Here is a 57,671-nt window from a genome sequence, read left to right on the forward strand (position 1 = left end):
AGTTCCCCTACCGCGAGCACATGATCAACCTGCTCGACACCCCCGGCCACGAGGACTTCTCCGAAGACACCTACCGCACCCTGACCGCGGTGGACTCGGCGCTGATGGTGCTCGACGGTGGCAAGGGCGTGGAACCCCGCACCATCGCCCTGATGGATGTCTGCCGGCTGCGCGACACTCCCATCGTCAGCTTCATCAACAAGCTCGACCGTGACATCCGCGACCCCATCGAGCTGCTCGACGAGATCGAGGCGGTGCTCAAGATCAAGGCCGCGCCCATTACCTGGCCGATCGGCAGCTACCGTGACTTCAAGGGCGTCTATCACCTCTCGGACGACCGCATCTACGTCTACACCCCCGGCCATGGTCACGAGCGCATCGCCACCAAGACCATCGACAAGCTGGACTCCGACGAGGCGCGCGCCCACCTGGGCGATCTCTATGAGCGTTTCGTCGAGGAACTGGAGCTGGTGCAGGGCGCCTGCCACGAATTCGACAACGACGCCTTCCTGCGCGGCGAGATGACCCCGGTATTCTTCGGTACCGCCCTGGGCAACTTCGGCGTCGACCAGGTGCTCGACGCCGTGGTCGATTGGGCGCCGCGCCCGCTGTCGCGCGCCGCTCACGAGCGCACCGTGGAACCGGTGGAGGAGAAGTTCTCCGGCTTCGTGTTCAAGATCCAGGCGAACATGGACCCCAAGCACCGTGACCGCATCGCCTTCATGCGCATCTGCTCGGGCAAGTACGAGAAGGGCATGAAGCTGCGCCACGTGCGGATCAAGAAGGACCTGAAGATCGCCGACGCCCTGACCTTCTTCTCCAGCGAGCGCGAGCACCTGGACGAGGCCTTCGCCGGCGACATCATAGGCCTGCACAACCATGGCACCATCCAGATCGGCGACACCTTCACCGAAGGCGAGGCGCTAGGCTTCACCGGTATCCCCCACTTCGCCCCGGAACTGTTCCGCCGGGTGCGGCTGAAAGACCCGCTGAAATCCAAGCAGCTGCGCCAGGGCCTGCAGGAGCTGGCCGAGGAAGGCGCCACCCAGGTGTTCTTCCCCGAGCGCAACAACGACATCGTGCTCGGCGCGGTGGGCGTGCTGCAGTTCGACGTGGTCGCCAGCCGCCTGAAGGAGGAATACAAGGTGGAGTGCGCCTACGAGGCCATCAACGTCTGGTCGGCGCGCTGGATCGAGTGCGACGACAAGAAGAAGCTCGAGGACTTCAAGACCAAGGCTTTCGAGAACCTGGCGGTGGATGGCGGCGGTCACCTCACCTACCTGGCGCCGACCCGCGTCAACCTGGCGCTGATGGAAGAGCGCTGGCCGGAGATTACTTTCCGCGCTACCCGCGAGCACCACTAAGAGCAACTAGCAAAACTACTGCGCGTCCGCCAGACGGGCGCGTGCAGTGCTCGGAATCCTCATGTACCGCTCGTACACTCGTGCGCGAGCCCGGTACGGTTCCTGCGCGCCGCGCGCACCCGCCTGACAGCCGCTCGCTACGTTTTATTAGCCGCTCTGCACCTCATATCCCCGGCCGGCGGACCTTCCGCCGGCCAGCGGCCTCTTTTTTGCTGCCGAGCCGCTAGTCAGCTGCGGTCTGCCAGCTCCACCACGTTGAGTTCCAACTCCGCTCGCTCGGTCCACTGGCCATCCAGCTCGGTGCGTACCGCCACGCCCAGTTCCTTGAAGTCGGCCACCTGCTTGACCAGGTTGCCCGGGCCGCCTACCAGTTGGCCGCAGGCCTTGCGATAGGCCTCACCCGCCTTTTCCAGGCTCTTGCCGATGCCATCCATGCTGCCGAGGAAGGTGCGCAACTTGTCGTAGACCTTGCCGGCGCGGTCGGCCAGTTCGGCGGTGTGGCGATTCTGGTCCTCGAAGCGCCAGAGTTGGCGGACGATGTTGAGGCTGGTCAGCAGGGTGGTCGGGGTGGCCACCAGCACGTTCTGCTCGATGGCGCGCTGGAACAGACTCTCGTCGGCCTTGAGGGCCTCGACGAAGGCCGATTCGATGGGGATGAACAGGAAGACCATCTCCGGCGAATTCAGCCCCGGCAGGCTGAAGTACTCACGGTCGGCCAGTTCGCGGATACGCTCGCCCACGGCGCGCACGTGCTCGCCCAGGGCCAGGCGGCGCTCGCCTTCGTCTTCGCTGTTGACGTAGCGGGTATAGGCGTTGAGCGACACCTTGGCGTCCACCACCAGGTGCTTCTTCTGCGGCAGATGCACCAGCACGTCCGGCCGCCGCCGGCCGGTCTCGGTGGTGAAGCTGCGCTCACGGACGAAGTCGCGCCCTTCGCGCAGGCCGGAGCGTTCCAGCACGTTTTCCAGGATGAGTTCGCCCCAGTTACCCTGGGCCTTCTTCTGGCCGCGCAGGGCGGTGGCCAGGTCGTGGGCTTCCTGGGTGATCTGGCGGTTGAGCTCCTTGAGATCGAGCAGTTGCTGGCCGAGGGCAGCCTGCTGCTGGACATCCTTGTGGTGGATGTCTTCGACCTTGGCGCGAAAGCCTTCGATCTGCTCGCGGAAGGGCCGCAGCAGGGCATCCAGCGACTGCTGGCTGTGCTGGGCGAAGGCCTGGCCCTTGGCTTCGAAGATGCGCCCGGCCAGCTGTTCGAACTCCAGCTTGAGCTGCTCACGGCTCTCGCGCAGCAACTGGTGCTGTTCCTGAAAGTGCTGTTCCTTCTGCTCCAGGGTGGTCTTGAGAGTGGCGTGCTCTTCGGCCAGGCGCGCATGGCGTTCCTGCACCTCGGCGTGCAGTTGCTGCTCGCGGTGCTGGCGCTCACGCAGCTCGGCGAGTTGCTCCTGTATGCCCTGCAACTGGGCGCGGGTGGCCTCGGCCAGGGCGTGCTGCTCGGCGGCCTGCAGCTGGGCCTGGCGGGTCTGCTGGCGCAACTCGGCCTCCAGCTCCCGATTGGCCTCCAGCTGGCGCTGCAGGGTGGCGGTGCGTTCGCGCTCGGCGCCCAGCTCCACCACCTGGCGGCCATTGGCCAATTCGGCTCTTTGCAGGTCGTCGCGCAGCATGTCGTAGCGCTCGGCGGCGCTGTCGAGCTGCTGCTGGAGATAGCGCTGGCGGCCGGTCAGCCACACGGCCGAACCGGCCCAGCCGGCCAGCAGCAACAGGGGAAGCACAAGGGAGGCGAAAGGCAGGGAAGTCATGGCGCTCTCATCACGGACGGCTCCCCCTCACCTTAGGCAGGCCAGGCGGGAGCGTCCAGCAGTTATCTGTATATTTACACAGTATTTCGCAAATCGAGGTCCAGCCCACTGACGCGCCGAACCCGCCGCGCCACCGCCTCGGCGAAGATGCCACCGCGGGCCTCGATGAGGGTGAAGTCATCACGCGCCCGGGTGATGCCGGTGTAGACCAGCTCCTTGGTCAGCACCGGGCTGAGTTGCTCGGGCAAGAGCAGCGCGGTATGGGCGAATTCCGAGCCCTGGGACTTGTGCACGGTCATGGCGAACACCGTCTCCACCGCCGCCAGCCGGCTGGGCAGGACGAATCTCAGGCCGCCGCTGCCATCGCCGCGGGGAAAGGCGACCCGTAGCACCTTGCGCCCCGGCTGGGTGGCGTCGGGCAGGCAGAGGGTGATGCCGATGTCGCCGTTCATCAGCCCGAGGCTGTAGTCGTTGCGCGTCACCAGCACCGGGCGGCCTTCGTACCAGCCATGCTCGCCACTGAGCAGGCCGGCGGCCAACAGGGCACTGGCGATGCGCAGGTTGAGGCCTTCCACCCCCCAGGGGCCCTTGCGTACGGCGCAGAGCAGCTGGAAATCATCGAAGGCGGCGAGCACCTGACCGGCCCAGTGCGTCCAGGCCGGATCGTCCAGTGAGGTATCCGCCTGGGGCCGTGCCTGGCGTAGGACCTCCAGATAATGCCGATACCCGCGAGCGCGCCCACGGCCCTCCAGCACCAGACGCTCCAGGGCCCGATCCTCCGGCCCCTTGAGCAACACGCGATGGAGATCGACGTAGCCGCCGTCGACCAGCACCTGCTGCGCGCCCAGCCCATCCTGGGCATTGACGCGGCGCGCCAGCTGGCCGATACCGCTGCCGGCGCCGAAGCGGCGCGAGCGGCGCAGCATCACCACCTGTTGGGCCAGGGCATCGGCCTGGTCATCGCCGACGGCCAGGTCGGCTGCCGCCAACGACTGGCCGCTCACCGCCTCCAGCCAGGCGCGGGTGGCAGGACTGTAGCGCCCGGCTTCGGCATCGCGGCAGAGATCACCCAGCACCGCGCCCGCCTCCACCGAGGCCAACTGGTCCTTGTCACCGAGCAGGATGAGGCGCGCCCGCGGCGGCAAGGCCGCCAACAGGCTGGCCATCATCTCCAGGTCGATCATCGAGGCCTCGTCCACCACCAGCACGTCCAGCGGCAACGGCTGCCCGCGGTGATGGCGGAAGTGGCGGGTGTTGGGGCGACTGCCCAGCAGCCGATGCACCGTGGTCACCCCGGTGGGGATGTGCCGGCGCAGCTCTTCGTCCACCGGCAGGCGGCTGACCTGGCCGCCGATGGATTCGGTAAGACGGGCAGCGGCCTTGCCGGTGGGCGCGGCCAGGCGGATGCGCAAGGGACGACCGGCTGCCACCGCCGGTGCCTGGAGCAAGGCGAGCAGACGGACCACGGTAGTCGTCTTGCCGGTGCCAGGACCGCCGGTGACGATGCTGAAGGCGCCCCGCACCGCCAAGGCGCAGGCCAGTTTCTGCCAGTCGGGTTCGCCGTCGGCCGCGGTGTCCGGCGGAAACAACCGGTCGAGGCGCTCGGTGAGATCCGCCGGCAGGGGCTCCGGGGTAGCCAGCCGCTGGCGCAGGCTGGCAGCCACCTCGCGCTCGTAGTTCCAGTAGCGGCGCAGATAGAGGCGCTCGCCACCCAGGACCAGGGGTCGCTCCGGCGCGCTGCCGTCGCCATCGACCAGGGCGCTGGCCAGCAGCGCCTGGCGCCAGGCCTCCAGGCTGTAACCCAGCAGCAGTTGCGACGGTAGCAGCGAGTTGCGCGCCTCGTCGCCCTCAGGCGGCAGCGACAGGGCCGCATCGGGATTGCGCAGGGTGGCGGCAAGATCCAGGCAGACATGGCCGTGGCCAAGCTGATGACTGGCCAGGGCTGCGGCCAGCAGCACCGCCGACTCGCCATTCGGCTCGAGCTCACCGAGAAAGCTGGTGAAGGCGCGGTCGACCTGGCGCAGCCAGCCGCGCTGGACCCAGAGTTCCAGCAGGCGAAAGAGGTCGTCACGGCGGCTCAGGGGCGACAACGGGCTTTCCGGAACCAAGGAGGCCAGGCGCAACAGGCGTTCGGTAGCGGCGCTGAAATCAGACATGGGCAAGCTCCGCACCGCTGAACAGCAGATCCAGGGTCTCGATCAGGGCCTGGGCGGGCCGCTCGACGAAGACGCCGTGGCCGGCCGGATCGCAACCCCGCAGGAAGAGGTAGACGGCGCCGCCGAAGTGGCGCTCGTAGCTGTAGTCGGGCAGGCGCGCCTTGAGCAGGCGGTGCACGGCCAGGCTGTAGAGCACGCACTGCAGGTCATAGCGTTTGGCGAGGACGGCGCTTTCCATGGCCGTGCGGGTATAGGCCGCGGCCTCGGCGCCCAGCCAATTGGATTTGTAATCCACCACGAAATAGCGCCCCTCGTGCTCGAAGACCAGGTCGATGAAGCCTTTGAACAGGCCGTTGAGCTGCCCTGGTTCCAGTACCGGCCGCGCCTGGCCGCCATGGGTACCGCGGCGGACCAGCTCATCCAGGCGTTCCAGATCGACGCCGTGGGTGGCGAACCAGAATTCCATCTCCACCTGGTAGCGCGCCAGCTCACCCAGGCGCTGGTCGCCGCCCGGCAGGGGCAGCGGCAAGACCAGCAGCTGGCGCAGCCAGCTCTGCAGGATCGGAATCCAGTGATTCCAGCCGCGCCGCTGGCAGCGCCGGGCGATCAGATCGTCGAGCCGCTCGGGCGCCGCCTGGATGGCGGCGAAGCCCTCCTCGCCGACCCACTCCAGCAGGCTGTGCAGGAAGGTGCCCGGACCGGGACCGCGGGGAAAACGATGCAGGTCTTCACCAACGGCAGGCTGGCGGGCCTCGTCCGGGGCGAGACGGTCGTCGTCGAACAGCTTCTGGGCCGCGGGCGTATCCAGGTCCAGCTCCAGATTCAGTTGGCCCTCCTCCCGTGCCTCGCCCAGGCGCGTACCGATGCGCAAGGCACTGTAGGACGCGATCCACCAGTCCTCGCGGGCCGCACGCCGGGCGGTCAGGGCCTTGAGGGTCACCGGGGCCTCACGCGCTTCCGGTAGCCGCTCAGCACTGGCCTCCGGCAGCGGCAGGATGAGGCTGTCGGGTTGAGTGCCGATCAGGGTGCTCAGCGCGGTGGGCAAGGCCGCCGAACTCGCCAACGGCTCGCCACCGGTGGCCAGATAGCCCAGGGCACTACGGGCGAAGCCGGAGTCCTTGCTGCGTCCGCGCTTGAGATCGGCCACCCCGACCCAGCAGGCATGCCGGGCGCGGGTCAGGGCGACATAGAGCAGCCGCAGATCCTCGGCCAGGCGCTCGTCGTCGGCGCGGGCCAGGTCTTCGGCGGAGGGGCGGAAGGTCCGCTGCACCCGGCCCTGGTCGTCGTGATAGCGCAGCGGCAGGCTGGCGCCCTCTTCGGCGCGATAGGCGCAGGCGAAGGGCAGGAACACCAGCGGATATTCCAGGCCCTTGGACTTGTGCACCGTCACTACCTTGACCAGTTCGGCGTCGCTTTCCAGCCGCAGGATCTGCTCGTCGGCGGCGCCCTGGGCGGCCAGTTGTTCGGCCAGGTGGCGGATCAGCGCCTGCTCGCCATCCAGCTCGCCAGCGGCGCGCTGCAGCAGTTCGGCGAGGTGCAGCAGATTGGTCAGCACCCGCTCGCCATCGGCGCGGGCCATCAGCCGCTGCGGCAGGCGGAAGTCCTGCAGCAGGCGGCGCAGCATGGGCAGCACGCCCTGGCCGCGCCAGAGCTGGCGATAGCCGCGGAATTGCAGCACCCGCGCCTCCCAGGCCTGCTCGTCATGATTGAGGGCGTCCAGTTCGGCCAGCGGCAGGTCGAGGGTCAGGCTGCCCAGGGCCGCGCGCAGGCGGCGATCCACGTCGGGTTCGGCGCAGGCCTTGAGCCAGTCCAGCAGGCAGCGGGCCTCCTGGGCGGTGAACACCGAGTCCTTGTCCGACAGATAGACGCTGCGTACCCCGCGGCGCACCAGGGCCTGGCGCACCGCCTGGGCCTCGCTGCCGGCGCGTACCAGGATGGCGATATCGGCCGGTCGCAGCGGCTTGAACTCGCCCTCCTCGTGGCGAAAGCCCGCGCGCCCGTCGGCGGCGAAGGTCAGCAACCGGACGATCTCGCTGGCGGTGCTCTCGGCCAGGCTGGCGCGATAGGCGGTGCCGGCCAGGGGCTCGTCGCCGGCCAGATGCCAGAAGGTCAGGGCCGCACCGGGTGCGCCGTCGATCTCCAGCTGCTCACGTCGCCCCTGGGCGCGGACCGGCTCGAAGGGCACCGGATTGTCCTCACCCTGGCGGAACAAGAAGGCCGCGCGCGGCGCCGTCGCCTCGCCATGCAGGAACACCTGGTTGACCGCGGCAACCATGGCCGCAGTGGAGCGGAAATTGGTGTCCAGCGAATGCAGGTGGCCGGCATTGGCGCGGCGGGCCTGCAGATAGGTGTGGATATCGGCGCCGCGGAAGGCATAGATGGCTTGCTTGGGATCACCGATCAGGAACAACCCGGTGCCCTCCCCCGCACCGTAGACGGTGCTGAAGATGCGGTACTGCACCGGATCGGTGTCCTGGAATTCGTCGATCAGCGCTACCGGGAATTGCTCGCGGATCAGCGCTGCCAGTCGTGCGCCGGCGCCATCGGCCTGCAGCGCTCTATCCAGGCGGGTGAGGATGTCGTCGAAACCCAGCTCGGCGCGGCGTAGTTTCTCGCGCTCGAACTTCTGCTGCACCCAGGCCGCCGCGTGCTCCAGTAGCGGCACCTCGGGGCTGGGCAGTTCGGCCAGTTGCCCGGGCAATCGCGCCATGGCCGCCAGGGCGGGGTGATCCGGCGGAATGGCCTTGGTCCAGACCTCGGCAAAACCCTCCTCGGTCAACCGGGTGAAACCGGTGCCTATATCGAGGGCTTCACTGGCGGGGTTGTCCGCCCAGGCGCCCAGCTTGTCGCACCAGGGCCCGAAGAATCTCTTCTGCAACTTGCGCCCATCGACCACCTTGGCGTCGCAGCCGGCCTGGCAGAGATCACGCAATTCTTCCGCCCACGCCGCCCAGGGCGCCTTGAGTGTTGCCAGGCGCGCCTGGCGCTCGGCCAGCGCCGTGGCCAGCAGCCTGGCGGGATCGCCCTGGGGCGCGCCCAGGGGTTCGCCCAGCAAGGGTCGTAGGCGCGCAGCCAGGGCCCGGGGTTCGCCCCAGTGCTCGATGACCCAATCCAGCGCCGCGCCTTCGAGGGGATAGCAGAAGCGCCGCCAGTAGTCGCGCACCACCTGGGCGAGCAATTCGCTCTGGTCCTGCTCCAGGTTCTGCACGAAGAGGCTGCCGCTGTCGAAGGCATGCTCGCGCAGCATGCGCTGGCACCAACTGTGGATGGTGGAGACCGCCGCCTCGTCCATCCACTGGGCGGCGATGTCCAGGCGCCGGGCGCAATCGGCCCAGCGCTCGACGGGGAAGTCCTCGCGCAAGGCGTCGAGCAGCGGATCGGGCGCTGCGATCTCGTCACGGAAGAAACGCGCCGCCTCGGCCAGCCGATGGCGAATGCGATCACGCAATTCCTGGGTAGCCGCCTCGGTAAAGGTCACCACCAGGATCTGTGGCGGCAACAACTCGCGACCGAAAGCCGTCTCGGCCGTGCCATGGCCCAGCACCAGGCGCACATAGAGCGCGGAGATGGTGAAGGTCTTGCCGGTCCCGGCACTGGCCTCGATGAGCTGATTGCCCTGCAGCGGAAAGCGCAGGGCGAGCGGACGTTGACTCATGCCTGCCCCTCCCCACCCACGACCTGCCAGCCGGCGGTGAAGACCGGCGCATAGAGCGTCTGGCACCAGCCATCGAATTCCTCGTCGGCCAGCAGGGCAGCGAAGTCCGGATACTGGCGGCGCAGTGCCGGATGGGTCGCCGCCTCGCTCTGGTAGGCCTGCTCGGCGAAGGCCAGGGCCTTGTCCGGTTCGCTCGCCAGCCAGGCGAAGGCGGTGCGCGGCGCCACCGGCAGCGGGCGCCGCTGACCCAGCGCCCAGGCATCCAGCAATTCATGCAACTGCCGCTGGGCCAGCTCGGTGTCCAGCGGTGGTAGCAGCAGGGTCAGGTCGGTCGCCACCACGGCGGTGGTGAGCTGCAGACCACCGGCCGCCGCGACCAGGTGCTGCACCCAGGGTCGCAACAGCCGATGCCACTTGCGGGTACGGGCATTGCCCAGGCCATTGGCCTGGGCGGTCAGGGCCAGCAGCCCTTCGGGGCCCCGGCGCAAACGTTCGAGATTGGCCACCAACTGCACTTCGCGATGTTCGAGATCGAGGGTCACGGCCTCTTCCAAGGGTTCGGGCCAGTGCAGGGTCAAGGCCTCGACCTGGGCCACTACGGCAGGCAGCGGCTCGCGCAACGCCTGTCCAGCCCGCTCGCCAAAACCCGCCAACGGCAGGCGACCACTGCCGCGTAGGCGTGCGGCCGCTGCGGTGAGCGCTCGGTCGACGGCTTCCGGCTCGGCCAGCGCCGCTTCTAGCAGGCCTTCGCCCAGTTGGTAACGGGTCAGGGCATCCAGACCGAAGGGTTCTTCGTCTTCCGCCGGGGCATCGGGCGCCTCGAAATGCACCTTGAGGCGATTGGCGAAAAAAAGATCCACCGGCCCGCGCAGAAAACGGGCGAGATCATCGAGGCCCAGGGGTTCGTCGGGCACCAGAGGCGGCAACAGCTCATCCTCGTCGCGCGTGGTGCGGTCATGCACGCCCAGCCACTCGGCCGCGAAGCTGAAATAGCCGCGCTCGCCGCGGAAGTAACGGGCACTGAAGGGTTGTAGGGGATGCTCCTGGGTCAGGGCCGCGAGCAGGCGCTCCGGCTCCTCTGCATGGCCGGCCAGTCGCCAACCGGCCTGGAGATGATCGCGCAACTGGGCGATCAGCACCGACGGTGGTCGCTCGCTGTTGTCGCGGATGCTGCGCCCCACCCAGCTGACATAGAGCTGGTCGCGCGCCGAGAGCAGGGCCTCCAGCAGCAGATAACGGTCGTCTTCGCGCCGCGAGCGGTCACCGGGGCGATAGTCCTGGGCCATGAGGTCGAAATCCAGCGGCGGATGGATGCGCGGATAGGCGCCATCGTGCATGCCCAGCAGGCAGACCACGCGGAAGGGAATGGCGCGCATGGGCATCAGGGTGCAGAAGTTGACGGCCCCAGCGAGAAAGCGCTGGGCCAGGCCGCCGGCATCCAGCCCGGCCAGCCAGGCTTCGCGGACCACGGTGAGCGGCAGCTCTTCGTCCAGCGCCACATCCTCGCACAGCTCCAGCCAGCGCTCGCGCAGATTTTCCAGCTGCTCCAGCAGGTATTCGTCGTGCTCGTCCTGGGCACTGAAGAACAGCGCCAGCAGCGCCTGCAGGCGCGCGCCCCACTCTGCCGGCCGGGCCGGTTGCGCCAGCGCCGCCTGAGCCGCGTCCAGGGCATCGAGCAGATCGACTAGCGGCCCAACCAGCGCGGCGTCCAGGCCACCCACCTCATCGAAGGGCTCGATATCACCCAGGGCCGCACCGCCGCCTACCGCATAGCCCAGCAGCATGCGCCTCAGACCGAAGCGCCAGGTGTTCTGCGTCAGGCCCTCGGGCAGGTCGAGACGACTGCGCTGCGCGGCATCCAGCCCCCAGCGCACGCCGGCGCCTTCCAGCCAGAGATGCAGGGTCGGCAGATCGCCTTCGCGCAAGCCGAAGCGCGCACGGAGCGCCGGCACGTCCAGCAGATCGAGGATCTCGCTCAGCGCGAAGCGGCTGTCGGGCAGTTGCAGCAGGTGCTCCAGGGCGATCAGCAGCGGCTGGAAGCCGCGCTGGTGCTGGTCGGCCAGACTGAAGGGAATGAAGCGGGGATCGCTACGGTCGAGCTGGCCGAACACCGCGCGGATGTGCGGCGCATAGGCATCGATGTCCGGCACCATGATGATGACATCGCGCGGCCTGAGGCTGCCGGCGCTGCTGAAGCGCGCCAGCAACTGGTCATGAAGGATCTCCACCTCGCGCTGCGGACTATGGGCCACGTGGAAGCGCACGGACCTGTCCCGCGCCGGGTTTACCGCCGGCCAACGCTCACGGGTCTCGGCCAGGGGGCGCAATTCGAGGATATCGTCCTGCAACTGGCCCAGCAGATGCTGGGGTTCGGTCTCGGCGAAGAGATCGATGCGCCCGCCGTTGAGGTCTTCGAACAGCCGGCGATAGCCATCGGGCTCGTCGAATTCATCCAGCAGATGGATATAGTCGCGGCCCTGCTTGCCCCAGCTCGCCAGCAGCGGCTGGCCGTGCTGGTGCAGCGCCTCGGCGTCCAGGGTCTGGGGCATGCCCGGCTTGCGCTGCTGACGGCGATAGTTCTGCCGCAACAGATCTTGGTCGGCGACGATGTCGGACCAATGATGGCGACAGGGATTATGCACGCAGAGCAGCACCTGGCTGAAACGCGCCAGGGCGGCCAGGGCTTCGAGGGTCTGTGCCGGGATCGCCGACAGGCCGAAGATCACCACCCGCCGCGGCAGACCGGCCGGGGCTTCGGTCGCCGCCTGCATGACTTCCAGAAAACGCCGATGCACCCCGGCCCGACTCCGGGCCAGACCGCCATCGCCGACATCTGCCAGCAGGGCGCGCCACAGCTGCGCCTGCCAGCGACAACTCTCCGGCAAGGGACGCCGACTGTCACGCAGGCTGGCCAGCAGATCCCGCCCCGCCGCCCAGTCGTTGAGCCAGTCGGCGCGATAGACCTGGTAGCCGTCGTAGAGATCGGCCAGGCGCTCGGCCAGTTGATATCTCTTGCGCAGATCACCATCGTCGTCGAGAAAGCGCCGCAGCGCGGCGAAGTCCGGCTGCAGGAGCAGGGTCGGCAAGAGCCGCATCAGTCGCCAGGTCAGGGGCGCGCGGTCCAGCGGCGAGGATGGCGGTACGTTTTCCCGGCCCAGCACCTGGCGATAGGTGCGCCAGAGAAAGGCCGCCGGCAGCTGCACCTCGAGGGCCGCGGCCACCCCGCAACCGCCCTCGTCGTCCCCGCGCGGATCCTCGGCCAGCGCCAACTTCAGCCACTGGGCGATGCCGTTGCTCTGCACCAGCACCTGCTCGTTTTCCAGCGGCGCCAGGGGATAGCGCCGCATCCAGCCAACCGCCAGGCCGCGCAGCTCTTCGAGCCGATTGCCGTGTACCACCATGAATCCGGGAGTGAGCGCCTCGGACATCCTACGCCTCGCTGTTCGCTATCTGCGGCAAGGGTAAGGATCACCCGTCCTGGACACCAGCCCGCAATGTGGTTGCCTGCGCATGACGCAGTGCACAGCCGCCTCTTCCACCCGCCTGCAAAGGGCCGCCAGCCGGTAGACTCACCGCCTATCGGCCGCCGGCCCTCGACAGGATGTTTTCATGCGTTTCCTCGTTGCCCTTCCCCTGCTCCTGGGCGCCGCCCTCGCCCAAGCCGACAATGGCGAGCCCGTCGACTGCGCCAGTCTGCAGGCGCAGTTGCCCCTGCCGCTACTCCAGCAGACGTCCGGCCTGCCCCTGGCCTACGCTCGCCAGATCGCCGGTGGTTGTGCCTTCACCGATCGCGACACCGGCCAACCGGCCAACTATCTGCTGGGCCTGTCGGCAGGCTACGAGAATGGCGGTCGAGCGCTGCCCAAGTTGCGGCGGCAGGTGCAGTCGCTCAGCGAACAGCTGGATTGCAAGGCCATCGACGGCCTCGGCGAAGGCGCCACTGCCTGCAGCAAACCCTTACTGGGCACCCAGGTGTTCTTCATCAAGGGCGACCGCATCCACACGGTTACGGCGTCCAGCCCACTGGAATACGACAAGCCCGAGCTGGCTGCCAAGCTGCGCCAGGCCGCTCAGGCCACCGCCCAGGCCTGGGCGCAGCGGCTTTAAGAGCAGCGCGGTCCCTAGTGGCCGCGCCGATTGAGGTCTTCCGAATACAGATCGTCTTCGAGTTCATTGCCGGGAATGGCGTGTTCTTCCGCCGCCCAGGCACCCAGGTCGATCAGTTTGCAACGGTCGGAACAGAAGGGCCGGTTGGGGCTCTTCTCGCTCCATTCCACGGGTGCGCCGCAGGTGGGGCAGTCCACGGTGAGAGTGCTCATGCTTGGCCTCCGTCAAGGGTCAAATAAAAGGAATGCAGGCGCTCCACCTCGGCATGGAGCGCGGCGAGATCGCCGTCATTGCGGATGACATCATCGGCCTTGGCCAGCCGCTCGTCCCGCGGCAGTTGTGCCGCCAGGATGGCCCTTACCTGGGCCTCGTCCACTCCATCGCGGCGCATGGCCCGTTCGAGTTGGAGCTCTTCCGGTACGTCGATCACCAGGCCGCGCTGCACCAGGGCACGCTGCCCCGATTCGAACAACAGCGGCGACACCAGGATGGCATAGGGTGACTGCGCCCGCGCCAGGACCGCCAGGATCTCCTGGCGAATGATGGGATGCAGCAGGGCCTCGAGCCAGCGCCGCTCGGCCGGGTCGGCGAAGATCGCCGCCCGCAATGCCGCCCGGTTCAGGCTGCCGTCCGGTTGCAAGACGGCCGGCGAAAAATGCCTGGCGATCTCGGCCAATGCCGGTCGCCCCGGCTCGACCACCCAGCGGGCAGCCTGGTCGGCATCGACACAGGTGATGCCCAGACGGGCGAAGTGCTCGGCAGCGGCGCTCTTGCCGCTACCGATGCCCCCGGTCAGGCCGAGGGTCCAGGCAGAAGTCATCGGAATCCGGCGAAGTTCAGGTACAGGCCGGTTATTTGATCACCCCAGAGCAGGGCAATCCACCCCGCCACGGCCAGATAGGGACCGAAGGGCAAGGGCGTACTGGTTTCCGCCCGGCGCAAACGCAGGGTGATGATGCCGAGGATAGCCCCCACCAGCGACGACAGCAGGATGGTCAATGGCAGGATCTGCCAGCCACCCCAGGCCCCGAGCAGGGCCAGCAACTTGAAGTCGCCATAACCCATGCCTTCCTTGCCGGTCACCAGGCGGAACAGCTGGAACACCAGCCAGAGACTTAGGTAACCCGCCACGGCGCCCCAGACCGCATCGCCAAGGTTGCTGAACAATCCGAACTGGTTGACGATCAAGCCCAGCCAGAGCAGCGGCAGCACGATCACATCCGGCAGCAACTGGTGATCGGCATCGATCAAGCTGGCCGCCAAGAGTCCCCAGGTCAGCAGCAAGAAGGCCCCGCCCTGCCAGGTCACGCCCAGGTGCCAAACGACCCAGGCGGACAACAGTCCACAGGCCAGCTCGACCAATGGATAACGCAGGCTGATTCTCGCCTGGCAGCCCTTGCAACGACCACGCAAGAGCACGTAGCTGACAACCGGCACGTTCTCCCATGGCCGCACGGCACGCTGGCAATGAGGGCAACGCGAAGCGGGACGCGCCAGGTTGAAAGGAGCCGCCGCCGGCTCGACCGGCAGCTCCAGCACCTCACGCGCCTCCGCCTGCCAGTCACGCCTGAGCATCACTGGCAGCCGGTAGACCACCACATTGAGAAAGCTGCCCACCAGCAGCCCCAGAACCAGCGCACACAACGTCGCGGCCAGCGGCGCGCCGGCCAGGAATTCCAGCAGCGCCATCAGACCACCGAGCCGAGCTGGAAGATCGGCAGGTACATGGCGATGATCAGACCGCCCACCAGTACCCCGAGCACGGCCATGATCATCGGCTCCATCAGGGTGGTGAGGTTGTCGACCATGTTGTCGACCTCATCCTCATAGAAGGTCGCGACCTTGGACAGCATCTCGTCCAGCGACCCCGACTCCTCACCAATGGCGGTCATCTGAATGGCCATCGAGGAAAACACGCCAGTGGTGCGCATGGAGAAGTTGAGCTGCATGCCGGTAGACACATCACCCTTGATCTTCTCCACGGCGTTGCGGAATACCACGTTCCCTGTCGCACCCGCGACCGAATCCAGGGCATCCACCAAAGGCACGCCTGCGGCGAAGGTGGTGGAGAGGGTACGGGCATAACGGGCAATGGCGGACTTGTAGAGAATAGAGCCGACCAAGGGGATCTTCAGCAGGGCGCGGTCCATGGCATCGCGGAATTTCTCGGACTTCTTATGGAAATGCCGCAGGGCGAAGCCCAAGACGAACAAGCCACCGAGTACCAGCAACCACCACTCCTGCAAGACTTCGGAAATGGCGATGACCATTAAGGTGAATGCCGGCAACTGGGCCCCGAAGCCTTCGAATACCGACTGGAATTGCGGTACCACCTTGATCAACAGGATGGCCGATACGATCACCGCCACGACGATGACCGCCGCCGGATAGGTCATGGCCTTCTTGATCTTCTTCTTCAGCGCCTCGGTCTTTTCCTTGTAGGTCGCCACCCGATCCAACAAGGTCTCCAGCGCACCCGATTGCTCACCGGCATCCACCAGGTTGCAATAGAGATCATCGAAGTACTGCGGCTGCTTGCGCAGGGAATTGGCCAGGCTGTTACCTGCCGCGACATCCTGCTTGATGTCGTCCACCAGCTTGCGCATGTTGGGATTGTCAAAGCCTTCGCTAATGATGTCGAAGGCCTGCAACAGCGGCACACCGGCACCCATCATGGTCGCCAGCTGCCGGGTGAACAGGGCGATGTCCAGGGGCTTGATCTTCTTACCCTTGCCGAACAGCGACACCGATTTCTTGCGTACCCGGGTCGGATTGATGCCCTGCTTGCGCAACTGCGCCTTGATCAGCGCGGGATTCAATCCGGTCATCTCGCCCTTCACCTTGGTCCCCTTGCGATCGGTTCCCTCCCAAGTGAAGTTGCCCATCTTGATAGCTTTATCGGCCATGGCCTCGACTCGTCAAAGACTCGGCCCGGCGTGGCGGACCCGTCAAAAGAATGTTCTTTGCAAAGCGGTTGCTTCTGCTCAGGCAAGCATCGCGCCAAATATCGACGATCCCAAGGCTCTGAGACGCCTTAAAGTCGTGAGGATGATTACCTGATACGCCGCCCTAGCCCTCTCCCCACGGGAGAGGGCTAGGGAGAGGGCGCACGTCAGTCCTTGGTCACCCTATTGATCTCTTCCAGACTGGTAATCCCTTGCATGGCCTTCACCAGCCCGGACCGTCGCAGATCATTGAAGCCCTCGGTGCGCATCCGCGCTGCGATCTCGATGGAGTTGCCCTCCTCCATGATCATCTGCTGCAACGCCGGTGTGATCTTCACCACCTCGTAGATCCCCACCCGCCCGCGATAACCGGCGTTGCACTCCTCGCAGCCGATGGGCTGGTACAGGGTGAAGCTGCCCAGCTCGTCCTCGCGGAAGCCTTCGGCCAGTAGCGCCTCACGCGGCACCTCATGGACTCTCTTGCACTTGTTGCACAGCTTGCGTGCCAGGCGCTGGGCGATGATCAGGTTGACCGAGGTAGCCAGGTTGAAGGCGGGCACGCCCATGTTGCGCAGGCGGGTCAGGGTTTCCGCCGCGCTGTTGGTGTGCAGGGTCGACATCACCATGTGGCCGGTCTGGGCCGCCTTGATGGCGATCTCCGCCGTTTCCAGGTCACGGATCTCACCCACCATGATCACGTCTGGATCCTGACGCAGGAAGGCGCGCAGCGCCTGGGAGAAGTCGAGCCCCTGGCGCGGATTGACGTTGACCTGGTTGATGCCCTCCAGGTTGATCTCCACCGGGTCTTCCGCAGTAGAAATATTGATGTCCTCGGTATTGAGGATATTGAGGCCGGTATAGAGGGATACCGTCTTGCCCGAACCGGTCGGCCCGGTCACCAGGATCATGCCCTGCGGCTGCTTCAGCGCCTGCAGGTACAGCTCCTTCTGCACATCCTCGTAGCCCAGGGCGTCGATACCCATCTGGGCACTCGAGGAGTCCAGGATCCGCATCACGATCTTCTCGCCCCAGAGCGTGGGCAAGGTATTGACCCGGAAGTCGATGGACTTGGTCTTGGACACCTTAAGCTTGACCCGGCCGTCCTGGGGTTTGCGTCTTTCAGAGATATCCATATTGGACATCACCTTGAGTCGCGCGGAGATACGCGACACCAGTTGCACCGGCGGCCGCGCCGCCTCGTGCAGGATGCCATCGGTACGAAAGCGCACTCGGTACATCTTTTCATAGGGCTCAAAGTGCAGGTCGGACGAGCCCTTCTTGATGGCGTCGAGCAGCATCTTATTGACGAACTTCACCACCGGCGCGTCGTCGGCATCGCTTCCGGCTACGGCTTCCTGGGGCCGCTCACCACCATCGGTTTCCAGATCAAGATCGATATCACCCAGATCCAGACCACCCGTACCGGTATCTAGATAGCGCTCTATGGCCTGGTGCAGCTTGTCGTCCTCGACCAGCACCACCTCGACCGCCAGCTTGCTGCCAAAGGACACATCATTGATGGCCTGCTGATTGGTTGGGTCGGAGAGCGCGATGAAGAGCTTGTTGCCCCTTTTACTCAGCGGCAGAAAATGATGCTGCTGCATCAGCTTTTCGTTGACGATGTCCTTGGGGAGTTGCTCCTTGTCGATGGCCGCCAGATCGAGGAAGGGCACGCCGAACTCTTGGGCAGCGAGCTCCGCCAAGGGCCGGCTCTGCACCAGTCGCTGCTGAACGAGATAGGTCACCAGCGGCACCTTGGCCTGCTTGGCCTTGACCACCGCCTGCTGGGCAGCCGACTCCGCCAACAACTGCGCATCCACCAGTTGCCGCGCCAGTCCTGACAGCATCACCGTCTCATTCATCGTCGATCACCCAAGCCTGCGTTAGCTGGCCTTATAGCACCCCCCTGCCCCGCCCGCAAAATGACGCCTGACCACTGACATTTTTTGTCATGACCTGCCCCTTTGTTGACGGCATCGACAGAGAAAACGTGCTGCAGTAGGCACTTTTCTTTGGCACGGCCTATGCTTTACCCCTGACAGGCACGTTGGCCTGACCCAACCTCGGAGAGTTGAAATGAAAGCTCAGAAAGGCTTTACCTTGATTGAGCTGATGATCGTGGTTGCGATCATCGGTATCTTGGCCGCAGTGGCCATCCCCGCATACCAAGACTACACAATTCGTAGCCGCGTCGCGGAAGGTATGGGATTCGCGTCGGAGGCTAAGACTGTAGTAGCAGATAATGCGGCAAATGCCACACCTGCAGCCAATGGAGGCTTGGGAGCTGGCTATCGCACCGGCACGGGCACTACTTGCACAGCCGCTGGAACTTGCACCAACCCAATTAACTCGAACAACGTGACTAGCTCCGCAATCACAACAGCAAGTGGTGTAATAACTGTAGCTTACACCACGAGAATTGCTGCTGCTGGCGCAAACCAAATCGTATTCGTACCCACGTCTAATGGCGCTGCACTCGTAGCAGGCACCCCCCCAACAGATCCGATTATTTGGACTTGCTTTGCCGCAGGAAAGACTGGAGCACCCGGTGGTGCTACTTTGCTTGGCAAATATGCGCCTGCCGAGTGCAGAAGCTAATAAAGCGTTTTTCGAAAGGGCTGCTTTTGCAGCCCTTTTGGAGTTAAAATGGCTAAACAGATCAGATCAAAGCCAATATCGCTGCTTTCTCTGGCAATCGCAGTGACAGGGTCAGTACTAATTTGTAACTGGACACTTTTCCAGATAGCGATAGCCGAAACCCTCCTCAAAGAGATTGCGATATTTTATGGAGGTTTGGCCCTAGCCGGACCTGCCTTAGAACATATTCTCAAGCCCAAAAAAAATGCAATTGAAAATACATTTGAAAAGTCAATACTGGCCATTCTGGTTATAATATTTTCTTTATACTCTCTTTTCGGCATTCGCCAAAAGTGTCCAGCTATAGCTATATATGAATTCGATATTATAAAGATTTACAGCAATGAAGATGTAAGAATATTTAGCTTAGGAAAGCTAGATCCACCTGCCACTCTTTCCCCTATTGGATTAGAAACCTTAGCAGTGAGGCGCTCCTTTAACAGTGACGAACTTACTGAAGGCGTAATTCTTGAATCACAAGGATTAGATTATGCACTACAAAAAAGTCGATGGACCGCGGTCTCAAGCCAAAGCGATAACATAGATAAAAAAGCGCGTGAATGCAACTTAGGGCAAAAGCCCCAAATAAAACCGCATTGTTTTAAAGCTGTTTTCCGAGGGAAAGACTTGATTGCCGAGATAAATGAATCACATCTCATACTGAAAATTAAAACCCCCTCAAGCTAGAATCTTACCCTATTCACGGCATCCCCTTCCCCCCAAAAGCCCCCACTACAGTCCCCGTACTAAAACTCGCATCCTCTTCCGCCAGCGCCACATAGAGCCCCGCCAACTCCGCCGGCTGTCCTGCCCGGCCAAGCGGCGTATCCTGCCCGAACTCCTTCATCTGCCCCTCAAGCTGCCCACCTGCCACCTGTAGCGGCGTCCACACCGGACCCGGTGCCACGGCATTGACACGAATGCCCTTCTTGGCCAGCTGCTTGGCCATGCCCTTGGTGAGATTGAGGATGGCGGCCTTGGTCGAGGCGTAGTCGATCAGTTCTTCGCCGGGATCGTAGGAATTCACCGAGACGGTGTTGATGATGCTGGCGCCCGGCGGCAGGTGCGGGATGGCGGCCTTGCTGAAGCGGAAGACGTGATAGACGTTGGTCTTGAAGGTGCGGTCGAATTGTTCGTCGGTGATCTCGAGGATGTCGACCTTGCTCTGCTGGTAGGCGGCGTTGTTCACCAGCAGGTCCAGACCACCGAGTTGCTGGATGGCCTTGCTCACCACCTCTTCGCAGGCCTCCTGGGTACGGATGTCGGCTGGCAGGGTGATGGCCTTGCGACCGGCGTCCCTGATCAGCTTGACCACCTCCTGGGCATCGGACTCTTCGGAGGGGTGGTAGTTGATGGCGACATCGGCGCCCTCGCGGGCGAAGGCGATGGCCACCGCGCGGCCGATGCCACTGTCGCCGCCGGTGATGAGCGCCTTGCGCCCGGCCAGGCGGCCCGAGCCGTGGTAGCTGGTCTCGCCGTGATCGGGGCGCGGCTCCATCTTGCTGGTCAGCGCCGGCCACTCCTGGCGCTGCTCCTTGAACGGCTCGCGGGTGTACTTGGTGCGGGGATCCTGCAGCGGCTTGGCTGGACGGGCAGTAGCGGTGCCCTCCTGGGCGACGGCAGCGCCGGAGGCCGCCGCGGCCAGGCCAACCGCGGAGCCGACCAGTACGTTACGACGGGTAAGGGAGTAATCGGTCATCGGGGTTCTCCGCTATGGGTGGCCAGCCAGCAGCCCAGGATCTTCGAGGTGCGGCCCGACTGTGACCGCGAAGATTTAGGTAGGACGATTGCCGCAAAGGTTTCCCGGACGTCCCCTGGCCTGACCAACAGCCTCTTCAGCGGCAGCCTTGTCGAACCGGGATCGTTGTTTGAAACCCGACACCAGGCCGCTGTGACAGTGCGACACATCGCCACAGCCCCTGCTGCCGGTCCGTTCGGCAGGCTTGCATAGTGACGAGGCTCGGACTTATTATTGAAAGCTTCGTGCCGGTGTAGCTCAGTTGGTAGAGCGGCGCATTCGTAATGCGAAGGTCGTAGGTTCGACTCCTATCTCCGGCACCATCCCTCCGTTTCCTCCCTCCCCGCTCTTTTCAAAGCCTTCAAGGCCTTAGCCGCCTTGGGCCGCGCCTTCCTGACCGCCGTTCCGCCTCGAGCCCCTCGCCCAGCGATGCCGACGAGCACCGCTCGAACTGGCGACTCCGACGTCCTCGACTACTCTTACCCAGCGCATGACAGTGCCTTACCCCGCCCGATTTCGGCTTTCTTGACGGGCGGCAACACCTGAACGGCGGCTGACCAAAGGGTCGAATATCCAGGCCCTCTGTGGCACCATACCGCGCTGCGAAATCCCGCAATTTCTGCAATCCATCAGCCTGCCGCACGGATGCCTGTCCGCTGCGGAGCATGAGGCTGGCGACAGGCACGTTGAGAGAATAACCACGATGAGCCGCTCTACTGAGGTCGTGAGATGAAACTAACGAAGTATCTAAAACCAACCGGTTGGCTTCTGGCCGGTGCCGCCGCGCTGCTGCTCAGCGGGTGCGACGCCGTGCTGCTGGATCCGAAAGGCTCCATCGGCGTGCAAGAACGCAACCTCATCTACACAGCGTTCGGCCTCATGCTGATCGTGGTGATCCCGGTCATCGTGATGACCTTCCTGTTCGCTTGGAAGTACCGCGCTACCAACAAGGAAGCCAAGTACACCCCGAACTGGGCTCACTCCTACAAGATCGAAGCCGTGGTCTGGCTGGTCCCCCTGGCCATCGTGGTGTTCCTGAGCATCCTGTCCTGGAAGACCTCCCATGAGCTGGATCCCTTCAAGCCGCTCGACCATCCCGAGCAGCCGCTGGTGATCGAAGCCGTGTCGATGGACTGGAAGTGGCTGTTCATCTATCCCGAGCAGGGCATCGCCTCGGTGAACGAGATCGCCATCCCGGTCAACCGTCCGGTGCAGTTCAAGATCACCTCCGAGTCGGTCATGAATACCCTGTCCATCCCGGCCCTGGGCGGCATGATCTACGCCATGTCCGGCATGCAGAGCCAGCTGCACCTGATCGCCGATCATCCCGGCGAGTTCGAGGGTCGCTCGGCCAACTACAGCGGCGCCGGCTTCTCCGACATGATCTTCGCCGTGCACGCGGTATCCACCGCCGGTGACTTCGACGCCTGGGTAGCCAAGGTCAAGCAGTCGGGTGGCAAGACCCTGGACCAGGCGAGCTACGCCGAGCTGGCCAAGCCCAGCGAGAAGCAGCCGATCGCCTACTACTCGACGGTCGAGCCGGACCTGTTCAGAACGGTCATCAAGAAGTTCATGAAGTCCGACTTCAGCAAGCAGACCGATCACGTGATGGATATGACCCAGCACGCCGGTCAACACGGTACCGAGGAATAAGTTATGTTCGGTAAATTAACTCTCGCGGATATTCCGTATCACGAGCCGATCATTCTCGTGACGTTCGTCGTGGTCGCCCTCGGCGGCCTGGGGCTGGTGGGCGCCATTAGCTACTTCGGCAAGTGGGGCTATCTCTGGAAAGAGTGGCTGACCACCGTCGACCACAAGAAGATCGGCGTGATGTATTTCATCGTCGCCCTGATCATGCTGCTGCGCGGCTTCTCCGACGCCATCCTGATGCGTAGCCAGCAGGCCATCGCCTCCGGCGGCGCCGAGGGCTACCTGCCACCGCACCACTACGACCAGATCTTCACCGCCCACGGCGTGATCATGATCTTCTTCGTGGCGATGCCCTTTGTGGCCGGCCTGATGAACGTGGTGACGCCGCTGCAGATCGGCGCCCGCGACGTGGCCTTCCCCTTCCTGAACTCGCTGAGCTTCTGGCTGTTCGTGGCCGGCGCCGTGCTGATCATGATGTCGCTGTTCGTGGGTGAATTCGCCGCGACCGGCTGGGTGGCCTATCCGCCGCTCTCGGGCATCCAGTACAGTCCAGGCGTAGGGATGGACTACTACATCTGGGCACTGCAGCTGTCCGGTATCGGCACGACCCTGACCGGTGTCAACTTCTTCGTGACCGTGCTGAAGATGCGTACCAAGGGCATGACCCTGATGCGTATGCCGATCTTCACCTGGACCTCGTTCTGCACCGCCATCCTGATCATGGCCGCGTTCCCGATCCTGACCGTGACCCTGGCGCTGCTGACCCTGGACCGTTACCTGGGCTTCCACTTCTTCACTGCAGAAGCGGGCGGCAACCAGATGATGTACACCAACCTGATCTGGGCCTGGGGCCACCCCGAGGTATACATCCTGATCCTGCCGGCCTTCGGCGTGTTCTCGGAAGTCACCTCCACCTTCAGCAAGAAGCGTCTGTTCGGCTACGTGTCGATGGTCTGGGCTACGGTCGCCATTACCGTGCTGTCCTTCATCGTCTGGCTGCACCACTTCTTCACCATGGGCTCGGGCGGTAACGTCAACGCCTTCTTCGGCATCGCCACCATGATCATCGCGATCCCGACGGGCGTGAAGATCTTCACCTGGCTGTTCACCATGTACCAGGGGCGCATCCAGTTCACCTCGCCGATGCTCTGGACTCTGGGCTTCATCGTCACCTTCAGCATCGGCGGCATGACCGGCGTCCTGCTGGCGGTACCGGGTGCCGACTTCGTGCTGCACAACAGCCTGTTCCTGATCGCGCACTTCCACAACGTGATCATCGGCGGCGCCGTGTTCGGCTACTTCGCCGGCATGATCTACTGGTTCCCGAAGGTGTTCGGCTTCAAGCTGAACGAGCGTCTGAACAAGCAGGCCTTCTGGTGCTGGCTGATCGGCTTCTACGTGGCCTTCATGCCGCTGTACATGCTGGGCTTCATGGGCATGACCCGTCGTCTGAACCACTACGACAACCCCGACTGGCACCCCTTCCTGGTGACCGCCGCCATCGGCGCCGGCATCATCGCCATCGGTATCCTCAGCCAGCTGTGGATGTTCTACGTCAGTATCCGCGACCGCAATCTGCCGGAGAACCTGGACGTGACCGGCGACCCGTGGGATGGCCGTACCCTGGAATGGTCGACCGCTTCGCCGCCGCCCTTCTACAACTTCGCTGAAGTGCCGGAAGTGCACGACATCGACGCCTACTGGGGCATGAAGGAAAAAGGCATCACCGAGAAGAAGGATGCGGATTACAAGCAGATCCACATGCCGCGCAACACTGCCGCCGGTATCGTGATCAGCCTGTTCGCCCTGGTCCTCGGCTTCGCGCTGATCTGGCACATCTGGTGGCTGGCCATCGCCAGCTTCGTGGGTTGCATCGTCAGTGCGGTCGTCCGCAGCTACGACGACGACGTCGACTACTACGTACCAGCGGAAGAAGTGGCGCGCATCGAAACCGCACGCATTCAGTCCCTGGCGAAATTGAAGCAGGCCTAACCCAATGGCGAATCAAGTTATGCATAACGAAGTCGCCCATGCCGAGGAGCATGGGCACCACGACGCCGGATCGATGAAGACATTCGGCTTCTGGTCCTACCTGATGACGGACTGCATTCTGTTCGGGACGCTGTTTGCGACCTATGCAGTCCTGAGCGGGGCCCATGCCGACGGCCCCAGCCAGAAGGACATTTTCGAACTGCCCTTCGTGCTGGTCGAAACCTTCCTGCTGCTGTTCTCCAGTATCACCTACGGCTTCGCCATGATCGCCCAGCACAAGGGCAGCAAGGGCGGCGTTCTGGGTTGGCTGGCGGTCACCTGGCTGTTCGGCGCCGGCTTCATCGGCATGGAAGTCTATGAATTCCATCACCTGATCGAAGAGGGCTTCGGCCCGGATCGCAGTGCCTTCCTGTCGTCGTTCTTCGCGCTGGTCGGTACCCACGGTCTCCACGTGAGCTCGGGTCTGATCTGGATGATCGTGTTGATGCTGCAGGTCGCTTCCAAGGGCCTGACCACCACCAACGTGACCCGCCTGTCGTGCCTGAGCCTGTTCTGGCACTTCCTGGACATCATCTGGATCTTCGTCTTCACCATCGTCTATCTGATGGGGGTGCTGTAATGGCGCACGACCATAACGCCCACGGGCACACCGCCGAGAGCCATGGCACTTTCAAGAGCTACATGGTCGGCTTCATCCTGTCGGTCATCCTGACGGTCATTCCCTTCGGCCTGGTGATGTTCCCCACCTTCTCCAAGGGCGCGACCCTGGCGATCGTGGTGATCATGGCGGTGGTACAGCTGCTGGTGCATCTGTACTTCTTCCTGCACCTGAACACCTCCGAAGAGCAGCGTTGGAACGTGATCTCCTTCGGTTTCACCGTGGTCATCGTCGGTATCGTGGTCGTCGGATCCCTGTGGATCATGTACCACATGCACCACAACATGATGATCCACTGAACCGGGCCGACGTGATGATCAAGAAGTACCTTCTCGTGACCAAGCCGGGCATCATCTTCGGCAACCTGATCTCGGTTGCCGGCGGGTTCTTCCTGGCTTCCAAAGGGAGCATCGACCCGCTGTTGCTGCTGGCGACGGCTATCGGGGTGTCGTTGGTCATTGCTTCCGGCTGTGTGTTCAACAACGTGATCGATAGGGACATCGATCAGAAGATGGAAAGAACCCGCAATCGTGCGCTGGTCCAGGGCACGATCTCCTCGAAGGTGGCGCTGGCCTATGCCACCCTCCTCGGCCTGGCCGGGGTGGGGCTGCTGTATGGGGCGACCAATCTGGTCGCTACCGCCTTCGCGGTGATGGGTTTCGTGGTGTACGTGGGGCTCTACAGCCTTTGGCTGAAGCGCACCTCGGTGTACGGCACCCTGGTCGGCAGCCTGTCCGGTGCCGCTCCGCCGGTGATCGGCTACTGCGCCGCCAGCGGCCAGTTCGACAGCGGCGCCGCGGTGCTGCTGCTGATATTCTGCCTCTGGCAGATGCCGCACTCCTACGCCATCGCCATCTTCCGTCTCAAGGACTACACCGCGGCCTCGATTCCGGTGCTGCCGGTGGCCAAGGGCATCTCGGTGACCAAGCGGCACATCGTCTGGTACACCGTGGCCTTCCTGGCCGCCACCCTGCTGCTGACCGTGCTCGGCTATGCCGGCTACGTCTACCTGGCAGTGGCCGCCGTGATCGGTGCCTGGTGGCTGCGTCTGGCGTTCATGGGCTATCAGGCCGAGAACGATGTCCAGTGGGCGCGCAAGCTGTTCGGGTTCTCCATCATCGCCATCACCGCGCTGTCGGTGATGATGTCGGTGGACTTCCAGATCCCGGGCGACGTGCTGCTGACCTACGCACGCTGAGACGCAAGGCTCCATGAAACAGCCCGGCCAAGTGCCGGGCTTTTTCATGGGTGCGAACCAGCCAGGCTCGCTAGTCCTGGTTAGTGATGACGCGCCAGGTCTGGCGGCGACTGGCCGGCAGCTTTCCGCCCAGGCCATCCGCCGACTTGCCACTGCTTCCATACATGGCCGCATCGGCCAGCGTACCCTCCACGCTGAAACTGCCATCGCCGTAGACGAAGGGGACGATCCCGCCCAGCAGGCCATCGAGCTGGATACGGCCATAGACGGTATCGGTCCCGAGGTTGAACAGCCCGCTATTGTTACCCCCGGTATAGGGATTCAGGGCATAGAGGTAGGTGGTCACCCCACTGGTACAGGCATCGGTACTGGGGATCAGGGAGCTCAGCAGGAGGGTGCCGCTGAACAGCTGGGGCTTGTTGATTACCTGTTCGCCATTGAGTGGCAGGTTGAGGTACCAGCCCTGTTTGCCGGTGACCGCCGTCGCGGGGTCGTACCAGTTCACCGTGGTGGTGGAGACGGTATTCGCCGTGCTGCTGACGCTGGATCCCGCGGAGCTGGTATAGCTGATGCTCTGGGCGGTGCCGAGGGTCTGCTGCTGGAGATTGGTGAGGGTCAGGGTCGGGGTGCTACCCGCCGCCGAACCATCGGTCTGCCGGTCCCAGATGCCATAGAGGGTCATGGCCTTGCTGGTATTGGCGATGGCATCGTTGACCTCGAGATACTTGCCGGTGCCGAACAGCACCAGATGCCCCGTCCCGCTGGGATGGGCGATGACCGAGGGGCTGGCGGTGATCGGCTGGACCAGATTGGTCGTTCCAGGGGCCAGGCTGCTCGCCTGGGCGGTGTAGAGCGGCCGGCCGCCGAAGGCCACCTGGAAGTTGTCCGCGGTGGCCGTGGCGCTCAACGAGGTTCCTATCAGGTCGAAGCGCCAGAGATTGCCATGCAGGTCGCCGGCGTAGGCGTAGTCGGCGACCAGGTCGCCATCGACATCGGCGACGAAGGGCGAACTCAAGCCGTTGGGCGTGGCCAGGTTGTCGCTGACGGGCAGCGCCTTGACCAGGCGGCCGTCGGCGATGTTCATCACGTAGAGGACGGTATTGTCCTGGGTACTGTCGTAGCCGTTGCTCAGCACCACGCCCCAGCCGCCCGTGTGCAGCCGCGCAATGACGGGTTGGCCGTAGGTGAAGCCCAGGTTCCTGTAGTCGGCATCGGCGGACGACTTTTCCCAGAGCAGCACCGGGGCGTTCGGATTGGTGATATCCAGGGCGAAGATCCCCTGCCCTCCTCCGCGCAAGGTTCCGACCAGGACGGTGCGCCAGGCGCCGCCGACATAGGCGTCTCCCACCACCGGGGTGTTGTCGACATAGGACTGGTGCCCGCCACCGGTGTAGCTGCGCTCGGTCAGCCGGGTGAGATTGCCGATCACGGCACTGGGAACGAAGGCATAGACCTCCTGCCCCTGGTCGTTGAAGGCGTGCAGCATGCCGTCGTTGGCACCGACGTAGATACGTCGCTCGCGACTCAGGTTGGCGCTGCGGAAGGTCGCGTAGGAGTTGTCGCCGACGGTGGCGTTCATCAAGGCGATGGGACTGCTGGGAACGTCCACCACCACCGGCGAGGAATTCACGATATCGCCGAGCAGGTGGTTACGCGGCCGCAAGGACGGGGTGGCACTGGGTGCTTCCAAGCTGCGATCACCGCGCAGGTAGTCGACTCGGCGACTGCCGTAGGTATCGGTGGCACCACCCGAGGTCCGGTTGAGGCTCGTCTGCTGGGTCGCGCTCAGATTGGCCCAGGTGAAATCGGCGAGAATCCCGCCCTTGGCCATATAGATCTTGCGGGCGCCGAAGGCGGTGTTGCCGGCGGAAAAACGGCCGTCCAGCTGTTGAGCCGCGCTCCAGATCCGCGTCTGGGTGGTGGCGGTTCTTTGGTACTTGATGACATCCCCGCTCCAATCGGCGCTGGAGAAGGACGGCTTGTAGGTGAACAACGAGGTGCTATCTCCCACCTGGGTGGGTGAGACCGTCTGGCTGGCGCCGACACTGGTGGATTGGCTGATCCGCGTGATCACCTTGCCCAGGGAGGTAATCAGGTCGCTGGCATTCTCGGCGCTGAAGAATTCGCCGCGCGAATTGATGGCCGCGTGCCAGAGATCGTAGACGTTGTTCTGGTTGACCGAATTGTCCGCACCCGCCACCGGCCAGGGTGTGGTGCCAGCCGCGAGACCGGTATAGCCGCCGGCGAAGGTATCGCCCCCCCAGGCAGGATTCACCAGGGCACTGCTCAGGCCGATACCGACGTAGAACCCGGTGAGATGCTGCCAGGTGGCGGGATCGTTGCGTGGATTCCAGTAGGGCGGAAGGGTACGGGTACCCTGTACCTCGTCACTGGTGACGGTGTTGTAGGGCGTTACCTTGTTGGCGAGATTGGACTGGGCATCCGTGCTCCAGTAGAGGAACGCCAGGTCCGCCAGGGTATCCGAGGTCCCATCCTGGAAGGGTGAGCGAGCACTGTACTGCTGGCCGTCCGGCAGGTCCCTGGCAGTACCGTCAGCGTTACCGGAGGCGAAGGCCGCGTTCCAGATGCCATCGGTGACGACCAGGCTGTAGCTGGCACGACAACCATAGACCGGCGTTTCGACGGTACCCGGCTGATAGGCGTAAGGACTCTCGGTGCCGCTGGTCTTGAGCAGCTCCCCTACTCGCGCGACGGCCTGGAGCAAGGGCGTACTCTGGTTGTAGTAGACATCACCCAGCCAGGTGAAGAAGGCAGCCCGGTGCGCCCCGGCGAAGGGCCGCAGGCGATTGTCGTAGGTGGCCAGGCTCGAATTGCTGATACCGCGGCAATTGGCATTGGCCGTGACCAGCACGCAAGTATCGTTGGTACCCAGCGCCTGCCAGCCCACCCTGATGTTTTCCGAGGCATCCGCCAGGGCCAGGTTGGTCGCGGTCTGGGCGGCCAGTGCCCGGCTGCGATAGAAGGAATACCAGTTGGCGAAGTTCTGCCGTTCGTCCGTGCCGTTGGGGCCGGAGGTGGCGCTGACGAAGACCCGGCGATAGCACTCATCGAGCTGAGTAGAGGCAGGTGCACAGCCGGTTTGCGAGGTATCGTAGAGATAGTAGTAAGCAGGAGCGCCGGTAACCGTACTACCAACCGACGCCGTTACGGTATATGACAACGATGAGACGACAATGCCTACAACGAACCCGCTGTAGACGACATTGCGGGTACAGGTCACCGCACTATAGCGAGGATCCGCTATGGTCGCCGTACATCCCGAGTTGGGAAAGAAAATATCCTCCAATAAAGAAGGATCCGAGATCGTGACCGAAACGCCGTTGATGCTTTCAGTGAAGCTTCTGGCGAACACGATATCTAGCGCTGTCAGCCGAGTGCGAACCGAACTGGTTCCCCTATAGCTATTCTCAGTGAAATCCTGTGATGGATTTTCTGCCAACACACTGGGACTGTCATTCCGCAGTCCAGGATTGTCATAGGTACTCCCCCGGGCCACATTGGGGTCCGTGGTGACTAGATTGGGGTTGTAGCCCCAGCTCACTCTATAGTCACTGGCCAGATTCACACTGCCCAAACCGGGTCGAAAGCCATTGACGTAAGCGCTGGTAAAGCTGGTAGTCAAGCGCGTCCGAGTGAGTCCGCCGGTGTTGCTATAGCTCACGCTGTAAGGCGCTGGGTAGGTAATTGCCGGATTGTAATAGAGGCTGTTGAAGGCCGCGGACTTGGCTCGTCGCGTGGGTCTGATTTCCTTGGTATTCGACGCATCCGGCACTACCGCCATCTGCATGCTGGTGGAATTGTCCAGGGTGACGAAGAGGTTGGGGCCGACGCTGTTGGTCAGGAACAGCGGCTGCTGGCTGAGGTTCAGGGCCGCGGCTTGGGCCGTCGGTGCGGCCAGGATCAATAGCAGGGCCAGGGGCCCGATACCCGACGCGGCTCGACTCATGGCACCTCCAGGGAGACGACGCTCTGCAGAATCACCGGAAAGCGCTGGCCCCGGTCCTGGGCGACGGCGGTGACCCGGAACAGGGTGGTAGCCGGCGCGGAAATGTCGACGGAATGGCTGCCGATAGCGGTCACTACCCAGCGCGGGGTGCGAGCGAAAGCCGAACTGCCATCGGAGCCGCGGTAGGCGACCGAGCGCGCCGTTGCCGTCGCATCGGTCGCCTGGAGCGCGGTCGCCGCCCAGGCCTGGGTCAGGGCGCTGGTGGCTAGGTCGCTGGTCTTGGTCAGGATGCAGAGATCACCGCTAGGGGCCTTGGTGAAGGCGTTCTGCACCGCCGAGACGCTATCGGTGCAGCTGGCGAAACCGGCGCTGAAGGCGGTGAAGGCCGGCTGCTGACTGAGCGCCATCAGCCGCCGCTCGCCTTCGCGCAGCGCCGCCTCCGCTGCATTGAAGGCCTGGGTATTTTCCAGCGCGGCACCGCCGCTACGGGCCTGCAGCAGGGTCTGGCGCATGCTGGAGGCCGCCAGCAGCGAGAGCAGCAGCAACATCACCAAGGCGACCAGCAAGGTTGCGCCGCGTTGTCTGCGAAGCCGGCAAGGACTCATAGCGCAAGATTCCTCAGGGTAACGGTGCTCTGCAGCATCTGCATGGGCCGGTTCGCCTTCGTCTCGTCGATCTGTTGCCCGGTCAGCGTCTTCCAGTTGACCGCCGCATTGCTGGCCACGTCGCTCTGGACCGCATCGGGGGTACTGAGCAGGGCGGCATAACGTACAGCCGGCGCATCGGCCTTGGGCGGAATCGACCAGCGAAAATCCTGCAGCCCCTGCACCAGCACGGCACTCCCCTTGCGCGTCAGAGCCCCTGCCCGCTCGCTCCAGACGGTACAGCTCAGGGTGCCGGCCCCGGGCGTAGCACTCGCGGTGTAGCTCAGCTTGAGCAGCACGTTGCCGCCGGCATTGAGATTCACCCGGGGAATGGCATTGCCCAGGCAGTCCAGATCCTTGCTGTCCAGCGCCCCCTGATAACGGATACAGACGCCCCTGGGCGCATCGACGCTGTCCGTGGTGGCGGCGAAGGTGGCACCTGCGGCGAAGGCGGGACAGCCGATGCCATCATCGTCGGCCACGGCGCCTACCGCCGGGAAGGCGGCCTCCAGATTGGTCTGCAGGCGAACCTCGGCGCGATAACCGGTCCGCGCCAGTTGCCGATCGAGCACCTGCAGGGTCAGCTGGGCATTGTTGCGATTGCCGGTCTGCCCCTGCTGGAAGAGGAAACTGCGCTTGTTGTCGATGTAGATCTGCGAGACACCCAGGACCAGGAAGGTGCCCACGGTCAGCGCGATCATCATCTCGATGAGCGAGAAGCCCTGCTGGCGGATGAGGTACCGGGGTCTCAGGTCCATGGCCTACAACTCCGAGCGCAGCGCGTAATAGCAGACCCCCTTGGGGCAATTGAGGGGATCGTTGCTGGCGTCCTGCCAGGCGACCACCACCATCACCATCGCCCGCGCCGTGGTCTCGCATTTGGCGAGGGGCGTGGTGTTGCCGGAAGCGTCACTGGCCGGCAGCGCGGGTATGCCCGCTGCCGGGCAGACGGCGAAGCTGCTGGTGATCAGCGCGTCCGTCACCGGCAGCAGGGCCTTCACCTGGTTCAGCCAGCAGCCGAGGTCCTGACCGGCTACCGTTTCGCCCCCCGCAGAGCGATCACGGGTCAGGCAAGTCTTGCCGGCATCGAGCGCCTTGGTTCGAAAGGTGCCACCGGGCTGCTTGGCGTAGGCGCCATCGGTCTTGACCTTGTCACTGGCCAATACCTGATCACGGTTGCTGCGCATCAGCTCGAGCAGATCGTTGGCCAGCACCATGGCGTTGCTGCGTTGCACCGAATCCTGGGACAGCGCCACGCTGCGCGTTTGCAAGGCGACCATGCCAAGCACGCCGATGCAGATGATCACCAGGCTGACCAGGACCTCGATCATGCTGAATCCATCCTGTTGGCGCTTCATCTAGCTGCACCCCGTCGCGCTGGGCCGGCCGGGCGCGTAATCGGTCACCGTCAGCACCCCGCCTTGGCTGAGGGTGAATTGCTTGCCCTGGACGAGCGCATTGGTGGCGCAGACGCGGATGGTGGCATCGCCGCCGAGCTTCAGGCTGCCATTGGGCTGGAAGATCAGGCTGGTCAAGGGGCTGCCGCCTACCGACCCGGTGCCGTTGACGCCATTGCCCAGGCCGCCGCTGTACTGGCGCAGGGTCTCGGCGGTCGGCAGCACCACCGTCTTGACGGTGCTGATCTTCAGCGCGCCCATCCAGCCATTGGCGTCTTCCGGGTCAGTGGCGACGATGACGTTCACACCCCGACTCATGGCCTCGCTGCGAGCGTAGTAGAGGGCGCGCTGCAACTCACCGGCCGCGGCCTGGACACGATTGTTCTGGACCAGACTGGCAAAGCCGGGGGCCGCGAGCGCCGTGACGATGCCGAGCAGCGCGATGACCACCAGCACCTCGATGAGGGTGAAGCCCGACGGGTGTCTAGACCGCATTACCACCGCCTGAAAGCTGATTGCTTTCCCTGATAGTAGTCAGGCCGGCGACAGTCGCTAGCACCGAATATCGCTTCGCTGCTGGCTGGAAGCCGCATGAACAAAGGGATCCAGCACAAAGGGCCGATCTAGAGCGGTGCTCCGGAGAGCACCAACCCAAGGCTCGAATAGTAAGAAAAAAGTGCCACCTGCTTGGGATGGCTACGCTAGCTGCCGCCAGCGTCGACCACCCAGACGCCCGGGAGCAAAGCGGATGATCGTGCCAAGGCCTTCCACCGCCAGCGGGACTGCGAGGGAGCCTGGTAAAAACACGGAGGCTGGAAACGCAAAAACCCTCCTTTCGGAGGGTTTCTGGTAAAAATGGTGGGTCGTGCAGGATTCGAACCTGCGACCAATTGGTTAAAAGCCAACTGCTCTACCAACTGAGCTAACGACCCAAAGATGGTCGGGGTAGGGGGATTCGAACTCCCGACATCCTGCTCCCAAAGCAGGCGCGCTACCGGGCTGCGCTATACCCCGAGAATGGAAGTGGCTCCGCGACCTGGACTCGAACCAGGGACCCAATGATTAACAGTCATTTGCTCTACCGACTGAGCTATCGCGGAATTTCGATCTTCCAACCCCTCTTACGTCACTGCCTTTCGGGCTTTGCCGTAAGTGAGGTGCGCCATTTTACGGAAGTAGAAACAGACGTCAACACCTAGCCTGCTGTTTTTTCACAAATTTATGCAGAGGGCCGGACGACCCTGGGATCGTCCGGCGTTTTCCTAGGCGAAGACGATCTCGTCGTCCTCCACCCTGCCCTGGATACGGCTGCCAGGTACGAAGGCACCGGAGAGGATGCGCTGGGCCAGGGGATTCTCGATCCAGCGCTGGATGGCCCGCTTGAGCGGACGCGCACCATAGACCGGGTCGTAGCCCACCGCCACCAGTTTGTCCAAGGCCTCCGGGGTCAACTCCAGTTGCAGGTCGCGCTCGGCGAGGCGCTGGCGCAGGTGCTGCAGCTGGATCTCGGCGATGCCGGAGATCTGCTCGCGCCCCAGCGGCTCGAACACCACCACCTCGTCGATCCGGTTGATGAACTCGGGGCGGAAATGCCCGGCCACCGCATCCATCACCGCCGCACGCTGGGCATCGGGGTCGCCGACCAACTCCTGGATCTGCGCCGAGCCCAGGTTGGAGGTCATGACGATCACCGCGTTGCGGAAGTCCACGGTGCGGCCCTGGCTGTCGGTCAGGCGCCCGTCATCCAGTACCTGCAGGAGGATGTTGAAGACGTCGGGATGCGCCTTCTCCACCTCGTCCAGCAGGACCACCGAGTAGGGTTTGCGCCGCACGGCCTCGGTCAGGTAGCCGCCCTCCTCGTAGCCGACGTAGCCGGGCGGGGCGCCGATCAGCCGGGCCACGGAGTGTTTCTCCATGAACTCGGACATGTCGATGCGCACCATGGCGTCCTCGGTATCGAAGAGGAATTCCGCCAGCGACTTGCACAGCTCGGTCTTGCCCACCCCGGTCGGGCCGAGGAATAGGAAGGAGCCACTGGGGCGATTCGGATCGGACAACCCCGCCCGAGAGCGGCGCACGGCGTTGGCCACGGCGGTGACCGCCTCGTCCTGGCCGATCACCCGGTTGTGCAGGGCCTCTTCCATGCGCAGCAGCTTGTCGCGCTCGCCTTCGAGCATCTTGCTCACCGGAATGCCGGTCCACTTGGAGACCACCTCGGCGATCTCGTCCTCGGTGACCTTGTTGCGCAGCAGCTGGTTGGCCGGCTTCTCGTGCTGGTCGACCATCTGCAGACTGCGCTCCAGATCGGGGATGGTGCCGTACTGCAGCTCGGCCATGCGGTTGAGGTCACCCTTGCGGCGGGCAGCTTCCAGCTCGGTACGCGCCTGCTCGATACGCTGTTGCAGCTGGGCGGAATCCTGCACCTCGGCCTTCTCGGCCTTCCACACCTCTTCCAGGTCGGCGTACTCCTGTTCGAGACGGGCGATATCCTCGTCGAGCTTTTCCAGGCGCTTGCGCGCGGCCTCGTCCTCTTCCTTCTTCAGCGCCTGGCGCTCCACCTTGAGCTGGATCAGCCGGCGGTCCAGGCGATCCAGGGCCTCGGGCTTGGAATCGATCTCCATGCGGATGCGGCTGGCGGCCTCGTCGATCAGGTCGATGGCCTTGTCCGGCAGCTGGCGGTCGGTAATGTAGCGATGGGACAGCTTGGCCGCCGCGATGATGGCACCGTCGGTGATAGCGACCTTGTGGTGCACCTCGTAGCGCTCCTTGAGGCCCCGCAGGATGGCGATGGTGTCCTCTTCGCTCGGCTCGTCCACCAGCACCTTCTGGAAACGCCGCTCCAGGGCCGCGTCCTTCTCGATGTACTGGCGGTATTCGTCGAGGGTGGTGGCGCCCACGCAGTGCAGCTCGCCACGGGCCAGGGCCGGCTTGAGCATGTTGCCGGCGTCCATGGCACCCTCGGCCTTGCCGGCGCCGACCATGGTGTGCAGCTCGTCGATGAACAGGATGACGCGCCCCTCCTGCTTGGCCAGTTCATTGAGCACCCCCTTGAGACGCTCTTCGAATTCGCCGCGGAATTTGGCGCCGGCGATCAGGGCACCCATGTCCAAGGCCAGCAGACGCTTGTCCTTGAGGCCATCGGGCACCTCGCCATTGATGATGCGCTGGGCCAGGCCCTCGGCGATGGCGGTCTTGCCGACGCCGGGTTCGCCGATCAGCACCGGGTTGTTCTTGGTGCGCCGTTGCAGGACCTGGATGGTGCGGCGGATCTCGTCGTCCCGGCCGATCACCGGGTCGAGCTTGCCGTCCTCGGCGCGCTTGGTGAGGTCGACGGTGAACTTGTCCAGCGCCTTGCGGCTGTCTTCGGCATTGGGGTCATTGACCGCCTCGCCGCCGCGCAGGTTGTTGATAGCGTTCTCCAGCGCCTTGCGCGAGACGCCCTGCCCCAGCAGCAACTTGCCGAGCCGGGTGTTCTCGTCCATGGCGGCGAGCAGCACCAGTTCGCTGGAGATGAACTGGTCGCCCTTCTGCTGGGCCAGGCGATCGGCCTGGTTGAGCAGGCGCGCCAGGTCCTGGGAGAGATTCACGTCGCCCGTGGGACTCTGGATCTTGGGCAGCTTGTCGAGCTCTTCGGCCAGGGTCTTGCGCAGGCTGGCGAGGTCGAAGCCGACTTGCCGCAGCAACGGGGGAATGGAACCGCCCTGCTGGTCGAGCAAGGCGGAGAAGAGATGCAGCGGCTCGATGGCCGGATGGTCGTGGCCGACCGCCAGGGACTGGGCATCCGCCAGGGCGAGCTGCAATTTGCTGGTGAAGCGATCTATACGCATGGGCAAGGTCCTATCTGAGACGCGGGACAGCGCGGCAGACGGCGCTTTCGATTACCCGCGGGAATGGTCTTTAGATAGGGGCGATGCTTAACGATTCAAGCCAAGGAGGCTTGACATCCCAAAAAATACTTAGGCGTTGATCCAGATCAGGCTGGCGAAGCGACCGGTGCGGGGAGCACGCCGATAGGAGAAGAAACGCTCCTGATCGGTGAAGGTGTCCAGGCCGCCGCCGTAGACTGCGGTGACGCCCTGGGCGGCGAGACGCAGGCGAGCCAGGGCATAGAGGTCGCCCAGGTACTTGTCGCCGCCGCGGGCCACGAAACACTGTGCGGCCTCGGCGTGTTGGGCGACGAAGGCCGCACGCACCTCGGCACCCACTTCGAAGCTGGCGGGGCCGATGGCCGGGCCCAGCCAGACCAGCACCTCCGAAGGCGGCACGGCCAGGCTGGCCGCCGCGGCTTCCAGCACCCCGCCGGCAAGACCCCGCCAGCCGGCATGGGCCGCCGCGACGCGGGAACCGTCGCGGCGACAAAACAGCGCTGGCAGGCAGTCGGCGGTCATCATGGTCACGGCGATGCCGGGGGTTTCGCTCCAGGCCGCGTCGGCGCGTAGCACCCGATCAGGATCGGCCTCGACGACGTCGGTTCCGTGCACCTGCTCGAGCCACGCGGGGCGGCAGCCCAGGGCCTGGCCCAGGCGCCGACGATTTTCCTCAACGGCTGCCAGGTCGTCACCGACATGGGCGCCCAGGTTGAAGCTGGCGAAAGGTCCCTGACTGACACCACCCGCCCGGGTGGTTACGCAGGCCTGGACGCCGACCGGCGCCGGCCAGTCCGGCCGCAGCCAGTCGGCGCCGCTCACTCGAAGGACTCCCGGTCCTGGCGCAGCAGGTCCAGCAGCCAAACCAGGTCTTCCGGCAGCGGCGACTCCCAGCGCAGCCGCTCGCCGGTCACCGGATGATCCAGTTCGAGGAAACGGGCATGCAGCGCCTGGCGGGGGAATTCGCGCAGGGTCTTGATCAGGGTCGGGTTGGTCGCTGGCGGAATCTTGAAGCGCCCGCCATAGACCGGATCGCCCACCAGTGGAAAGCCGACGTGAGTCATGTGCACGCGGATCTGGTGGGTGCGCCCGGTCTCCAGCTTGACCCGGGTATGGGTATAGGCGCGGAAGCGCTCCAGCACCCGGTAGTGACTGACGGCGGGCTTGCCGCCGGCGATCACCGCCATCTGCTGGCGACGCTGGGAGTGGCGGCCGATGGGGGCATTGACCGTCCCCCCGGCCACGATCACCCCGGCGACGATGGCTTCGTAGATACGACTCACCGAACGCGCCTGCAACTGGGCGACGAGGTGGGTATGGGCCTCCAGGGTCTTGGCCACCACCATGAGGCCGGTGGTGTCCTTGTCCAGGCGATGGACGATGCCGGCGCGCGGCACGCTTTCCAGCCCAGGCACGTGATGCAGCAGGGCGTTGAGCAGGGTACCGTCGGCGTGGCCGGCGGCCGGATGCACCACCAGGCCGGCCGGCTTGTCGAGCACCAGCAGGTGGTCGTCCTCGTAGACGATGTCCAGCTCGATGTCCTGGGCCACCCATTCGCCCTGGGCCTCGCGCTCGGCGCGCAGCGCCAGTTGGGCACCGCCGTGCACGGTATCGCGCGGGCGCAGCACGGCGCCATCGACGGTCAGGCTGCCGTCCTTGATCCAGGCGGCGAGACGCGAACGGGAGTGATCGGCGAACAGCTGGGCAGCGACCTGATCGAGGCGCTGGCCACCGAGTTCGGAGGGGACTTCGGCATTGAGAACGATGGATTCGGACATGGATCTGCGCGGGCAATGGCAGGGCTTTTGGAATCGGCCCGACCCTGTGGTTAAATACGGCGACTTTTTTGCCCCGGCATTCCGGGTCGATCATCATAACAGGACGGTTCCGGCCCCGTCACAGGCTAGGTGAGTGCCTTCCGCCCTCATCCCTGCACCGCCGACCGTTTCGGGGAATCCAAGCCGCCATGCAATTGAAGCACCTGCTGCTGGTCACCAGCCTAGTCCTCACCGCCGCCTGCTCCTCGAAAGCGCCCGAGGTTCCGGAGAACATGCCGGAGGGCGAACTCTATACCCAGGCCCAGCGCGATATTTCCAACAGCAGCTACACCGATGCCATCAGCAAGCTGAAGGCGCTGGAGTCGCGGTATCCCTTCGGTCGCTATGCCGAACAGGCCCAGCTCGAGCTGATCTACGCCAACTACAAGAATGGCGAGCCCGAGGCGGCCCGTACCGCGGCCGATCGCTTCATCCGCCTGCACCCGCAGCACCCCAACGTCGACTACGCCTACTACATGAAGGGCGTGTCCTCCTTCGAACAGGATCGGGGCCTGCTGGCGCGCTTCCTGCCGCTGGACATGACCAAGCGTGACCCGGGCGCCGCGCGCGATTCCTTCAACGACTTCGCCCAGTTCACCAGTCGCTTCCCCAACAGCCGCTACGCCCCGGACGCCAAGGCGCGCATGGTCTACCTGCGCAACCTGCTGGCGGCCTACGACATCCACGTCGGCCACTACTACCTGACCCGCAAGGCCTATGTGGCCGCCGCCAACCGTGGCCGCTACGTGGTGGAGAACTTCCAGGGCACCCCGTCGGTCGGCGATGGCCTGGCGATCATGACCGAAGCCTACCAGCACCTGGGTCTGAACGACCTGGCGGCGACCAGCCTGGAAACCCTGAAGCTCAACTACCCGGACAACGTCAGCCTCAAGAATGGCGAATTCCAGCTACGCGAGCCGGACGACAAGGATCAGCAGCGCTCCTGGCTGACCCGAGCGACCCTGGGCCTGATCGATCGCCCGAGCGATCCGCTGCCGCCCGGCGAGACCCGTGCCAGCCAGGACATCCAGCGCAAGTACCAGGAAGAGCGTGACAACCTGGCACCCGAGCTGCGCATCGTCGACCCGGCCGAAGCCGAGAAGGTCGGCGGCGCGACGCCGGCGCCGGTCAAGCGCTCCTGGTTCAGCCGTCTGACCTTCGGCCTGTTCGACTGACCACGCGCCGAACGCGAAAAAGGGGAAGTCAGTGGCTTCCCCTTTTTTATGGCGCTCGCAACGGGCTGCGAAAACCCTGGCGCCGGATCGCAGGATCCGGCGCCGACCATGCTAGTCGCCGATCCGCCAGCCGGAGGTGATCGGATAGCGCCGGTCCCGACCGAAGCCGCGCTGGGTCACGCGCGCGCCAACCGCCGCCTGCCGGCGCTTGTACTCGTTGAGATCCACCAGGCGCAGCACCTTGCGCACCACCTCCTCGTCGAAGCCGGCGGCGACGATGTCCACGGCCGAGAGATCCTGCTCGACGTACAGCCGCAGGATCTCGTCGAGTACCGGATAGGGCGGCAGCGAGTCCTCGTCCTTCTGGTCCGGCGACAACTCCGCCGACGGCGGCCGGTCGATCACCCGCTGGGGAATCACCTCGCCAGCGCGATTGCGGTACTCGCACAGGCGGAACACCAGGGTCTTGGGCACGTCCTTGAGCACATCGAAGCCGCCAGCCATGTCGCCATAGAGGGTGGCGTAACCGACGGCCATCTCGCTCTTGTTGCCGGTGGTGAGCACCAGGTAGCCCTTCTTGTTGGAGATGGCCATCAGCAGGGTCCCGCGGCAGCGGGCCTGCAGATTCTCCTCGGTGATATCCCGCCCGAGCCCGGCGAATTCACCGGCCAGGGTCTGCTGGAAGGCCTCGACCATGGCGGCGATGGGCAGCACGCTGTAGCGCACGCCCAGGGTGCGGGCCTCGGCTTCGGCATCGTCCAGGCTCATCTGGGCGGTGTAGTGATAGGGCATCATCACCGCCTCGACCTGCTCGGCGCCGAGGGCATCCACCGCCACCGCCAGCACCAGGGCCGAATCTATCCCGCCGGACAGGCCCAGCACCACGCCCTTGAAACCATTCTTGCGCACGTAGTCGCGTACCCCGAGCACCAGGGCGTCATAGACGCTGGCCTCCAGCGAGGCGACCGGCGCGGTAGCGGCGGGCAGTGGATTCAGGTCCGCGTCGAAGGCGACCGGATAGAGGCCCTCGGCGAAGGCCGGCGCCCGCTGGCTGACCTGGCCCCGGGCATCCACCACGAAGGAATGGCCGTCGAACACCAGCTCATCCTGGCCCCCCACCTGGTTGACGTAGACCACCGGCATGCCGCCCTCGCGGGCACGCGCGCCCACCACGGCCTCGCGCTCCGGCTGCTTGTCGCCATGGAAGGGCGAGGCATTGAGGTTGAGCATCAGCCGGGCCCCGGCCTGGCGCGCCTTGGCCATGGGTTCGGCGAACCAGATGTCCTCGCAGATGGTGACGCCGATGGCCACGCCCCGGAAGTCGAATACCGCGGCGCTGTCGCCCGGCTCGAAATAACGCTTCTCGTCGAACACCCGATAGTTGGGCAGCTGCTGCTTGCGATAGAAGGCGAGTTGGGCGCCATCGCGGTAGACCGCACAGGCGTTGAAGCGGCGCCCCTCCTCCAGCCAGGGAAAGCCCACCAGCACATGGATCCCGCTGATCTCGTCGCGGATCCGCTGCAGACCCTGCTCGATGCGCCGCTGCATGCTCGAGCGCAGCAGCAGGTCCTCGGGCGGATAGCCACACAGCGACAATTCCGGGAAGACGATGAGATCGCCCTGCAACCGGTCGCGGGCTTCGCGTGCCGCGTCGATGATGCGCTCCACGTTGCCGTGGATGTCGCCCACCTTGAGATTCAATTGCGCCATCACGACGTTCAGCAGCTGAGTCATGCACTCTTCCTAGCCGGGTTTGTCGCGGCATTTTCCCGCATCGCGCGAAGCCGGACAATCGATGCCACTCAGGGCTCACCCGCGCCGACGGCCCTGTTAAACTTGCCCATCCCTTACCTCGCGAGATCATCCATGGGTCTGTTTCGCCTGCTGTTGTGGCTCGTCCTGCTGGGCGCGCTGTTCTGGATGATCAGGCGCTGGTGGCGCGGCAAGACGCAGAAACCGGCCGGCAAGGCCCGTCCACTGCCGCCCAATCCCATGGTGCGCTGTGCCCATTGCGGGATCCACGTGCCCCAGGAGCGGGCCCTGGCCGATGGCGACAACCAGCGCTGGTACTGCAGCGCCGAACATCGCCGGTTGCAGCATGAGCAGCGCGACTGACCCAGGCGTCCTGCGAGCCGACGCGGTCCTGCGGCTCTATCACCTCTACCGCATCGTCATCGGCCTGGCGCTGGTGGTGCTGATTTCCAGCGACCTCGACCAGCAGTGGCTGCGCACCGTGGATGGCGAGCTGTTCCGCCAGGCCAGCTGGACCTACCTGGCGGCCAACGCCCTGCTGGCGATCGGCCAACGCGGGTTGCGTGGCCATGCCTTCACCCTGGCGCTGATCGACATCCTCGCCCTGGGCGGACTGTTCTTCCTGGCCGGTGGCATCGCCAGCGGCATGGGTAGTCTGCTGGTGGTGACCGTCGGCGTCTCCAACGTCCTCATCCGCGGCCGCCGCGGCCTGCTGATCGCCGCCCTGGCCGCCATCGCCCTGCTGCTGGCGACCGGCTACCTCGGCCTGCGCCGTGGCGACGGCGGCAGCGGCTACGTGCAGGCGGCGGGCCTCGGCACCCTCTGCTTCGCCACCGCGCTGCTGGTCCAGGGCCTGGTCAGGCGGCTGCTGGACAGCCAGGCCCTGGCCGAGGACCGCGCCACCACCGTGGCCGAGCTGCAAGCCCTCAATGCACTCATCCTCGCGCGCATGCGCACGGGCATCCTGGTCTTCGATGCCGAATACCAGGTGCTGCTGACCAATCCAGCAGCCCGGCGCCTGCTCGGCGTGGACGACGAGGCGACGATCACGCCACGCAGCCTGGGCCTGGCCCAGCGGCTGGAGGAATGGGAGCGCAACCCCAGCATACGTCCCGCCCCCCTGCGCGCCTATGCCAACGGGCCGCTGCTGCAGCCGAGTTTCGCCCGCCTGCAGCAGGCCGAAGGCGAGCGGGTGCTGACCTTCCTCGAGGACGTCTCGCGGATCGCCCAGCAGGCCCAGCAACTCAAGCTCGCCTCCCTCGGCCGCCTCACCGCCGGTATCGCCCACGAGATCCGCAATCCGCTGGGCGCCATCAGCCATGCGGCCCAGCTGTTGCAGGAATCCGAAGAACTGGCCACGCCAGACCGCCGCCTGGCGCAGATCATCCAGGATCAGTCGCGGCGGATGAACCGGGTGGTGGAAAACGTCCTGCAGCTGTCACGCCGTCGCCAGGCAGCGCCGCAGCTGATCGACCTGCGCTACTGGGCGCACCGCTTCGCCGGCGAGTTGCGCCCTACCCTGCCGTCCGGCCAGACGCTGCACGTCAAGACCGAGCCCGGCACCCTGCAGACCCATATGGATCCCCACCAGCTGGGTCAGATCCTGACCAACCTGGTGCAGAACGGCCTGCGCTACAGCTGCCAGAAGCACGGCGTCGGCCAGGTCTGGATCAATACCTACCGCGACCCGGACAGCGACCTGCCCATCCTCGAGGTCATCGATGACGGACCGGGCGTCGCCGCCGAGCAGCTGGACCACCTGTTCGAGCCCTTCTTCACCACCGAAAACAAGGGGACCGGGCTGGGCCTGTACATCTCTCGCGAGCTTTGCGAGAGCAACCAGGCCAGACTTGGCTATCATCCCTTGGCGAGCGGCAGCTGTTTTCGCATCACCTTCGCCCATCCCCGCACAATGAGCTGAGCATGGCCCGACAGAAAGTCCTGATCGTCGACGATGAACCCGATATCCGCGAACTCTTGGAAATCACGCTGGGCCGGATGAAGCTCGATACCGCCAGCGCCAAGAACATCGCCGATGCGCGGGCCGTCCTCGAGCGGGAAAGCTTCGACCTCTGCCTGACCGACATGCGCCTGCCCGATGGCTCGGGGCTGGACCTGATCCAGTTCATCCAGCAGCGCCTGCCGCAGCTGCCCGTGGCCATGATCACTGCCTTCGGCAGCCTGGAGACCGCGGTCCAGGCACTCAAGGCCGGCGCCTTCGACTACCTCACCAAGCCGGTGGACCTGCCGCGCCTGCGCGAACTGGTCGGCACCGCGCTGCGACTGTCCGGCAACGGCACCACGCCGGCCACTGGCGCCAGCGAAACCCAGCTGCTCGGCGATTCGCCGCCCATGCGCGCCCTGCGCGGCCAGATCGCCAAGCTGGCGCGCAGCCAGGCGCCGGTCTATATCAGCGGCGAGTCGGGCAGCGGCAAGGAACGGGTGGCCCGCCTGATCCATGAGCAGGGCCCGCGCGCTGGCCGGCCCTTCGTCCCGGTCAATTGTGGCGCCATTCCCTCGGAGCTGGTGGAAAGCGAATTCTTCGGTCATCGCAAGGGCAGCTTCACCGGCGCCATCGAGGACAAGCAGGGCCTGTTCCAGGCCGCCCAGGGCGGTACCCTGTTCCTCGACGAGGTGGCCGACCTGCCGCTGCCGATGCAGGTCAAGCTGCTGCGCGCCATCCAGGAAAAGGCCGTGCGCCCGGTCGGCAGCCAGCAGGAGATCAGCCTGGACGTACGCATCCTCAGCGCCACGCACCGGGATCTCGCCGCCGAGGTGGCCGCCGGCACCTTCCGCCAGGACCTCTACTATCGCCTCAACGTCATCGAGTTGCAGGTGCCCGCGCTGCGTGAGCGCCGCGAGGACATCGGCGCCCTGGCCAGCTACATGCTCGAACGCCTGGCACGGGAGGCGGGACTCGCCCCGGCGACGCTCGGCGAGGATGCCCTGGCCAAGCTCAAGAGCTACCGCTTCCCCGGTAACGTGCGAGAGCTGGAAAACATGCTGGAGCGCGCCTACACCCTCTGCGAGGGCGACGTCATCCGGCCCGCCGACCTGCGCCTGGCCGATGCCCCGGCCGCCACTGCCACCGGTGAGGCCAGCCTGGCCAACATCGCCAATCTCGAGGACCACCTGGAGTCCATCGAGCGCCAGCTGATCATGCAGGCACTCGAAGAAACCCGCTGGAACCGGACAGCCGCGGCAGAACGCCTGGGCCTGTCGTTCCGCTCGATGCGCTACCGCCTGAAGAAGCTCGGCATCGACTGATCAGCCGAGCGCCAGCCGCGCCGCGGGCGCATAGGGTGCGGGGTCGATGATGGGCGTGCGCTCGGTGAGCAGATCGGTCAGCAACTGGCAGGAGGCCGGCGCCAGCACCAAGCCATTGCGGTAGTGCCCGCAGTTGAGCCAGAGCCCGGGCAGCTCCGCTACCGGACCGATGAAGGGCACGCCATCCGGCGATCCCGGTCGCAGCCCCGCCCAGTGCCCGACCGGCGCCTGTGCGGCCAACGCCGGCAACAATTCGGCCGCGGAGGCCTGCAGGCTGGCCAGCGCCTCGGCGGTCGGCGTCTTGTCGAACTCGGCATGCTCCAGGGTGCTGCCGATCAGGATGTGACCGTCCCGCCGGGGAATGGCGTAGCGCCCCTTGGCCAGCACCATGCTGGACAGATAGCCCGCCGGTTGGCGATACAGCAGCATCTGCCCCTTCACCGGCCGCACGGGCACCGCCAGCCCCAGCATCTGCAGCAGCTCACCGCTCCAGGCCCCCGCGCAAACCACCACCGACTCGGCGCGAAGCTCCGCGCGAGGCGTCCGCACCCCCACGACCCGCGCGCCCGCGCGCAGGAAGCCGGTCACCGGTGAATCGCTCAGCAGGGTCACGTTCGGCAGGCGCAGCAGGGCTTCCCGCAGGGAGCGCACCAGCCGCGGATTGCGTACATTGGCCACCCCCGCCATGAAGACCGCGCGCTCATAGCCCGGCCCCAGCACCGGCACCCGCTGCCGCACCTCCGCGACCGAGACCGACGCCAGCGGCCGCACATTGCGCCGCGCCCAGTCCAGTGCCTCGGCCTCATCCTCCAGATCGAGCCAGTACAGCCCCGTCACCTCGACCTCGGGGTCCACCCCGGTCTCCTGCCGCAACCGCTCGCCGAGCACCGGATAGAAATCCTGCGACCAGTGCGCCAGCGCCGTCACCGCCGGCTGATAGCGCCACGGATAGAGCGGCGAAACGATGCCGCCCCCCGCCCAGGACGCCTCCCGCCCCGGCTCGCCACGCTCGATCACCACCACCCGCCGACCGCTCAAGGACAGGTGATACGCCGACAACAGCCCCAGGGCACCGGCACCTATCACAGCTACATCGAAGATCACGTAATACCTCGCCTGTTGCGCTTTGACGATCTCCCCTAAAACTGTCAAAACTCTGCGAGGGCCAGGACGGCCCCTCAAGGAGATCAAGGAATGAGATCCATCGTCGCATATCGCCGTCAGTCCGGTCTGACGCTGATCGAACTTTGTACCGTCATCCTGGTGCTGGTCATCGGAGCCGCTATCGCGGTGCCAGCCCTGCAGGCATTGGTTGATCGACAGCGGCATACGAGCACCCTGCATACCCTGACCAAGCACCTTGGCTATGCGCGCCAACAAGGCGTACAACGCGGTCAGCGCGTGCGGGTCTGCCCAGTCGACCCTAGCGGACTCTGCGGCACCGACTGGAGCCTGGGCTGGCAGATCCTGGATGCCGAAGACCGGGTTCTGCTCAGTACACCTATCGCCCACAGGCGCCAGCGTCTGCTGCTCTTTTCACCCAGCGCCACGGCCATCGTCTATCAGAGCAACGGCACCACGCAGATGGGTAATGGTACCTTCGTGTTATGCAATACCCAGGGCCAGCCCATCTGGGCACTGGTCGTCAATCGGCAGGGACGCCTACGCCACCGCATCCCGGAAACGCGGGATCACGCGCGCTGTAGCGAGGTATCTGGCCAGACGTGACCGGTCGTCAGCGGTAGGCTTCCGGCAGTCTAGAGGGGCTGGGCCGGTCTGTATCGCCTTTGACACACTGGCCTGATAACGCTGTCTTCAAGGAAGATCCGATGCACTCGCGAGCGTCTCGTGGCATCACTCTGGTTGAATTGCTGGTAGTGATAGCCCTCGTCGCCATCGTCGCCAGCTTTGCCGCGCCCAGTTTCACGGGATCCTTGCGCAGCAATCGCGTTACCGCCGCGCTCTCCGAGCTCAATGGCCTTTTCCAGTACGCCCGTGCCGAAGCCCTGACCCGCGCAGCCTCCATTGCAGTGGCACGCGCGGGTGACACCTGGAACGTGACGTCGGGTAGTCAAACCCTGCGCCAGGTGACCCTGAGTGGCGTCACAGTGGCGACCAATACAGCGAACGTCACCCTTCGCGCCAATGGCACCCTGAATACCAATCTGGTGGCACTGCTCTGCGCGGACAATCAGGCTGCCGGCGCCCAGAAGCTACTGATCGATCGTACCGGCCGCTCGCGAACTCCAGCCCAAGGAAAGGACGAGGATGGCAAAGCGCTCACCCAATGTACGCTCTAGGTCGACCAAAGGCTTCAGCATGATCGAGGTGCTGATCGCCCTGGTGGTGATCTGTATCGGCGTACTCGGCTTGGCCGCCTTACAGGGTAAAACCCTGAGATACACCAACGAGGCAGGTAACCGTAACGCCGCGGCGATGCTCGCCGCGGACCTCATCGAGATGATGCGCAGCAATCGCGGGCAGCTTATCGGCAGTAACGGCAAACTCGCCACCGACTCCTCCTACTTCAAGGCGGCTGGCAACGACTTCCCGACCACGCGCACCAGTAGTTGTCGTAACACGAACGGCTGTACGCCCAGTCAGCTGGCAGAGGATCAGCTAGCCGGATGGGTGCAGCAGGTACGCCGTACCCTACCCATAGGCGACGACGATGGCCTGCTGAAGAACCAGTACGTCATCTGCGCGACCCAGAATCCAACCGCTGCCACGCCCTGCTCGCAAACGGGCTCGGCAATCCTCATTCAACTCGCCTGGCTGGGCAAGGATGCCTGCCCGTCCGGACAGACCTGCCCCTCACTGGACGCCGACCATCGTGAATACTACCGCATCAGTTTCCAGCCTTGAGCCGGGGGGCCGCGCAGTGGTCCGCCGCCAATCCAAGGGTATCTCGCTGGTGGAGTTGCTCATCGCCTTGGCGCTGGGCAGCTTTCTGATCATCGGTGTGACCCAGGCATTCCTCAACGGCCGCCTGCATGCGCTCAGTCTGAACAACCAGCTCGGCAATCAGGACAGCAGCCGTTTCGCGCTCATGCTGATCGAGCAATATCTGCTCAAGGCCGGTTATCGCACCAGGGCCCAGGATTCGCGTGAGCTGGTCTTCCCTGCCCTCGCCGCGGCTGACGGCTGCCCGGCGTTCGCCAGTCGCCAGAGCATCGTGCCCACGACCGATGGCCAGGGCGTCTGTCTGCGCTATCAGCGGCGCAGCAGGACGGAGCTCGACTGCCTGGGCAATCAGATCAACGTCACCACCGCCATCGTCACCCGCATCGGACGCGATGCCAGCAACGATTCTCTGGTATGCGCCGCTCAGGGCCAGTCAGCGCAAGCCTTCGTCTCTGGCATTGGCAACATGCAGTTCATCTACGGCCAGGACAAGAACGCCGACCGGCTGGCCGATACCTTCATTGCCAATCCAGCCGCCGGTACCGATCTGGTAGCCGTCAGGATCGCGATCCTGCAGCGCAGTGAAAGCGCTCAGGTAGCGCTCGGCAGACAGGAATACTTCTTTCCACTCGATGCGGCTGAAGCCACCACCGCTCCCGACAACAGTCTCTATCGCTCCGTACAGAGCACTGTCACCTTGAGGAACCTGGCGCCATGATGGCTCCCAACGTCACACGGCAAAGGGGCGCGGTATTGCTGATCGCCATGATCATGCTGCTGCTGGTCACCCTGCTCGCCATTACCGGCATGCGCAACACCGTGGTGGAGGAAAAGCTCGTCGGCTACTCCCGTGATCACTTGGCCGCGGTCAATGGCGTGGAGTCAGCGTTGCGCGAGGCGGAAACGCGGCTGGCGCTGAATCTCGGTCCGCCGGATACCACCGCTGATTGCCGCGACACCGCGAAGATATGCCTATTCGCCAGGCTACCCAGCAATCTGCACGTCAACGACTGGAACTGGTGGCAACAGGAACAGAACGCGCTGCCGTACCAGGGCAATGCCAGCAGCACCACCACACTCTACAACCTCGACCAGCCGCCGCGCTGGCATACGGCCTTCATTGGCTTCGATCCAGCCAATTCGCAAGGCAATGTCGAGGTGACCGACCCAGTCCTACGTCGTCGTGGCGTAGGCCCCTACTACTACCAGAACAACGCGACCTCGCGAGGCTACTCGTCACGCCTCACCGCGACCGGTCAGTCCACTCAAGTCCAGCGCTACTGAGAACCTATGATGTCGAATATCCAGAGGATCCTCTCGACGCTACGGTACCTGACCTGTGGCTTGGTGGCCGCCGCCCCGGTGCATGCAGCGCAGATCGTGCCGAGCAACCAACCGCTATTTCTCAATCAGTCCGTAGCGCCCAATATCCTGGTTACGCTGGACGACTCAGGCAGCATGCAATCTGGCTATACGCCCGATTCTCATTCCGACAAGAACAAGGTCTACTTCAAATCCCGGACCTATAACGGTAGTTATTACGATCCTACGGTCACCTATCAAGTCCCCAAGAAGGTTACCTTCGAGCAGGGCAATCTGATCATCACCGACTATCCTACGCCCAGCCTGACCAACGCCTGGAAGAATGGCTTCCTGCAGCAGGATGCTTTGAGCCTGGCGAGCAACTACCGGGCAACCCGTGCCTATGACTACTATCGGAACGTAAACGACGAATCGAACGTCTCCGAATACTATTACGACTTCACCTGTAATGCGGCGACAGATGCCAATATCGTCAATGAAAGATGCTACACGGCTGGCAAGCTGACCTCGGATGCGCAGAAGACCAACTTCGCCATCTGGTACTCCTATTACCGCACCCGTGAATTAGCGACCCAATCGGCGGCGAGCCTGGCCTTTTATCGACTGCCAGAAACGCTGCGGCTATCCTGGCAGAGTCTCAACTCGGCCTGTAACAGAATTGGCTCAGGGACAGTTACCGGCAACTGCTACAGCAACGTCTTGAGAACCTTTAGCGGTCAACACAAAGCCAATTTCTACAGTTTCCTTGCCAACTTCAGCGCCAGTGGCGGTACCCCGCTCAAGCGGGCCTTGACGCGCGCCGGCGATCTGCTGAAGGACACGACGGTCAACGGGCCCTATGCTGAAAATCCCGGCACCTCCATAGGGACGGAATACGCCTGCCGACCGACCTATCACATCCTGATGACCGATGGCGTCTGGAACGAAAACAACGGTGCCAACGAGCAACGTGACTACGATAGTGACAGAGCGGGCATTTCTCTTCCGGATGGCAAGACCTACTCACCACGCATGCCCTTTAGCGATCGTCCGAGCGGCTCCTATCAGAACAACCGCTCCCTCGCCGACTTGGCGCTCTATTACTGGGCGACAGACGCCAGATCGCTGGACAACAAGATCAAACCCTATATTCCCTTCAAGAACAGCAGCGATCCGACTGCCGAATACTTCGATGCACGCAATGATCCCGCGACTTGGCAACATCTGACCAATTACACCATCGGCCTGGGTCTCAGCGGCAGTCTTGACGACGATCCCAAGTGGGCTGGATCGACCTATGCAGGTGGTTACGAAAAGTTGGTAGCGGGTACGGCCAGCTGGCCCAATGTCAGCAGTCTGAGCGAAAGCAATGTCTATGACCTTTGGCACGCTGCGATAAACTCCCGCGGGGAGTTCTTCGCCGCCGACAGTCCAGACACCCTGGCCGGAGCCTTCCAGACCATCCTTTCTCGCATTGGCGATCGCCAGACCTCCGCAGCGGCCGTGGCCGTCGAATCCTCGCGCATCAGTCAAGACAACGAAGCCTACTTCGTTCGCTTCTCCACGGAAGACTGGAGCGGGCAACTGGTCAAGAATCAGATAGATAACGCCACCCAGGAACCTACGATGGTCTGGGATGCCCGGGATCTGCTGACCGGTACCGGGCGCAACATTACCTTTGCCCGTCAAGGCACCCTGAGCAGGCTGCAATGGAGCGCGCTCAGTGACACTCAGAAGGCCCAGCTCAACGTCGGCGACGATGGTAAGGCCGACACGCTGGGGCAAGCGCGGCTCGCCTACATCCTGGGTGATCGAAGCAATGAGGGCACCGACAGTGATCAGTTTCGCGAGCGACGCTACCTGCTTGGCGACATCATCAACTCCAGTCCGGCAGTCGTCGGCGCCGCTGAAAGCCCCCTGGTCCTGGCCATCGAACAGGATCGGCTGAGCGGCGCCCTGGCCAACTCCGCCATCGAACGCTATAGCGAGTTCTTCGCCACTCAGAGCAGGCGCGCCAAGCGGATCTACGTGGGTGCCAACGACGGCATGCTGCACGGCTTCGATGATGACGGCATCGAACGCTTCGCTTTCGTGCCTTCGGCAGTGTTCGCCAACCTGCACTGGCTGCCTTCCCAACGCTACAAAGGCACCATGCACCGCTATTTCGTCGATGGCACTCCCGTCACGTCCGAAATCCTCATCGACAACAAGTGGCGCACCATCCTGGTAGGCACGTTGCGCGGTGGTGGCACGGCACTGTTCGCCCTTGATGTCACCGAGCCCGGCAAGGAGAAGCTGCTCTGGGAATTCAGCGACCAGAATGATAGCGATCTCGGTTACCTGTTCGGCCAACCCTCGGTCATTCGCCTTCATGACGGCAATTGGGGGGTGGTCTTCGGCAACGGCTATGGCAGCAAGAACGACAAAGCAGCGCTATTCGTGCTCAACGCCGTCAATGGAACCGTAATCAGCAAGCTGGTTCCGCCAGCGGGCGTTGGCGTCAACGGCCTATCCACGGTACGACCGGTCGACTTGAATGGCGACCTGATCACCGAGTACCTGTATGCCGGCGATTTGCTCGGCAATCTCTGGCGATTCGACCTGTTTGGCAAGAACCAGACAAGTTTCGCGGTGATAGGTAGCGACGGCAAGCTGGCCACCTCGGCATCCGGCGATTGGCGAGTCGCCTTTGGCGGCAAGCCGCTGTACCGCGCCATGGTCAGGAACATCAACGGCCAAGACGTCGCCCAGCCCATCATGGCTGCTCCGTCACTCGTGCAGCATCCCCTGCAACGCGGCTACATCATTAACTTCGGCACGGGTCGTTACGTGACGGACGGCGACGCTACCCCGGACAAGACGCGCAGCATGTCGCTCTACGGCATCTGGGACAACCAACTGGACCCGGCCAAGGGCGTCTCTACAAGCACTCCTGTCTTGAGCCGCGCCAATCTGGTGGGCCAAAGCCTGACGGTCAGTGCTACGGCAGCCTTCACTGACAGCGATGGCGGTGGCACAACCCGCGAGTACCGCATGCTCAGCTCTAACCCGGTCAACTGGTATAGCGCCGACGGTACGAGCGTCGCCAAGTATGGTTGGTATCTGGATCTCAAGAATGGCGACTCACTTGAAGGCGAGATGCTGGCCTTCGACATGGTCACACGTGCTCGGGTCCTGTTGGCCAGCACCCTGGTGCCCAATAGCGATCCCTGCGAGCCCGGCGTCAGCGGCTGGTTGCTCGCCTTGGACGCCACCACGGGCGGCGCCTTCAGCTACGACGTGCTCGACCTCACCCGTAATCGCCAAATCAACCTGGCGGACGGCTTCAATAAACGACCCGTGTCCATGATACGTTTGGCTGGCTTCGGCACTCCCACCGTCGTGGGTGATCGCATTTGGCTCAACGACCCGGACAAATTGCGGTCGCCGGAAATGTTCTATAGCGGACCCGATGCCACCGGCCGGCAGAGTTGGCGCCTGATCGACGAGGAGGATAGCGAGCAATGAAGCCAACGGCCCTGTTCCTAGCTCTGGTTGCGCTACTGGCCAGTGTAGAAAGCTATGCAGAGACCTTTGAAATCGCTGGCACGATCGAGTCGGTCAGGCCTGATCGGAACGAGATCGTCATCGACGGACAACGGTATCGCTTGCCCAACACCGTAATCGACAGCGGTGCGCCAAATGCCGGACCGGCGATCTTTCAAGTCACGCCCGGGACGAGCGTAGCGTGCTCGGGATCGACCGAGGGAGAACCGCTGATAGAGACGCTTCACATTCACCGCCGGTTGCATCGGCTAACCCACCCGTGAACCAGCTCCGTGGCTTTACCCTCATTGAACTGCTCATCGCGGTGGCCATCGTTGCCATCCTCTCGGCCATCGCCTATCCGAGCTACCAGGAATACGTTCGCCGCGCCAATAGGGCCGAAGGCCAGAGCCTGCTGCTCGATGCCGCTGCGCGCCAGGAACGTTTCTTCGCGCAGAACAACACCTATGTGACCAGCCAGGCGAACCTGGCTCAGTTACAGCTGAAGAACACAACCACCTCAGGCTCTGGAGCCAGCGCAACCACGGTGGTGAGTTCGGAAACGGGCAAATACCAGCTGGCGGTTAGCAGCGCGGACGGCGATGGCGGTTACACCCTGACGGCCAGGCAACAGTTTGGAGACGAGGCGCGCTGTGGCAACCTCACCCTCAATGCCATCGGCATAAAGGGAAGGAACATAACGGCAACGGGCAGCTCGGGATTGGCAAAAAGCGTGCAGGATTGCTGGCGCTGAGTCCGATCGCTGCCGGCCCGATCACACCGCCTTCACCCTCAACTCCCGTGGCAGGGTGAAGGTGATGTTTTCCGGTTCGCCTTCCAGTTCCACTTCGCCGGTGGCGCCCCAGCTCTGCAACTGGTCGATGACGCCGCGGACCAGGACTTCGGGGGCGGAGGCGCCGGCGGTGACACCGATGCGTTGCACGCCTTCGAACCAGCTCTGCTGCATATCCTCGGCGCCATCGATGAGATAGGCCGGGGTACCCAGGCGCTCGGCGAGTTCGCGCAGGCGGTTGGAGTTGGAGCTGCTGGGGCTGCCCACTACCAGTACCACGTCGCTTTCCAGTGCCAGAGTCTTCACGGCGTCCTGGCGGTTGGTGGTGGCGTAGCAGATATCGTTCTTGCGTGGGCCGTTGATGAGGGGAAACTTGGCGCGCAGGGCGTCGATCACCTTGCGGGTGTCGTCCATCGACAGGGTGGTCTGGGAGACGTAGAACAGGGCCGCAGGGTTGCGTACCTCGAGCTTGGCCACGTCTTCCTCATCTTCCACCAGGTAGATGGCACCACCAGCCCGGTCGTCGTACTGGCCCATGGTGCCCTCCACTTCCGGATGCCCGGCGTGGCCGATGAGGATGCACTCCTGGCCGTCGCGGCTATAGCGGGCCACTTCCATGTGCACCTTGGTCACCAGCGGGCAGGTGGCGTCGAACACCTTGAGGCCCCGTTCGGCCGCCTCGCGGCGCACCGCCTGGGAGACGCCATGGGCGCTGAAGATGAGGATGACGTCATCCGGCACGTCGGCCACGTCTTCGACGAAGACGGCACCGCGGGCGCGCAGGTTGTCGACCACGAACTTGTTGTGCACCACTTCGTGACGCACATAGATGGGCGGACCGAAGACGTCCAGCGCCCGGTCGACGATATCGATGGCGCGGTCCACGCCGGCGCAGAAGCCGCGGGGATTGGCGAGCTTGATCTGCATAGGCTCCTCTGCCCGCGTGGCGGGCGGCGTTGGATCAGTGGGAGACGGCAGGCTCGATGACCAGGATTTCCACGTCGAAGGTCAGCACGCGGCCGGCCAGCGGGTGGTTGAAATCGATGATCACCTGCTCGTCGTCATAGCTCTTGACCACGCCGGGCATCTCGCCACCGGCGGCGTCGCTGAAGATGATCAGCAGGCCGGGCGACAGCTCCATGTCGGTGAAGTCGTCGCGCGTCATGGTCTGCAGGTTGCCGTCGTTGGGCTGGCCGAAGCCACGCTCCGGCGGGATGGTCAGGCTGGTCTTGGCACCGGCCTGCAGACCGAACAGCGCCTGCTCGAAACCGGGCAACAGGTTGCCATCGCCAACGGTGAAGGTAGCCGGCGCCTTGTCGAAGGTGCTGTCCACCACATCGCCGTTCTGCAGCTTGATGGCGAAATGCAGGGTGACCCGGGTATCCGGGCCGACGGTGATCTCAGCCATGGGCGACCTCCGGCTTCTTCTTACGGAACATGTCCAGGGCCAGCATGATGGCGCCGACGGTGATGGCACTGTCGGCCACGTTGAAGGCCGGGAAGCGCCACTCCTGGCGCCAGTGCACCAGGATGAAGTCGATGACGTGACCCAGGACCATACGGTCATAGAGGTTGCCCAGGGCACCACCGAGGATCAGGGCCAGGGCGATGGCGGTCCAGGTATCGTTGCGCAGCCGCTTGAGCCAGACCACCAGCACCACGCTGACCACCAGGGCGATACCGGCGAAGAACCAGCGCTGCCAGCCGGAATGGTCGGCCAGGAAGCTGAAGGCCGCACCGGTGTTGTAGGCCAGGGTCCAGCTGAACAGGTCGGGAATGACCGGCACCTGCTGGTAGAGCGACAGGTTGTTCTGGAAGTAGGCCTTGCTCAGCTGATCCAGCAGGATCACCAGCACGCTCAAGGCCAACCAGGGCAAGGCGCCGAAGCGCTGGGCCTCACGCATGCTCGCGCACCTCGCCAGCCCCATAGACGTTGGTCACGCAGCGGTCGCAGATTTCCGGATGCTCGGCATGCTGGCCCACGCTGTGGCTGTGATGCCAGCAACGGGCGCACTTGGGTGCTTCGGACTTGCGTACCACCAGCTTGAGACCGCTCAGCTCGCTGGTCACGGCGCCTTCCGGGGCCTTTTCCAGCGGCTGGACAGCGGCCTGGGAGGAAATCAGCACGAATCTGAGTTCGTTGCCCAGGGCCTCCAGTACGGTCTGCAGGGCGCTGTCGGCATAGAGGGTGATCTCCGCCTGCAGGCTGCCGCCCAGGGTCTTGGCCGCGCGCTGGTTTTCCAGCTCCTTGTTGACCGCGGCTTTGACCGCCATCACCTGATCCCAGTAGGCGCGATCCAGGGTCGCGCCTTCGGGCAGGGCGAAAAGGCCGTCGTACCAGGTGGTCAGCATCACCGACTCTTCCCGCTCGCCCGGCAGGTACTGCCAGATCTCGTCGGCGGTGAAGGACAGGATGGGGGCGATCCAGCGCACCAGGGCCTCGGCGATGAGGTACAGCGCCGTCTGGCAGGAGCGGCGCGGCAGGCTGTCGGCACCGGTGGTGTACTGGCGGTCCTTGATGATGTCGAGGTAGAAGCCACCCAGCTCCTGCACGCAGAAGTTGTGCACCTTCTGGTAGACGTTGAGGAAGCGATACTCGGCGTAGGCCTGCTCGATTTCCTGCTGCAGCAGGAGGGCGCGATCCACCGCCCAGCGATCCAGGTCGATCATGTCCTCGGGCGCGACCCGATTCACCGCCGGATCGAAGCCGGACAGGTTGGAGAGCAGGAAGCGCGCGGTGTTGCGGATGCGGCGATAGGAATCGGCGCTGCGCTGCAGGATCTGGTCGGAGACCGCCATCTCACCGGTGTAGTCGGTGGAGGCGACCCAGAGGCGCAGGATGTCGGCGCCCAGGCTGTCGATGACCTTTTGCGGAGCGACCACGTTACCCAGCGACTTGGACTGCTTGCGGCCCTGCTCGTCCACGGTGAAGCCGTGGGTCAGCAATTCCTTGTAGGGCGCATGGCCGTCGATGGCGCAACCGGTCAGCAGCGAGGAATGGAACCAGCCGCGGTGCTGGTCGGAACCTTCCAGGTAGAGATCGGCCACCGGCCCCTGGGTATGCGCCAGCTCGGCATGGGAGCCGCGCAGCACGTGCCAGTGGGTGGTGCCCGAGTCGAACCAGACGTCGAGGGTGTCGCGACTCTTGTCGTACTGGCCGGCCTCGTCGCCGAGCAGCTCGGTCGGATCTAGCTTGAACCAGGCCTCGATGCCCTCGCGCTCGACGCGCTGGGCGACGGCTTCCATCAGTTCGACGGTGCGCGGGTGCAGCTCGCCGCTTTCCTTGTGGGTGAAGAAGGGAATCGGCACGCCCCAGTTGCGCTGGCGCGAGATGCACCAGTCGGGACGGCCGGCGATCATGCCGTGCAGCCGCGCCTGGCCCCAGGCCGGGACGAACTGGGTCTGCTCGATGGCGGCGAGGGAGCGCTCACGCAAGGTAGCGCCTTCGTTGGGCTGCTTGTCCATGCCGACGAACCACTGGGCGGTGGCGCGATAGATCAGCGGGGTCTTGTGCCGCCAGCAATGCATGTAGCTGTGGTTGATCACCTCGTGCTTGAGCAGGGCGCCCGCCTCTTCCAGCGCGCCGACGATGACCGGGTTGGCCTTCCAGATGAACTGGCCACCGAACAGCGGCAGCGATTCGGCGTAGACGCCGTTGCTCTGCACCGGATTGAGGATGTCGTCGTTGCTCAGGCCGTACTGCTTGCAGATGCGGAAGTCGTCTTCGCCGTAGGCCGGCGAGCAGTGCACGATGCCCGTACCAGCGCCCAGCTCGACGTATTCGGCCAGGTAGATGGGCGACAGGCGCTCGTACAGCGGATGCCGGAAGTTGATCAGCTCCAGGGCGGTACCCGGGGCAGTGGCGATCACCTCGCCCTGCAGGCCGTAGCGCGCCAGGCAGCTTTCCACCAGTTCTTCGGCCAGCAGCAGCAGGCGATCACCGACATCCACCAGGGCGTAGGTGAACTCGGGATGCACGTTGAGCGCCTGGTTGGCCGGGATGGTCCAGGGAGTGGTGGTCCAGATGACGATGGCGGTGGGCTTGGCCAGTGCATCGAGGCCGAAGGCGGCCGCCAGCTTGTCGGCATCGGCGACCGGGAAGGCCACGTCGATGGCGTCGGAACGCTTGTCCTGGTACTCCACCTCGGCCTCGGCCAGGGCCGAGCCGCAGTCGAAGCAGAAGTTGACCGGCTTGAGGCCCTTGAAGACGAAGCCCTTCTTGACCAGTTCGCCCAGGGCGCGGATCTCGCCGGCCTCGTTGGCGAAGTTCATGGTCAGGTAGGGATTGCTCCAGTCACCGAGCACACCCAGGCGGACGAAACCGGCCTTCTGCTCCTCGATCTGCTCGCTGGCGTAGGCGCGGCAGCGCTCGCGGGTCAGGTCCGCCGGCTGGTTCTTGCCGAAGGTGGTCTCCACCTTGTGCTCGATGGGCAGGCCATGGCAGTCCCAACCCGGCACATAGGGGGCATCGAAGCCGGCCAGGGTCTTGGACCGGGTGATGATGTCCTTGAGGATCTTGTTCAGCGCATGACCGATGTGGATGCTGCCGTTGGCGTAGGGCGGACCGTCATGCAGGATGAAGGTCGGCCGGCCCTTGCCGATGGCGCGCAGCTTCCCGTACAGGTCGATGTCCTGCCAGCGCTTGAGCGCTTCCGGCTCGCGCTGCGGCAGGCCGGCTTTCATCGGGAACGCCGTTTCCGGCAGGTTGAGCGTCGCTTTGTAATCGGTCATGTCAGTCCAGGCTCGTTGACGGTTGCCCCTGCCAGAAGGCGCGGGCCGTGGCGACGTCCGCTTCGATCGCCGCCTTGAGGGCCTCCAGTGAGGCGAATTTCTGTTCGTCGCGCACCTTCTGCACGAAGGTCACGCTGAGGTGGCGGCCATAGAGGTCGCCGGCAAAATCCAGCAGATGGATCTCCAGGTGCGGGCGGCCATCGCCCTGCACCGTCGGCCGCTGGCCGATATTGGCCACGCCCGGCACCACCCGTCCGTCGATCAGGCTGCTGACCAGGTAGACGCCCCGCAGTGGTGGACGGCGCCGCTTGAGCTGGACGTTGGCGGTCGGCCAACCTAGCTGGCGCGCCAGCTTCTGGCCGTGCAGCACCCGCCCGGAAAGGCTGTAGGGCCGCCCCAGCATCCGCTCGGCCAGGGCCAGGTCACCCTCGGCCAGGGCCTGGCGGATCAGGGTGCTGCTGACCCTCAGGCCGTCCAGTTCCACGGTGGTGGCGGCTTCCAGGGTGAAGCCATGGTCGCGGGCGGCCAGGTTCAGGTAGGTGAAGTCGCCGGCGCGATCGCAGCCGAAGCGGAAGTCATCCCCGATCTCCAGGTGCTTCACGCCGAGCCCTTCCACCAGTACCTGCTGGACGAAG

The 57,671-nt window shown here is 64.3% G+C and carries 46 protein-coding genes, 4 tRNA genes and 1 other RNA gene (2 of these 51 cut by a window edge); 23 read left to right on the forward strand and 28 right to left on the reverse strand.

The features are described 5' to 3' along the window. Nucleotides 1-1,364, forward strand: the 3' portion of a protein-coding gene (locus ACYJP6_RS23435; protein WP_309760036.1) for a peptide chain release factor 3. Its footprint begins 220 nt before the window's first position; 1,364 of the gene's 1,584 nt are visible here — the last part of the coding sequence; its start codon lies beyond the left edge, outside the window; its stop codon occupies nt 1,362-1,364. A 61-nt stretch (nt 1,365-1,425) separates the two neighbouring features. Next, nucleotides 1,426-1,517: non-coding RNA, sX9 sRNA (locus ACYJP6_RS23440), on the forward strand. A 74-nt stretch (nt 1,518-1,591) separates the two neighbouring features. Here ACYJP6_RS23440 and ACYJP6_RS23445 read toward each other — a convergent pair. From ACYJP6_RS23445 to recC, 4 genes are all read right to left on the reverse strand, one after another. After that, the gene (locus ACYJP6_RS23445; protein WP_459478343.1) at nt 1,592-3,157 is read right to left on the reverse strand and encodes a DNA recombination protein RmuC; all 1,566 of its coding nucleotides are present in this window, start codon (nt 3,155-3,157) and stop codon (nt 1,592-1,594) included. A gap of 74 nt (nt 3,158-3,231) precedes the next feature. Next, nucleotides 3,232-5,313 (reverse strand): exodeoxyribonuclease V subunit alpha, encoded by a 2,082-nt coding sequence (gene recD, locus ACYJP6_RS23450; protein WP_459478345.1) that lies wholly within the window; start codon nt 5,311-5,313, stop codon nt 3,232-3,234. Then, a complete protein-coding gene (gene recB, locus ACYJP6_RS23455; RefSeq protein WP_459478347.1) occupies nt 5,306-8,968 on the reverse strand; it encodes an exodeoxyribonuclease V subunit beta in 3,663 nt (1,220 codons plus the stop codon). Before recB ends, recD begins: the two co-directional genes overlap by 8 nt. Then, nucleotides 8,965-12,396 carry an exodeoxyribonuclease V subunit gamma gene (recC, locus tag ACYJP6_RS23460; RefSeq protein WP_459478349.1) on the reverse strand — a complete coding sequence of 1,144 codons (3,432 nt, stop codon included), beginning with the start codon at nt 12,394-12,396 and terminating at the stop codon, nt 8,965-8,967. Before recC ends, recB begins: the two co-directional genes overlap by 4 nt. A gap of 181 nt (nt 12,397-12,577) precedes the next feature. Between recC and ACYJP6_RS23465 the strand changes: the two genes are divergently transcribed. Next, nucleotides 12,578-13,075 carry a hypothetical protein gene (locus ACYJP6_RS23465; RefSeq protein WP_459478351.1) on the forward strand — a complete coding sequence of 166 codons (498 nt, stop codon included), beginning with the start codon at nt 12,578-12,580 and terminating at the stop codon, nt 13,073-13,075. A gap of 14 nt (nt 13,076-13,089) precedes the next feature. Here ACYJP6_RS23465 and yacG read toward each other — a convergent pair whose 3' ends face one another. The 5 genes from yacG to pilB all read right to left on the reverse strand — a co-directional run bounded on the left by yacG (nt 13,090) and on the right by pilB (nt 17,882). Next, nucleotides 13,090-13,287, reverse strand: coding sequence for a DNA gyrase inhibitor YacG (yacG, locus tag ACYJP6_RS23470; RefSeq protein ID WP_058767413.1), 198 nt, complete (start codon nt 13,285-13,287; stop codon nt 13,090-13,092). Further along, entirely contained in the window at nt 13,284-13,895 is a 612-nt protein-coding gene (gene coaE / locus ACYJP6_RS23475; RefSeq protein ID WP_459478354.1) for a dephospho-CoA kinase, read from the reverse strand. Before coaE ends, yacG begins: the two co-directional genes overlap by 4 nt. Next, nucleotides 13,892-14,764 carry a prepilin peptidase gene (locus ACYJP6_RS23480; protein WP_459478356.1) on the reverse strand — a complete coding sequence of 291 codons (873 nt, stop codon included), beginning with the start codon at nt 14,762-14,764 and terminating at the stop codon, nt 13,892-13,894. Before ACYJP6_RS23480 ends, coaE begins: the two co-directional genes overlap by 4 nt. After that, a complete protein-coding gene (locus tag ACYJP6_RS23485; protein ID WP_459478358.1) occupies nt 14,764-15,981 on the reverse strand; it encodes a type II secretion system F family protein in 1,218 nt (405 codons plus the stop codon). Before ACYJP6_RS23485 ends, ACYJP6_RS23480 begins: the two co-directional genes overlap by 1 nt. Before the next feature lie 206 nt (nt 15,982-16,187). Continuing rightward, nucleotides 16,188-17,882: a type IV-A pilus assembly ATPase PilB gene (gene pilB, locus ACYJP6_RS23490; RefSeq protein WP_459478359.1), complete on the reverse strand. Its 1,695-nt coding sequence runs from the start codon at nt 17,880-17,882 to the stop codon at nt 16,188-16,190. Nucleotides 17,883-18,096: 214 nt separating this feature from the next. Between pilB and ACYJP6_RS23495 the strand changes: the two genes are divergently transcribed. Together ACYJP6_RS23495 and ACYJP6_RS23500 are read left to right on the forward strand one after the other, a co-directional pair. Next, nucleotides 18,097-18,618, forward strand: coding sequence for a pilin (locus tag ACYJP6_RS23495; protein WP_459478361.1), 522 nt, complete (start codon nt 18,097-18,099; stop codon nt 18,616-18,618). A gap of 48 nt (nt 18,619-18,666) precedes the next feature. Beyond that, entirely contained in the window at nt 18,667-19,344 is a 678-nt protein-coding gene (locus ACYJP6_RS23500) for a hypothetical protein (RefSeq protein ID WP_459478363.1), read from the forward strand. A 13-nt stretch (nt 19,345-19,357) separates the two neighbouring features. On the opposite strand, the gene ACYJP6_RS23505 is transcribed toward ACYJP6_RS23500, so the two are convergent. Beyond that, nucleotides 19,358-20,356 carry an SDR family oxidoreductase gene (locus ACYJP6_RS23505; protein WP_459478365.1) on the reverse strand — a complete coding sequence of 333 codons (999 nt, stop codon included), beginning with the start codon at nt 20,354-20,356 and terminating at the stop codon, nt 19,358-19,360. Between the two features lie 286 nt (nt 20,357-20,642). Between ACYJP6_RS23505 and ACYJP6_RS23510 the strand changes: the two genes are divergently transcribed. From ACYJP6_RS23510 to cyoE, 6 genes are all read left to right on the forward strand, one after another. Further along, nucleotides 20,643-20,718, forward strand: a tRNA-Thr gene (locus ACYJP6_RS23510). A 406-nt stretch (nt 20,719-21,124) separates the two neighbouring features. Further along, nucleotides 21,125-22,048, forward strand: coding sequence for a ubiquinol oxidase subunit II (cyoA, locus tag ACYJP6_RS23515; RefSeq protein WP_459478367.1), 924 nt, complete (start codon nt 21,125-21,127; stop codon nt 22,046-22,048). Nucleotides 22,049-22,051: 3 nt separating this feature from the next. Next, the gene (gene cyoB, locus ACYJP6_RS23520; protein ID WP_459478369.1) at nt 22,052-24,040 is read left to right on the forward strand and encodes a cytochrome o ubiquinol oxidase subunit I; all 1,989 of its coding nucleotides are present in this window, start codon (nt 22,052-22,054) and stop codon (nt 24,038-24,040) included. 4 nt (nt 24,041-24,044) lie between these two features. Next, entirely contained in the window at nt 24,045-24,659 is a 615-nt protein-coding gene (locus ACYJP6_RS23525; protein ID WP_145006980.1) for a cytochrome o ubiquinol oxidase subunit III, read from the forward strand. Continuing rightward, nucleotides 24,659-24,997, forward strand: coding sequence for a cytochrome o ubiquinol oxidase subunit IV (cyoD, locus tag ACYJP6_RS23530; protein ID WP_059316080.1), 339 nt, complete (start codon nt 24,659-24,661; stop codon nt 24,995-24,997). Before ACYJP6_RS23525 ends, cyoD begins: the two co-directional genes overlap by 1 nt. Before the next feature lie 11 nt (nt 24,998-25,008). After that, nucleotides 25,009-25,896 (forward strand): heme o synthase, encoded by an 888-nt coding sequence (gene cyoE / locus ACYJP6_RS23535; RefSeq protein WP_260856051.1) that lies wholly within the window; start codon nt 25,009-25,011, stop codon nt 25,894-25,896. A 70-nt stretch (nt 25,897-25,966) separates the two neighbouring features. Here cyoE and ACYJP6_RS23540 read toward each other — a convergent pair whose 3' ends face one another. The 11 genes from ACYJP6_RS23540 to rluD form a co-directional block, all read right to left on the reverse strand. Then, nucleotides 25,967-29,077, reverse strand: coding sequence for a pilus assembly protein (locus ACYJP6_RS23540; RefSeq protein ID WP_459478371.1), 3,111 nt, complete (start codon nt 29,075-29,077; stop codon nt 25,967-25,969). A 782-nt stretch (nt 29,078-29,859) separates the two neighbouring features. Beyond that, a complete protein-coding gene (locus tag ACYJP6_RS23545) occupies nt 29,860-30,429 on the reverse strand; it encodes a pilus assembly PilX family protein (RefSeq protein WP_459478373.1) in 570 nt (189 codons plus the stop codon). A 35-nt stretch (nt 30,430-30,464) separates the two neighbouring features. Continuing rightward, nucleotides 30,465-31,265 (reverse strand): PilW family protein, encoded by an 801-nt coding sequence (locus tag ACYJP6_RS23550; protein ID WP_459478375.1) that lies wholly within the window; start codon nt 31,263-31,265, stop codon nt 30,465-30,467. Nucleotides 31,266-31,268: 3 nt separating this feature from the next. Then, complete coding sequence (gene pilV, locus ACYJP6_RS23555; RefSeq protein WP_459478377.1) at nt 31,269-31,865, reverse strand: type IV pilus modification protein PilV; 597 nt, start codon at nt 31,863-31,865, stop codon at nt 31,269-31,271. Continuing rightward, entirely contained in the window at nt 31,866-32,399 is a 534-nt protein-coding gene (locus ACYJP6_RS23560) for a GspH/FimT family pseudopilin (RefSeq protein WP_459478379.1), read from the reverse strand. 361 nt (nt 32,400-32,760) lie between these two features. Continuing rightward, nucleotides 32,761-32,836, reverse strand: a tRNA-Lys gene (locus tag ACYJP6_RS23565). Between the two features lie 5 nt (nt 32,837-32,841). Beyond that, nucleotides 32,842-32,918, reverse strand: a tRNA-Pro gene (locus ACYJP6_RS23570). A 10-nt stretch (nt 32,919-32,928) separates the two neighbouring features. Beyond that, nucleotides 32,929-33,004: transfer RNA gene (locus ACYJP6_RS23575), tRNA-Asn, on the reverse strand. A 162-nt stretch (nt 33,005-33,166) separates the two neighbouring features. Continuing rightward, nucleotides 33,167-35,731 (reverse strand): ATP-dependent chaperone ClpB, encoded by a 2,565-nt coding sequence (gene clpB / locus ACYJP6_RS23580; RefSeq protein ID WP_459478381.1) that lies wholly within the window; start codon nt 35,729-35,731, stop codon nt 33,167-33,169. Nucleotides 35,732-35,860: 129 nt separating this feature from the next. Continuing rightward, entirely contained in the window at nt 35,861-36,592 is a 732-nt protein-coding gene (gene pgeF / locus ACYJP6_RS23585) for a peptidoglycan editing factor PgeF (RefSeq protein ID WP_459478383.1), read from the reverse strand. Continuing rightward, nucleotides 36,589-37,548: a 23S rRNA pseudouridine(1911/1915/1917) synthase RluD gene (gene rluD / locus ACYJP6_RS23590; RefSeq protein ID WP_145006964.1), complete on the reverse strand. Its 960-nt coding sequence runs from the start codon at nt 37,546-37,548 to the stop codon at nt 36,589-36,591. The genes pgeF and rluD overlap by 4 nt, the downstream gene beginning before the upstream one ends. Nucleotides 37,549-37,736: 188 nt before the next feature. On the opposite strand from rluD, the gene ACYJP6_RS23595 reads away from it, so the two are divergent. After that, entirely contained in the window at nt 37,737-38,762 is a 1,026-nt protein-coding gene (locus ACYJP6_RS23595) for an outer membrane protein assembly factor BamD (protein ID WP_459478385.1), read from the forward strand. Between the two features lie 111 nt (nt 38,763-38,873). Here ACYJP6_RS23595 and ACYJP6_RS23600 read toward each other — a convergent pair whose 3' ends face one another. Beyond that, on the reverse strand, nt 38,874-40,496 hold the full coding sequence (locus ACYJP6_RS23600; RefSeq protein WP_459478387.1) for an NAD+ synthase: 1,623 nt from the start codon (nt 40,494-40,496) through the stop codon (nt 38,874-38,876). 132 nt (nt 40,497-40,628) lie between these two features. On the opposite strand from ACYJP6_RS23600, the gene ACYJP6_RS23605 reads away from it, so the two are divergent. The 3 genes from ACYJP6_RS23605 to ACYJP6_RS23615 are packed head-to-tail and all read left to right on the forward strand — an operon-like array spanning nt 40,629 to nt 43,781. Next, a complete protein-coding gene (locus ACYJP6_RS23605; RefSeq protein ID WP_459478389.1) occupies nt 40,629-40,877 on the forward strand; it encodes a PP0621 family protein in 249 nt (82 codons plus the stop codon). Then, the gene (locus ACYJP6_RS23610; RefSeq protein WP_459478391.1) at nt 40,861-42,435 is read left to right on the forward strand and encodes a sensor histidine kinase; all 1,575 of its coding nucleotides are present in this window, start codon (nt 40,861-40,863) and stop codon (nt 42,433-42,435) included. Before ACYJP6_RS23605 ends, ACYJP6_RS23610 begins: the two co-directional genes overlap by 17 nt. Before the next feature lie 2 nt (nt 42,436-42,437). Further along, nucleotides 42,438-43,781 (forward strand): sigma-54-dependent transcriptional regulator, encoded by a 1,344-nt coding sequence (locus tag ACYJP6_RS23615; protein WP_459478393.1) that lies wholly within the window; start codon nt 42,438-42,440, stop codon nt 43,779-43,781. Here the strand turns inward: ACYJP6_RS23615 and thiO are convergent, their stop codons facing one another. Continuing rightward, nucleotides 43,782-44,885, reverse strand: coding sequence for a glycine oxidase ThiO (gene thiO / locus ACYJP6_RS23620; RefSeq protein WP_459478395.1), 1,104 nt, complete (start codon nt 44,883-44,885; stop codon nt 43,782-43,784). It lies immediately after the preceding gene. A gap of 90 nt (nt 44,886-44,975) precedes the next feature. On the opposite strand from thiO, the gene ACYJP6_RS23625 reads away from it, so the two are divergent. From ACYJP6_RS23625 to ACYJP6_RS23660, 8 genes are all read left to right on the forward strand, one after another. Continuing rightward, entirely contained in the window at nt 44,976-45,509 is a 534-nt protein-coding gene (locus tag ACYJP6_RS23625) for a GspH/FimT family pseudopilin (RefSeq protein ID WP_459478397.1), read from the forward strand. A gap of 101 nt (nt 45,510-45,610) precedes the next feature. After that, nucleotides 45,611-46,081, forward strand: a complete 471-nt coding sequence (locus tag ACYJP6_RS23630) for a pilus assembly FimT family protein (RefSeq protein ID WP_459478399.1) — start codon at nt 45,611-45,613, stop codon at nt 46,079-46,081. After that, a complete protein-coding gene (gene pilV / locus ACYJP6_RS23635) occupies nt 46,050-46,646 on the forward strand; it encodes a type IV pilus modification protein PilV (protein ID WP_459478401.1) in 597 nt (198 codons plus the stop codon). Before ACYJP6_RS23630 ends, pilV (ACYJP6_RS23635) begins: the two co-directional genes overlap by 32 nt. Next, nucleotides 46,567-47,403 (forward strand): PilW family protein, encoded by an 837-nt coding sequence (locus tag ACYJP6_RS23640; protein ID WP_459478403.1) that lies wholly within the window; start codon nt 46,567-46,569, stop codon nt 47,401-47,403. Before pilV (ACYJP6_RS23635) ends, ACYJP6_RS23640 begins: the two co-directional genes overlap by 80 nt. Continuing rightward, nucleotides 47,400-47,969, forward strand: coding sequence for a pilus assembly PilX family protein (locus tag ACYJP6_RS23645; RefSeq protein ID WP_459478405.1), 570 nt, complete (start codon nt 47,400-47,402; stop codon nt 47,967-47,969). The genes ACYJP6_RS23640 and ACYJP6_RS23645 overlap by 4 nt, the downstream gene beginning before the upstream one ends. 9 nt (nt 47,970-47,978) lie before the next feature. Then, on the forward strand, nt 47,979-51,494 hold the full coding sequence (locus tag ACYJP6_RS23650) for a pilus assembly protein (RefSeq protein ID WP_459478407.1): 3,516 nt from the start codon (nt 47,979-47,981) through the stop codon (nt 51,492-51,494). Beyond that, nucleotides 51,491-51,796: a PilY2 family type 4a fimbrial biogenesis protein gene (locus tag ACYJP6_RS23655; RefSeq protein WP_459478409.1), complete on the forward strand. Its 306-nt coding sequence runs from the start codon at nt 51,491-51,493 to the stop codon at nt 51,794-51,796. The genes ACYJP6_RS23650 and ACYJP6_RS23655 overlap by 4 nt, the downstream gene beginning before the upstream one ends. Next, nucleotides 51,793-52,266 (forward strand): type IV pilin protein, encoded by a 474-nt coding sequence (locus ACYJP6_RS23660; protein ID WP_459478411.1) that lies wholly within the window; start codon nt 51,793-51,795, stop codon nt 52,264-52,266. The genes ACYJP6_RS23655 and ACYJP6_RS23660 overlap by 4 nt, the downstream gene beginning before the upstream one ends. Before the next feature lie 21 nt (nt 52,267-52,287). Here ACYJP6_RS23660 and ispH read toward each other — a convergent pair whose 3' ends face one another. The 5 genes in view from ispH to ribF are tightly spaced (at most 34 nt apart) and all read right to left on the reverse strand, a layout consistent with a single transcriptional unit that may run on beyond the window. Then, on the reverse strand, nt 52,288-53,232 hold the full coding sequence (gene ispH / locus ACYJP6_RS23665; protein ID WP_459478413.1) for a 4-hydroxy-3-methylbut-2-enyl diphosphate reductase: 945 nt from the start codon (nt 53,230-53,232) through the stop codon (nt 52,288-52,290). 34 nt (nt 53,233-53,266) lie between these two features. Continuing rightward, nucleotides 53,267-53,713 (reverse strand): FKBP-type peptidyl-prolyl cis-trans isomerase, encoded by a 447-nt coding sequence (gene fkpB / locus ACYJP6_RS23670; RefSeq protein WP_459478415.1) that lies wholly within the window; start codon nt 53,711-53,713, stop codon nt 53,267-53,269. Continuing rightward, nucleotides 53,706-54,209, reverse strand: coding sequence for a signal peptidase II (gene lspA / locus ACYJP6_RS23675; protein WP_145006930.1), 504 nt, complete (start codon nt 54,207-54,209; stop codon nt 53,706-53,708). The genes fkpB and lspA overlap by 8 nt, the downstream gene beginning before the upstream one ends. After that, nucleotides 54,202-57,036: an isoleucine--tRNA ligase gene (ileS, locus tag ACYJP6_RS23680; RefSeq protein WP_459478417.1), complete on the reverse strand. Its 2,835-nt coding sequence runs from the start codon at nt 57,034-57,036 to the stop codon at nt 54,202-54,204. The genes lspA and ileS overlap by 8 nt, the downstream gene beginning before the upstream one ends. Before the next feature lies 1 nt (nt 57,037). Beyond that, on the reverse strand, nt 57,038-57,671 hold the 3' portion of the coding sequence (gene ribF / locus ACYJP6_RS23685) for a bifunctional riboflavin kinase/FAD synthetase (RefSeq protein WP_145006926.1). It continues 314 nt past the right edge of the window; only the last 634 of its 948 coding nucleotides appear in the window; its start codon lies off the right edge, out of view; it ends in the stop codon at nt 57,038-57,040.

Source organism: Pseudomonas sp. No.117, from assembly GCF_054558395.1.

Bases quoted from the DNA above. Each gene is read 5' to 3' on its own strand.
- recB (WP_459478347.1), bottom strand. From the start codon at position 8,968: ATGAGTCAACGTCCGCTCGCCCTGCGCTTTCCGCTGCAGGGCAATCAG.
- ACYJP6_RS23625 (WP_459478397.1), top strand. From the start codon at position 44,976: ATGAGATCCATCGTCGCATATCGCCGTCAGTCCGGTCTGACGCTGATC.
- ACYJP6_RS23480 (WP_459478356.1), bottom strand. From the start codon at position 14,764: ATGGCGCTGCTGGAATTCCTGGCCGGCGCGCCGCTGGCCGCGACGTTG.
- fkpB (WP_459478415.1), bottom strand. From the start codon at position 53,713: ATGGCTGAGATCACCGTCGGCCCGGATACCCGGGTCACCCTGCATTTC.
- ACYJP6_RS23645 (WP_459478405.1), top strand. From the start codon at position 47,400: ATGATGGCTCCCAACGTCACACGGCAAAGGGGCGCGGTATTGCTGATC.
- ACYJP6_RS23485 (WP_459478358.1), bottom strand. From the start codon at position 15,981: ATGGCCGATAAAGCTATCAAGATGGGCAACTTCACTTGGGAGGGAACC.
- cyoB (WP_459478369.1), top strand. From the start codon at position 22,052: ATGTTCGGTAAATTAACTCTCGCGGATATTCCGTATCACGAGCCGATC.
- ACYJP6_RS23550 (WP_459478375.1), bottom strand. From the start codon at position 31,265: ATGGACCTGAGACCCCGGTACCTCATCCGCCAGCAGGGCTTCTCGCTC.
- ACYJP6_RS23560 (WP_459478379.1), bottom strand. From the start codon at position 32,399: ATGCGGTCTAGACACCCGTCGGGCTTCACCCTCATCGAGGTGCTGGTG.
- cyoA (WP_459478367.1), top strand. From the start codon at position 21,125: ATGAAACTAACGAAGTATCTAAAACCAACCGGTTGGCTTCTGGCCGGT.
- ileS (WP_459478417.1), bottom strand. From the start codon at position 57,036: ATGACCGATTACAAAGCGACGCTCAACCTGCCGGAAACGGCGTTCCCG.
- ACYJP6_RS23605 (WP_459478389.1), top strand. From the start codon at position 40,629: ATGGGTCTGTTTCGCCTGCTGTTGTGGCTCGTCCTGCTGGGCGCGCTG.
- ACYJP6_RS23640 (WP_459478403.1), top strand. From the start codon at position 46,567: ATGCCTGCCCGTCCGGACAGACCTGCCCCTCACTGGACGCCGACCATC.
- ACYJP6_RS23610 (WP_459478391.1), top strand. From the start codon at position 40,861: ATGAGCAGCGCGACTGACCCAGGCGTCCTGCGAGCCGACGCGGTCCTG.
- ACYJP6_RS23505 (WP_459478365.1), bottom strand. From the start codon at position 20,356: ATGACCGATTACTCCCTTACCCGTCGTAACGTACTGGTCGGCTCCGCG.
- ACYJP6_RS23615 (WP_459478393.1), top strand. From the start codon at position 42,438: ATGGCCCGACAGAAAGTCCTGATCGTCGACGATGAACCCGATATCCGC.
- recD (WP_459478345.1), bottom strand. From the start codon at position 5,313: ATGTCTGATTTCAGCGCCGCTACCGAACGCCTGTTGCGCCTGGCCTCC.
- coaE (WP_459478354.1), bottom strand. From the start codon at position 13,895: ATGACTTCTGCCTGGACCCTCGGCCTGACCGGGGGCATCGGTAGCGGC.
- ACYJP6_RS23650 (WP_459478407.1), top strand. From the start codon at position 47,979: ATGTCGAATATCCAGAGGATCCTCTCGACGCTACGGTACCTGACCTGT.
- ispH (WP_459478413.1), bottom strand. From the start codon at position 53,232: ATGCAGATCAAGCTCGCCAATCCCCGCGGCTTCTGCGCCGGCGTGGAC.
- pilV (WP_459478377.1), bottom strand. From the start codon at position 31,865: ATGAAGCGCCAACAGGATGGATTCAGCATGATCGAGGTCCTGGTCAGC.
- pilB (WP_459478359.1), bottom strand. From the start codon at position 17,882: ATGAATGAGACGGTGATGCTGTCAGGACTGGCGCGGCAACTGGTGGAT.
- ACYJP6_RS23495 (WP_459478361.1), top strand. From the start codon at position 18,097: ATGAAAGCTCAGAAAGGCTTTACCTTGATTGAGCTGATGATCGTGGTT.
- pilV (WP_459478401.1), top strand. From the start codon at position 46,050: ATGGCAAAGCGCTCACCCAATGTACGCTCTAGGTCGACCAAAGGCTTC.
- ACYJP6_RS23500 (WP_459478363.1), top strand. From the start codon at position 18,667: ATGGCTAAACAGATCAGATCAAAGCCAATATCGCTGCTTTCTCTGGCA.
- ACYJP6_RS23595 (WP_459478385.1), top strand. From the start codon at position 37,737: ATGCAATTGAAGCACCTGCTGCTGGTCACCAGCCTAGTCCTCACCGCC.
- ACYJP6_RS23465 (WP_459478351.1), top strand. From the start codon at position 12,578: ATGCGTTTCCTCGTTGCCCTTCCCCTGCTCCTGGGCGCCGCCCTCGCC.
- cyoD (WP_059316080.1), top strand. From the start codon at position 24,659: ATGGCGCACGACCATAACGCCCACGGGCACACCGCCGAGAGCCATGGC.
- ACYJP6_RS23600 (WP_459478387.1), bottom strand. From the start codon at position 40,496: ATGACTCAGCTGCTGAACGTCGTGATGGCGCAATTGAATCTCAAGGTG.
- recC (WP_459478349.1), bottom strand. From the start codon at position 12,396: ATGTCCGAGGCGCTCACTCCCGGATTCATGGTGGTACACGGCAATCGG.
- ACYJP6_RS23655 (WP_459478409.1), top strand. From the start codon at position 51,491: ATGAAGCCAACGGCCCTGTTCCTAGCTCTGGTTGCGCTACTGGCCAGT.
- ACYJP6_RS23525 (WP_145006980.1), top strand. From the start codon at position 24,045: ATGGCGAATCAAGTTATGCATAACGAAGTCGCCCATGCCGAGGAGCAT.
- rluD (WP_145006964.1), bottom strand. From the start codon at position 37,548: ATGTCCGAATCCATCGTTCTCAATGCCGAAGTCCCCTCCGAACTCGGT.
- yacG (WP_058767413.1), bottom strand. From the start codon at position 13,287: ATGAGCACTCTCACCGTGGACTGCCCCACCTGCGGCGCACCCGTGGAA.
- lspA (WP_145006930.1), bottom strand. From the start codon at position 54,209: ATGCGTGAGGCCCAGCGCTTCGGCGCCTTGCCCTGGTTGGCCTTGAGC.
- ACYJP6_RS23445 (WP_459478343.1), bottom strand. From the start codon at position 3,157: ATGACTTCCCTGCCTTTCGCCTCCCTTGTGCTTCCCCTGTTGCTGCTG.
- clpB (WP_459478381.1), bottom strand. From the start codon at position 35,731: ATGCGTATAGATCGCTTCACCAGCAAATTGCAGCTCGCCCTGGCGGAT.
- ACYJP6_RS23630 (WP_459478399.1), top strand. From the start codon at position 45,611: ATGCACTCGCGAGCGTCTCGTGGCATCACTCTGGTTGAATTGCTGGTA.